General features: G+C 66.0%; 58 protein-coding genes and 1 tRNA gene (2 of these 59 cut by a window edge). 24 read left to right on the top strand and 35 right to left on the bottom strand.

Going from position 1 to position 54050, the window contains the following annotated elements:
• The 12 genes in view from MTBLM5_RS02125 to MTBLM5_RS02070 are tightly spaced (at most 57 nt apart) and all read left to right on the top strand, a layout consistent with a single transcriptional unit that may run on beyond the window.
• Positions 1–1248: the 3' portion of a nickel-dependent hydrogenase large subunit gene (locus MTBLM5_RS02125; RefSeq protein ID WP_173974156.1), read on the top strand. The gene continues 459 nt to the left of window position 1, outside the view; only the last 1248 of its 1707 coding nucleotides appear in the window; the start codon falls outside the window, past its left edge; it ends in the stop codon at positions 1246–1248.
• A 57-nt stretch (positions 1249–1305) separates the two neighbouring features.
• The gene (locus MTBLM5_RS02120) at positions 1306–1794 is read left to right on the top strand and encodes a HyaD/HybD family hydrogenase maturation endopeptidase (RefSeq protein ID WP_173974155.1); all 489 of its coding nucleotides are present in this window, start codon (positions 1306–1308) and stop codon (positions 1792–1794) included.
• A gap of 12 nt (positions 1795–1806) precedes the next feature.
• Positions 1807–2034, top strand: a complete 228-nt coding sequence (locus MTBLM5_RS02115; RefSeq protein ID WP_254430867.1) for a HypC/HybG/HupF family hydrogenase formation chaperone — start codon at positions 1807–1809, stop codon at positions 2032–2034.
• Positions 2034–3200 carry a nickel-dependent hydrogenase large subunit gene (locus tag MTBLM5_RS02110; protein ID WP_173974153.1) on the top strand — a complete coding sequence of 389 codons (1167 nt, stop codon included), beginning with the start codon at positions 2034–2036 and terminating at the stop codon, positions 3198–3200. Before MTBLM5_RS02115 ends, MTBLM5_RS02110 begins: the two co-directional genes overlap by 1 nt.
• On the top strand, positions 3200–3544 hold the full coding sequence (gene hypA / locus MTBLM5_RS02105; protein ID WP_173974152.1) for a hydrogenase maturation nickel metallochaperone HypA: 345 nt from the start codon (positions 3200–3202) through the stop codon (positions 3542–3544). Before MTBLM5_RS02110 ends, hypA begins: the two co-directional genes overlap by 1 nt.
• Positions 3544–4452 carry a hydrogenase nickel incorporation protein HypB gene (gene hypB / locus MTBLM5_RS02100; RefSeq protein WP_173974151.1) on the top strand — a complete coding sequence of 303 codons (909 nt, stop codon included), beginning with the start codon at positions 3544–3546 and terminating at the stop codon, positions 4450–4452. The genes hypA and hypB overlap by 1 nt, the downstream gene beginning before the upstream one ends.
• Positions 4449–5543: a hydrogenase maturation protein HypF gene (locus tag MTBLM5_RS02095; RefSeq protein WP_173974150.1), complete on the top strand. Its 1095-nt coding sequence runs from the start codon at positions 4449–4451 to the stop codon at positions 5541–5543. Before hypB ends, MTBLM5_RS02095 begins: the two co-directional genes overlap by 4 nt.
• A gap of 4 nt (positions 5544–5547) precedes the next feature.
• Positions 5548–5778, top strand: coding sequence for a HypC/HybG/HupF family hydrogenase formation chaperone (locus MTBLM5_RS02090; protein WP_173974149.1), 231 nt, complete (start codon positions 5548–5550; stop codon positions 5776–5778).
• Positions 5775–6917 (top strand): hydrogenase formation protein HypD, encoded by a 1143-nt coding sequence (hypD, locus tag MTBLM5_RS02085; protein ID WP_173974148.1) that lies wholly within the window; start codon positions 5775–5777, stop codon positions 6915–6917. The genes MTBLM5_RS02090 and hypD overlap by 4 nt, the downstream gene beginning before the upstream one ends.
• Positions 6914–7963 carry a hydrogenase expression/formation protein HypE gene (gene hypE / locus MTBLM5_RS02080; RefSeq protein ID WP_173974147.1) on the top strand — a complete coding sequence of 350 codons (1050 nt, stop codon included), beginning with the start codon at positions 6914–6916 and terminating at the stop codon, positions 7961–7963. Before hypD ends, hypE begins: the two co-directional genes overlap by 4 nt.
• A gap of 1 nt (position 7964) precedes the next feature.
• A complete protein-coding gene (locus MTBLM5_RS02075; RefSeq protein ID WP_173974146.1) occupies positions 7965–9581 on the top strand; it encodes an enoyl-CoA hydratase-related protein in 1617 nt (538 codons plus the stop codon).
• A gap of 53 nt (positions 9582–9634) precedes the next feature.
• Positions 9635–12601, top strand: a complete 2967-nt coding sequence (locus MTBLM5_RS02070) for an SIR2 family protein (protein ID WP_173974145.1) — start codon at positions 9635–9637, stop codon at positions 12599–12601.
• Between the two features lie 20 nt (positions 12602–12621).
• On the opposite strand, the gene MTBLM5_RS02065 is transcribed toward MTBLM5_RS02070, so the two are convergent.
• The 13 genes from MTBLM5_RS02065 to nosZ all read right to left on the bottom strand — a co-directional run bounded on the left by MTBLM5_RS02065 (position 12622) and on the right by nosZ (position 24859).
• Positions 12622–13488 (bottom strand): bile acid:sodium symporter family protein, encoded by an 867-nt coding sequence (locus tag MTBLM5_RS02065; protein ID WP_173974144.1) that lies wholly within the window; start codon positions 13486–13488, stop codon positions 12622–12624.
• On the bottom strand, positions 13485–14426 hold the full coding sequence (gene menA / locus MTBLM5_RS02060) for a 1,4-dihydroxy-2-naphthoate octaprenyltransferase (RefSeq protein WP_173974143.1): 942 nt from the start codon (positions 14424–14426) through the stop codon (positions 13485–13487). The genes MTBLM5_RS02065 and menA overlap by 4 nt, the downstream gene beginning before the upstream one ends.
• The gene (locus MTBLM5_RS02055) at positions 14423–15145 is read right to left on the bottom strand and encodes a class I SAM-dependent methyltransferase (protein WP_173974142.1); all 723 of its coding nucleotides are present in this window, start codon (positions 15143–15145) and stop codon (positions 14423–14425) included. The genes menA and MTBLM5_RS02055 overlap by 4 nt, the downstream gene beginning before the upstream one ends.
• Positions 15142–15969 carry an ABC transporter permease gene (locus MTBLM5_RS02050; protein ID WP_173974141.1) on the bottom strand — a complete coding sequence of 276 codons (828 nt, stop codon included), beginning with the start codon at positions 15967–15969 and terminating at the stop codon, positions 15142–15144. Before MTBLM5_RS02050 ends, MTBLM5_RS02055 begins: the two co-directional genes overlap by 4 nt.
• 1 nt (position 15970) lies before the next feature.
• Positions 15971–16456, bottom strand: a complete 486-nt coding sequence (locus MTBLM5_RS02045; RefSeq protein ID WP_173974140.1) for a hypothetical protein — start codon at positions 16454–16456, stop codon at positions 15971–15973.
• Complete coding sequence (locus tag MTBLM5_RS02040) at positions 16435–17313, bottom strand: ABC transporter ATP-binding protein (RefSeq protein WP_173974139.1); 879 nt, start codon at positions 17311–17313, stop codon at positions 16435–16437. The genes MTBLM5_RS02045 and MTBLM5_RS02040 overlap by 22 nt, the downstream gene beginning before the upstream one ends.
• Before the next feature lie 18 nt (positions 17314–17331).
• Entirely contained in the window at positions 17332–18306 is a 975-nt protein-coding gene (locus MTBLM5_RS02035) for a NapH/MauN family ferredoxin-type protein (RefSeq protein WP_173974138.1), read from the bottom strand.
• Entirely contained in the window at positions 18303–19052 is a 750-nt protein-coding gene (locus MTBLM5_RS02030; RefSeq protein ID WP_173974137.1) for a 4Fe-4S dicluster domain-containing protein, read from the bottom strand. Before MTBLM5_RS02030 ends, MTBLM5_RS02035 begins: the two co-directional genes overlap by 4 nt.
• Positions 19049–20320, bottom strand: a complete 1272-nt coding sequence (gene nosD, locus MTBLM5_RS02025; RefSeq protein WP_173974136.1) for a nitrous oxide reductase family maturation protein NosD — start codon at positions 20318–20320, stop codon at positions 19049–19051. The genes MTBLM5_RS02030 and nosD overlap by 4 nt, the downstream gene beginning before the upstream one ends.
• Before the next feature lie 19 nt (positions 20321–20339).
• Positions 20340–20996, bottom strand: a complete 657-nt coding sequence (locus tag MTBLM5_RS02020; protein ID WP_173974135.1) for a hypothetical protein — start codon at positions 20994–20996, stop codon at positions 20340–20342.
• Between the two features lie 63 nt (positions 20997–21059).
• Positions 21060–21815: a c-type cytochrome gene (locus MTBLM5_RS02015; protein WP_173974134.1), complete on the bottom strand. Its 756-nt coding sequence runs from the start codon at positions 21813–21815 to the stop codon at positions 21060–21062.
• Positions 21816–21872: 57 nt separating this feature from the next.
• On the bottom strand, positions 21873–22478 hold the full coding sequence (locus MTBLM5_RS02010) for a cytochrome c (protein WP_173974133.1): 606 nt from the start codon (positions 22476–22478) through the stop codon (positions 21873–21875).
• Between the two features lie 83 nt (positions 22479–22561).
• Complete coding sequence (nosZ, locus tag MTBLM5_RS02005; protein WP_173974132.1) at positions 22562–24859, bottom strand: Sec-dependent nitrous-oxide reductase; 2298 nt, start codon at positions 24857–24859, stop codon at positions 22562–22564.
• A gap of 161 nt (positions 24860–25020) precedes the next feature.
• On the opposite strand from nosZ, the gene MTBLM5_RS02000 reads away from it, so the two are divergent.
• Complete coding sequence (locus MTBLM5_RS02000; RefSeq protein WP_173974131.1) at positions 25021–25587, top strand: SCO family protein; 567 nt, start codon at positions 25021–25023, stop codon at positions 25585–25587.
• Positions 25584–26165: a TlpA disulfide reductase family protein gene (locus MTBLM5_RS01995; RefSeq protein WP_173974130.1), complete on the top strand. Its 582-nt coding sequence runs from the start codon at positions 25584–25586 to the stop codon at positions 26163–26165. The genes MTBLM5_RS02000 and MTBLM5_RS01995 overlap by 4 nt, the downstream gene beginning before the upstream one ends.
• A 102-nt stretch (positions 26166–26267) precedes the next feature.
• Here MTBLM5_RS01995 and MTBLM5_RS01990 read toward each other — a convergent pair whose 3' ends face one another.
• The gene (locus tag MTBLM5_RS01990; protein WP_173974129.1) at positions 26268–26714 is read right to left on the bottom strand and encodes a copper chaperone PCu(A)C; all 447 of its coding nucleotides are present in this window, start codon (positions 26712–26714) and stop codon (positions 26268–26270) included.
• Between the two features lie 88 nt (positions 26715–26802).
• Positions 26803–27213, bottom strand: coding sequence for a hypothetical protein (locus MTBLM5_RS01985; RefSeq protein WP_173974128.1), 411 nt, complete (start codon positions 27211–27213; stop codon positions 26803–26805).
• A 140-nt stretch (positions 27214–27353) separates the two neighbouring features.
• Between MTBLM5_RS01985 and MTBLM5_RS01980 the strand changes: the two genes are divergently transcribed.
• A complete protein-coding gene (locus MTBLM5_RS01980) occupies positions 27354–28205 on the top strand; it encodes a DMT family transporter (RefSeq protein ID WP_173974127.1) in 852 nt (283 codons plus the stop codon).
• Between the two features lie 8 nt (positions 28206–28213).
• Here the strand turns inward: MTBLM5_RS01980 and mltG are convergent, their stop codons facing one another.
• The 6 genes from mltG to MTBLM5_RS01950 all read right to left on the bottom strand — a co-directional run bounded on the left by mltG (position 28214) and on the right by MTBLM5_RS01950 (position 33440).
• A complete protein-coding gene (gene mltG, locus MTBLM5_RS01975; protein ID WP_173974126.1) occupies positions 28214–29197 on the bottom strand; it encodes an endolytic transglycosylase MltG in 984 nt (327 codons plus the stop codon).
• Between the two features lie 25 nt (positions 29198–29222).
• On the bottom strand, positions 29223–30479 hold the full coding sequence (gene fabF / locus MTBLM5_RS01970) for a beta-ketoacyl-ACP synthase II (protein ID WP_068503103.1): 1257 nt from the start codon (positions 30477–30479) through the stop codon (positions 29223–29225).
• An 86-nt stretch (positions 30480–30565) separates the two neighbouring features.
• The gene (locus MTBLM5_RS01965; protein WP_068503100.1) at positions 30566–30802 is read right to left on the bottom strand and encodes an acyl carrier protein; all 237 of its coding nucleotides are present in this window, start codon (positions 30800–30802) and stop codon (positions 30566–30568) included.
• 169 nt (positions 30803–30971) lie between these two features.
• Entirely contained in the window at positions 30972–31709 is a 738-nt protein-coding gene (gene fabG / locus MTBLM5_RS01960) for a 3-oxoacyl-[acyl-carrier-protein] reductase (protein WP_173974125.1), read from the bottom strand.
• An 11-nt stretch (positions 31710–31720) separates the two neighbouring features.
• Positions 31721–32659, bottom strand: coding sequence for an ACP S-malonyltransferase (gene fabD, locus MTBLM5_RS01955; RefSeq protein WP_173974124.1), 939 nt, complete (start codon positions 32657–32659; stop codon positions 31721–31723).
• Between the two features lie 58 nt (positions 32660–32717).
• Complete coding sequence (locus MTBLM5_RS01950) at positions 32718–33440, bottom strand: glucosamine-6-phosphate deaminase (protein WP_173974123.1); 723 nt, start codon at positions 33438–33440, stop codon at positions 32718–32720.
• A 201-nt stretch (positions 33441–33641) separates the two neighbouring features.
• Here MTBLM5_RS01950 and MTBLM5_RS01945 point away from each other — a divergent pair, with 201 nt between their 5' ends.
• The 5 genes from MTBLM5_RS01945 (at position 33642) to rplI (ending at position 36477) form a co-directional block, all read left to right on the top strand.
• The gene (locus MTBLM5_RS01945) at positions 33642–34088 is read left to right on the top strand and encodes a bacteriohemerythrin (RefSeq protein ID WP_173974122.1); all 447 of its coding nucleotides are present in this window, start codon (positions 33642–33644) and stop codon (positions 34086–34088) included.
• 166 nt (positions 34089–34254) lie between these two features.
• Entirely contained in the window at positions 34255–34698 is a 444-nt protein-coding gene (gene rpsF, locus MTBLM5_RS01940; protein ID WP_173974121.1) for a 30S ribosomal protein S6, read from the top strand.
• Positions 34698–34964 carry a 30S ribosomal protein S18 gene (rpsR, locus tag MTBLM5_RS01935; RefSeq protein WP_068503085.1) on the top strand — a complete coding sequence of 89 codons (267 nt, stop codon included), beginning with the start codon at positions 34698–34700 and terminating at the stop codon, positions 34962–34964. The genes rpsF and rpsR overlap by 1 nt, the downstream gene beginning before the upstream one ends.
• A gap of 15 nt (positions 34965–34979) precedes the next feature.
• Positions 34980–35924 carry a DUF2232 domain-containing protein gene (locus MTBLM5_RS01930; protein ID WP_254430866.1) on the top strand — a complete coding sequence of 315 codons (945 nt, stop codon included), beginning with the start codon at positions 34980–34982 and terminating at the stop codon, positions 35922–35924.
• Position 35925: 1 nt separating this feature from the next.
• Positions 35926–36477 (top strand): 50S ribosomal protein L9, encoded by a 552-nt coding sequence (gene rplI / locus MTBLM5_RS01925; RefSeq protein WP_173974120.1) that lies wholly within the window; start codon positions 35926–35928, stop codon positions 36475–36477.
• A 70-nt stretch (positions 36478–36547) separates the two neighbouring features.
• On the opposite strand, the gene MTBLM5_RS01920 is transcribed toward rplI, so the two are convergent.
• Entirely contained in the window at positions 36548–37171 is a 624-nt protein-coding gene (locus tag MTBLM5_RS01920) for a TetR/AcrR family transcriptional regulator (RefSeq protein ID WP_173974119.1), read from the bottom strand.
• 101 nt (positions 37172–37272) lie between these two features.
• Between MTBLM5_RS01920 and MTBLM5_RS01915 the strand changes: the two genes are divergently transcribed.
• Positions 37273–37551 (top strand): (2Fe-2S) ferredoxin domain-containing protein, encoded by a 279-nt coding sequence (locus MTBLM5_RS01915; RefSeq protein ID WP_173974118.1) that lies wholly within the window; start codon positions 37273–37275, stop codon positions 37549–37551.
• 46 nt (positions 37552–37597) lie between these two features.
• Positions 37598–37682: transfer RNA gene (locus tag MTBLM5_RS01910), tRNA-Leu, on the top strand.
• Between the two features lie 317 nt (positions 37683–37999).
• On the opposite strand, the gene MTBLM5_RS01905 is transcribed toward MTBLM5_RS01910, so the two are convergent.
• The 4 genes from MTBLM5_RS01905 to MTBLM5_RS01890 all read right to left on the bottom strand — a co-directional run bounded on the left by MTBLM5_RS01905 (position 38000) and on the right by MTBLM5_RS01890 (position 42612).
• Positions 38000–39052: a hypothetical protein gene (locus tag MTBLM5_RS01905; protein WP_173974117.1), complete on the bottom strand. Its 1053-nt coding sequence runs from the start codon at positions 39050–39052 to the stop codon at positions 38000–38002.
• 260 nt (positions 39053–39312) lie between these two features.
• Positions 39313–40089: an ABC transporter substrate-binding protein gene (locus MTBLM5_RS01900; RefSeq protein ID WP_173974116.1), complete on the bottom strand. Its 777-nt coding sequence runs from the start codon at positions 40087–40089 to the stop codon at positions 39313–39315.
• Positions 40086–42245, bottom strand: coding sequence for an ATP-binding protein (locus tag MTBLM5_RS01895; protein WP_173974115.1), 2160 nt, complete (start codon positions 42243–42245; stop codon positions 40086–40088). Before MTBLM5_RS01895 ends, MTBLM5_RS01900 begins: the two co-directional genes overlap by 4 nt.
• 136 nt (positions 42246–42381) lie before the next feature.
• Entirely contained in the window at positions 42382–42612 is a 231-nt protein-coding gene (locus MTBLM5_RS01890) for a TraR/DksA C4-type zinc finger protein (RefSeq protein WP_173974114.1), read from the bottom strand.
• A gap of 264 nt (positions 42613–42876) precedes the next feature.
• Between MTBLM5_RS01890 and MTBLM5_RS01885 the strand changes: the two genes are divergently transcribed.
• Positions 42877–43617 (top strand): creatininase family protein, encoded by a 741-nt coding sequence (locus tag MTBLM5_RS01885; RefSeq protein ID WP_173974113.1) that lies wholly within the window; start codon positions 42877–42879, stop codon positions 43615–43617.
• Here the strand turns inward: MTBLM5_RS01885 and MTBLM5_RS01880 are convergent.
• The 3 genes from MTBLM5_RS01880 to MTBLM5_RS01870 form a co-directional block, all read right to left on the bottom strand.
• A complete protein-coding gene (locus MTBLM5_RS01880) occupies positions 43608–44093 on the bottom strand; it encodes a gamma-glutamylcyclotransferase family protein (protein ID WP_173974112.1) in 486 nt (161 codons plus the stop codon). The two genes, MTBLM5_RS01885 and MTBLM5_RS01880, sit on opposite strands and share 10 nt — an antisense overlap.
• A gap of 43 nt (positions 44094–44136) precedes the next feature.
• Entirely contained in the window at positions 44137–45513 is a 1377-nt protein-coding gene (gene pgmG / locus MTBLM5_RS01875; RefSeq protein ID WP_173974111.1) for a phosphoglucomutase/phosphomannomutase PgmG, read from the bottom strand.
• Between the two features lie 253 nt (positions 45514–45766).
• On the bottom strand, positions 45767–47395 hold the full coding sequence (locus MTBLM5_RS01870) for an alpha-D-glucose phosphate-specific phosphoglucomutase (RefSeq protein WP_173974110.1): 1629 nt from the start codon (positions 47393–47395) through the stop codon (positions 45767–45769).
• Between the two features lie 250 nt (positions 47396–47645).
• On the opposite strand from MTBLM5_RS01870, the gene MTBLM5_RS01865 reads away from it, so the two are divergent.
• Entirely contained in the window at positions 47646–49328 is a 1683-nt protein-coding gene (locus tag MTBLM5_RS01865) for a PAS domain-containing methyl-accepting chemotaxis protein (RefSeq protein WP_173974109.1), read from the top strand.
• A gap of 41 nt (positions 49329–49369) precedes the next feature.
• Here MTBLM5_RS01865 and MTBLM5_RS01860 read toward each other — a convergent pair whose 3' ends face one another.
• The 6 genes from MTBLM5_RS01860 to MTBLM5_RS01835 form a co-directional block, all read right to left on the bottom strand.
• Positions 49370–50440, bottom strand: a complete 1071-nt coding sequence (locus MTBLM5_RS01860) for a sulfate/molybdate ABC transporter ATP-binding protein (RefSeq protein WP_254430865.1) — start codon at positions 50438–50440, stop codon at positions 49370–49372.
• A complete protein-coding gene (gene cysW / locus MTBLM5_RS01855) occupies positions 50394–51209 on the bottom strand; it encodes a sulfate ABC transporter permease subunit CysW (protein WP_173974108.1) in 816 nt (271 codons plus the stop codon). Before cysW ends, MTBLM5_RS01860 begins: the two co-directional genes overlap by 47 nt.
• Complete coding sequence (gene cysT / locus MTBLM5_RS01850; RefSeq protein WP_173974107.1) at positions 51206–52048, bottom strand: sulfate ABC transporter permease subunit CysT; 843 nt, start codon at positions 52046–52048, stop codon at positions 51206–51208. Before cysT ends, cysW begins: the two co-directional genes overlap by 4 nt.
• Positions 52048–53088 (bottom strand): sulfate ABC transporter substrate-binding protein, encoded by a 1041-nt coding sequence (locus MTBLM5_RS01845; protein WP_173974106.1) that lies wholly within the window; start codon positions 53086–53088, stop codon positions 52048–52050. Before MTBLM5_RS01845 ends, cysT begins: the two co-directional genes overlap by 1 nt.
• A gap of 80 nt (positions 53089–53168) precedes the next feature.
• The gene (locus tag MTBLM5_RS01840) at positions 53169–53615 is read right to left on the bottom strand and encodes an Rrf2 family transcriptional regulator (protein WP_173974105.1); all 447 of its coding nucleotides are present in this window, start codon (positions 53613–53615) and stop codon (positions 53169–53171) included.
• A gap of 3 nt (positions 53616–53618) precedes the next feature.
• Positions 53619–54050: the end of a glycosyltransferase family 2 protein gene (locus MTBLM5_RS01835; RefSeq protein ID WP_173974104.1), read on the bottom strand. Its footprint extends 546 nt past the window's final position; 432 of the gene's 978 nt are visible here — the last part of the coding sequence; its start codon lies off the right edge, out of view; the stop codon is at positions 53619–53621.

Here is a 54050-nt window from a genome sequence, read left to right as displayed (position 1 = left end):
AAGCTGAAGAGCTTCGTGGGGTCCGGTCAGTTGGGTCCGTTCGCCAACGGCTATTGGGGCCACCCGGCGATGAAGCTGTCGCCCGAGGTCAACCTGCTGGCGGTCGCCCACTATCTGCAGGCGCTGGAAGCCCAGCGTCACGCCAACAAGATCGTCACCATCCTGGGCTCGAAGTCGCCGCACATCCAGAACCTGGCGGTCGGCGGCGTCGCCAACCCGATCGACACCAACAGCCAGTCGAACCTGACCATCGAGCGCCTGCTGGCGGTCAAGGAACATATCGACGCGCTGGCCGAGTTCACCCGCAAGGTCTATCTGCCCGACGTCGCCGCCATCGGCGCCTTCTACGCCGACTGGACCAAGTACGGTGCCGGCGTCACCAACTATATCTCCAGCCCCGACTTCCCGACCGATTCCAAGGGCACCCAGTTCATGGTGCCGGGCGGCCACGTCCCGGGCGGCGACCTGAAGCAGTACAAGCCCTTCACCAAGTTCGGCGACGACTACCTGATGGGCGGCGTCGAGGAATCGGTGAAGCATGCCTGGTACGAGTATTCGAAGCCCGGCCCGCTGCACCCCTATGTCGGCGAGACCAAGCCCAAATACACCGACTTCCAGGACGAAGGGAAGTACAGCTGGCTGAAGGCTCCGACCTTCTACGGCAAGCGCGCCCAGGTCGGCCCGCTGGCCAACGTGCTGTGCGGCCTGGCCGCCGGCCACCAGCCGACCGTCACCTACGCCACCCAGATGCTGGACCGCGTCGGCGGCCTGCTGGGCGCCAAGGTCGGCCCGGAAATCCTGCACTCGACGGTGGGCCGCCATGCGGCGCGCGCCATCCGCTCGGGCGTCATGTGCGAGGTGCTGGCCCAGAACTGGTCGATGCTGCTGGAAAACATCGGCAAGGGCGACACCACCACCTTCAACAAGCCGACCTTCCCCAAGGGCGAGGTTCGCGGCTTCGGCATGCACGAAGCGCCGCGCGGCCTGTTGTCGCACTGGACCGTCATCAAGGACGGCAAGATCGCCAATTACCAGTGCGTGGTGCCCTCGACCTGGAACGCCGGCCCGCGCGACGAGAACGACGCCATCGGTCCGTATGAAGCCTCGCTGATGGACAATCCCATCGCCGATGCCGAACTGCCGCTGGAAGTGCTGCGCACCGTCCACTCGTTCGACCCCTGCCTGGCCTGCGCGGTTCACGTCCACGACGACGAGAAGCGCGAGATCGTCCAGGTCAAGGCTTTGTAATGTGATAGGCTGGCCCGGTCGCCATCCGGCGGCCGGGCTTTTTTTGGAGAATCGTCCATGCGTGTCGTGGTTCTGGGGGTCGGCAATATCTTGATGTCCGACGAAGGGGTCGGGGTCTATGCCGTCACCGAACTGGACAAGCTTTATGCCTTGCCCGACTGGGTCGAAGTGATCGACGGCGGCACCTCGGGCATGGATTGCCTGGACCGCATCGCCGATGCCGACCTTTTGCTGATCGCCGACAGCATGCGCAGCCCGGGCAAGCAGCCCGGCGACATCACCCGCATCGCCGATGAAGAAATCAATGCCTGGTTCAAGACCCGCATTTCGCCCCATCAGGTCGGCTTGTCCGACGTGCTGGCGGCCTGCGTGTTCCAAGGCATCGCCCCCAAGAAGGTGGTGCTGGTCGGCGTGCAGCCCGCCAGCTTCGACACCGCCATGGAACTGACCCCCAAAGTGGCCGCCGTGCTGCCCCAGGTGATCGAGCGTCTGGTCGCCGAACTGGTCGATTTCGGCGTCACCGTCCACGCCAAGGCGGCGGCGTAACCCGCCATGTGCATGGCCGTGCCCTCCCGCATCGTCGCCATCGACGGCCAGACCGCGACGGTCGAGGCGTTCGGACGCGAGCGCCAGACCAGCCTGATGCTGCTGGAGGAAGAAGCCTCGGTGGGCGACTACGTCATCCTGGGGGCCGGGGGCAATTTCGCCGCGGAAAAGGTGCCGCCGGAAACCGCGCTGGCGACCCTGGAATACCTGTCCGGCGTATTGGCCGACGGCCTGGCCTGATGGGCTTTCCCGAGGCCGGCATCACCGTGGCGCTGAAAGTCGGGCACGGAACGGTGCGCGCGGTCGAGATCGGCTCGACCCGGCTGGTCAAGGCCGCCGCCATGTTCGCCGGCAAAAGCCCGGCCGAGGTGCTGACCATCCTGCCGACCCTGTTCGCCCTGTGCGGCACCGCCCAGGCCCTGACCGGCCTGGAAGCGATGGAACGGGCCGGCGGCCACCTCGCCTCGCCGGCCACCCGCGCGGCCCGGCGCATCCTGGTCCTTGCCGAGGCCGTCGCCGAACACGGCATGGCGCTGGCCCGCGACTGGCCGATGCTGATGGGCGAGCGGCCCGACATGGAAACCGCCCGCAAGTTCAAGCGGACCTTGCCCTCGGTCAGGCAGCACCTTTATCCCGACGGCGACTGGCTTTCCCCCGGCGGCGGTCGGCTGGCCCCCGACGTCTCGCACCTGTTGGCCGACATCGCCGAGGCCCAGGCCGCCTTCGCCCATTGCCTGGGCGGCCAGGTCACCGGTCTGCTGAAGGACCGCAACACCTTCCGGGCCTGGATGACCCGGGCCCCCACCGCAACCGGCCGCTTGCTGGCCCAGGTGGTCAGCAGCGCCCAGGCGGCCTTCGGCGCCACCGATTTGCGTGCCATGCCCGAGAACGGCCCGCCCGATCTGGCCGAGCGGCTGGATGGCGACCCGGACGGCCTTTATCTGGCTCGCCCCGATTATCGGGGCCAGGTCCTGGAAACCGGCGCGCTGGCCCGTAACCATTCCCATCCGCTGGTGGCGGCGATCCTGCGGCACGACGGCGCCGGCCTGCTGGCCCGGCTGACCGCCCGGCTGGTCGACGTTGCGGCAGCCTTGCATGAAATGGCGTCGCTGGTGCAGGATTTGAAAGCCGAACCCGCCGGGACCGCCCGGTTGGGCTCGGGCCAGGGCCTGGCCGCCACCCAGGCGGCGCGGGGATTGCTGGCGCATCGCGTTCATCTGGCGGAGGGCCGCGTGAGCCTTTATCGCATCCTGGCTCCGACCGAATGGAACTTCCACCCCGCAGGCCCGCTGGCCCGTGGCCTGACCGGCATCAGGGCCGATGGCGACCTGGCGGCCCGGGCGGGGCTGCTGGTGGCGGCTCTTGACCCGTGCGTGACCTGCCAGGTCAGCGTGGAGGCCCCCTGATGCACGAGATGAGCCTGACCGAAGGCGTTGTCCGCATCCTGGAAGAGCAGGCAGCCGCCCACCACTTCACCAAGGTCAAGACGGTGTGGCTGGAAATCGGCGAACTTTCCCAGGTCGATCCGGACTCGATGCTGTTCTGCTTCGACGCCGTCACCCGGGGGTCTTCGGTCGCGGCCGGGGCCAAGCTGGAAATCGTCCGGGTGCCGGGCGAAGGCTTTTGTCTGGATTGCGCCAAGAGTGTCAAACTGGCGTCCCGGGTCGACGGCTGCCCCGAATGCGGCGGCTTCGCGCTCAGCGTCACCCAGGGCGCCGACATGCGGATCAAGGAATTGGAGGTCGAGTGATGTGCACGGTGTGCGGCTGCGGCGAGTCGAAGCTGGAACATTCCCACGACCATCATCATGGTCACGACCACCATCATTCCCATCCCCATGACCATCATCACGGCCATGATCACGACCACGACCACCACCATGGTCATGACCATGATCATGACCATGACCACCATCACCACCATCATGACGACCTGCATTTCGGCACCGGCATCGCCGGCGTGCATGTGCCGGGCTTAAGCCAAAGCCGCATCATCCAGATCGAGCAGGACATCCTGGGCCGCAACAACGACCTGGCCGGGGCCAACCGTGCCTGGCTGACCAATCGCGGCATCTTCGCCTTGAACCTGGTCTCCAGCCCCGGTTCGGGCAAGACCACGCTTTTGTGCAAGACCATCGAGGCCCTGGCCGGCCGCTTCCCGGTCGCGGTGATCGAAGGCGACCAGCAGACCAGCAACGACGCCGACCGCATCCGCGCCACCGGGGCGCCGGCGGTGCAGGTCAATACCGGCAAGGGCTGTCACCTGGACGCCGACATGGTGGCCAAGGCGCTGATCCGGCTGGACCCGGCCAACCGGTCGGTGCTGTTCATCGAAAATGTCGGCAATCTGGTCTGCCCGGCCGCCTTTGATTTGGGCGAGGCCCACAAGGTCGCCATCTTGTCGGTGACCGAGGGCGAGGATAAGCCCATCAAGTATCCCGACATGTTCGCCGCCGCCAACCTGATGATCCTGACCAAGACCGACCTGCTGCCGCATCTGGATTTCGATGTTGATGCCGCCATCGCCTATGCCAGGCGGGTCAATCCGAACATCGGCGTCTTGCAGGTATCGGCCAAGAATGGCCAGGGCATGGATCAGTGGCTGGACTGGATTACCCAGGGCCAGCAAGCCGCCGCCAAGGCCGGGACCAGGCCTTGACCGCCCCACCCTTTTCCGCCGTCGCCGCCACCATCGCCCTGCCCCGGTCCGGGCCGTCGGTGCTGGCGGTGGGCGCGTTCCTGAAAAACACCGTGTGCGTCACCAAGGGGGACCGCGCCTATCTGTCGCCCGTCCATGGCGACCTGGGGACGCCCGACTCGATCGCCGCCTTCGAGCATTCGGCCGAGGCGATGGTGCGCGAACTGGGCGTCAAGCCGGTCCGCGTCGCCCACGATCTGCATCCCGACTTCCATTCCACCCGCTTCGCCCAGGGGCTGGACCTGCCGGCCCTGGCGGTGCAGCACCACCACGCCCATGCCGCCGCCATCGCCGCCGAGCATGGCCACGCCGCCCCCATCCTGGGCCTGTCGCTGGACGGCTTCGGGCTGGGGCCGGAAAACCAGGCCTGGGGCGGCGAGCTGCTCTATTGCGAAGGCGCCGATTTCCGCCGGCTGGGCCATCTGGCCCACATCGCCCAACCCGGCGGCGACAAGGCCGCCCGCGAACCCTGGCGCATGGCCGCCGCCTGGCTGCACAAGCTGGGTCGCACCGACGAGATCGCCTCGCGCTGGAAGGGCATTCCCGCCGCCAGCCGGCTGGGAATGGTGCTGGACAAGGGGCTGAACGCGCCCATCACCTCGTCGGCCGGGCGGCTGTTCGATGCCGCCTGCGGCCTTCTGGGCGTCCACCCCATCGCCGAATTCGAGGGCCAGGCGCCGATGGCGCTGGAAGCCCTGGTCGATCACCCGGCCATCCTGGCCTCGGGCTGGATTCTGGAACGCGGCGTGCTGGACTTCGCGCCCTTGATGAACCTGCTGGCCTCTTGCCCCGAGCCCAGGGACGGTGCCAACCTGTTCCACGGAACCTTGATCGCCGGCCTGGCCGATTGGTGCGTGTGGGGGGCGGAATCAACCGGCTGTCGCACGGTGGCCCTGGGCGGCGGCTGTTTCTTCAACCGCGTGCTGACGGCAGGCCTGGTGCCCGAGCTGGAACGGCGCGGCCTTGTCCCGTTGGCCGCCACCCAGGCGTCTCCGGGCGATGCCGGTTTGTCATTGGGCCAGGCGTGGATCGCCGCCCTTCGGGAGATGTAAGCGCATGTGTCTGGCCCTTCCCTCGCTGGTGACCGAATTGCTGGACGGCGACCAGGCCAAGGTCGATCTGGGCGGCGTCACCAAGGCGGTGTCGCTGGCCCTGGTCGATGGCGTGGCGGTAGGCGACTATGTCATCGTCCATGTCGGCTATGCCCTGACCAAGGTCGATCCCGCCGAGGCCGAGAAGACCCTGGCGCTGTGGGCCGAGATGCAGGAAGCGGGCGCGACCGCATGAAATATATCGACGAGTTCAGGGACGGCGACGCAGCAGGACGCCTGGCGGCCGCCATCCGCGCCGAGGCCGATCCGGCGCGCACCTACCACATCATGGAATTCTGCGGCGGCCACACCCACGCCATCAGCCGCTATGGCCTGGAAGATCTGCTGCCGGCCAATGTCCGCATGATCCACGGTCCCGGCTGCCCGGTCTGCGTGCTGCCGGTGGGCCGCATCGACGCCGCCATCTGGCTGGCCCGCCAGCCGGGCGTGATCTTGTGCACCTATGGCGACATGCTGCGGGTCCCGGGCTCGAAGCGCCTGTCGCTGTTGAAGGTCAAGGCCGAAGGCTGTGACATCCGCATGGTCTATTCGACCCTGGACGCCGTCAAGCTGGCCGCCGACAATCCCGATCGAAGCGTGGTGTTCTTCGCCATCGGCTTCGAGACCACCACGCCGCCCACCGCCGTTGCGATCAAGCAGGCCGCCGCCCTTGGGCTTTCCAATTTCTTCGTGTTCTGCAACCACGTACTGACGCCCTCGGCCATCACCCAGATCCTGGACAGCCCCGAGGTGCGCGAGCTGGGCACCGTGCAACTGGACGCCTTCATCGGCCCGGCCCATGTTTCGACCATCATCGGCTCGGCCCCTTACGAATATTTCGCCGAGGAATATCAGCGCCCGGTGGTGATCGCCGGCTTCGAGCCGTTGGACGTGCTGCAGGCGGTGCGCATGCTGGTGGCCCAGATCAACCAGGGCCGCTTCGAGGTCGAAAACGAGTTCGCCCGCGCCGTCACCCGCGACGGCAACCCCAAGGCCAAGGCCCTGGTGGCCGAGATGTTCGAGTTGCGCAAAAGCTTCGAATGGCGCGGCCTGGGGCTGGTGCCCTATTCGGGCCTTCGCATCAAGGAAGCCTTCGCCGCCTTCGACGCCGAGCGTCACTGGGACGTGCCGGCCGACAGCGTCGCCGACAACAAGGCCTGCGAATGCGGCGCCATCTTGCGCGGCGTCAAGAAGCCGACCGACTGCAAGCTGTTCGGCACCGTGTGCACCCCGGAAAACCCCATGGGCAGCTGCATGGTCTCGGCCGAGGGCGCCTGCGCCGCCCATTGGACCTATGGACGTTTCCGCGACATGAAAGCCAGCGACGCATCATGACCCTGCCCCGCCGTACCCATCCCCGCCCGCTGGACATTGCCTCGGGCCGCGTCGATCTGACCCATGGCGGCGGTGGCCGCGCCATGGCCCAACTGGTCGATGAAATGTTCGTCGCCGCCTTCGACAACGAGGCCTTGAACCAGGGCAACGACCAGGCCGAATTCGACGTGCCCCAGGGCCGCATGGTGATGAGCACCGACGGCTATGTCATCAGCCCGCTCTTCTTCCCCGGCGGCGACATCGGCAGCCTGGCGGTGCACGGGACCGTCAACGACGTCGCCATGGCCGGCGCCGTGCCGCATTCGCTGTCGGCCGGCTTCATCATCGAGGAAGGCTTCCCGCTGGCCGACTTGAAGCGCATCGTCGACAGCATGGCCGCCGCGTCCAAGGCCGCCGGCGTGCCGGTGGTCACCGGCGATACCAAGGTGGTGGAAAAGGGCAAGGGCGACGGCCTGTTCATCACCACCGCCGGCATCGGCTTCGTGCCGCCGGGCGTTCGGATTTCCGGCGACCGCGCCCGCCCTGGCGACGCCATCCTGATCTCGGGCACCATGGGCGACCACGGCGTCGCGGTGATGAGCCAGCGCGAATCCCTAGGGTTCGAAAGCGCCATCTTGTCGGATTCGGCGGCGCTCCACACCCTGGTCGCCGCCATGGTCGCCGACTGCCCCGGCATCCGGGTGTTGCGCGACCCGACCCGCGGCGGCCTGGCCGCCACCTTGAACGAGATCGCCGCCCAGTCGGCCACCGGCATGGTCATCGATGAACGCGCCGTGCCGGTCAAGGACGCGGTGCGCGGCGCCTGCGAGCTTCTGGGCCTGGACCCGCTTTACGTCGCCAACGAGGGCAAGCTGATCTGCATCTGCGACGCCGCCGATGCCGACCGGCTGCTGGCGGTAATGCGCGCCCACCCGCTGGGAACGGATGCCGCCCGCATCGGCACCTGCGAGGCCGACCCCCACCATTTCGTCCGCATGAAGACCGCCATGGGCGGAACCCGGGTGGTCGATTGGCTGGCCGGCGAACAATTGCCCCGGATCTGCTGACATGCGCATCCTGCTTCTGGCCCATTCCTTCAATTCACTGACCCAGCGCCTGTGGGTCGAACTGACGAATCACGGCCACGCGGTCAGCCTGGAATTCGACGTCAACGATGCCGTCACCACCCAGGCGGTGGCACTGGCCCGGCCCGATCTGATCATCGCCCCCTTTCTGAAACGGGCCATCCCCGAGGGCGTCTGGCGAAACCATACCTGCCTGGTGGTCCATCCCGGCCCGATCGGCGATCGCGGCCCCTCGGCGCTGGACTGGGCCATCCTGGAAGGCGAGCAAAGCTGGGGCGTCACCGTGCTGCAGGCGGTGTCGGAAATGGATGCCGGCCCCGTCTGGGCGCAGCGCACCTTCACCATGCGCGAAGCCACCAAATCCTCGATCTACCGAAACGAGGTCACCGAGGCGGCGGTCTCGGCGGTGCTGGACGCGGTGGAACACAGCCCCGTCCCCGAACTGCCGCGCCGGTCGTGGTGGAAGCCCCAGATGCGCCAGAAGGACCGCGCCATCGCCTGGGATCGCGATGACAGCGCCACCATCTTGCGCAAGATCAGGGCGTCCGACGGCACGCCGGGGGTGCTGGATGACGGACTTTACCTGCACGACGCCCACCCGTCGGAAGGATTGGACGGCGCCCCGGGCAGCTGGATCGCCCGGCGCGGCCACCAATTGGCCCGGGCCACCACGGACGGCGCGGTGTGGATCGGCCATCTGGGCGCCAATGGCTTGAAACTGCCGGCGGCGAGCGTGCTGCCCGAGATCGCCGCCACCCTGCCCGCCATGCCCGGCCATCACGACATCTGGTATGACGAGAAGGGCGCGGTCGGCTTCCTGCACTTCCCATTCCACAACGGCGCCATGAGCACCGACCAATGCCGCCGGCTGGAAGCGGCGTTCCATGATGCGACCAGGCGGCCGACCAAGGTGATCGCCCTGATGGGCGGGCCGGATTTCTGGTCGAACGGCATCCACCTGTCGACCATCGAGGCGGCCGCCAGCCCGGCCGATGAATCCTGGGCCAACATCAACGCCATGAACGATCTGTGCCGGGCGGTGATCACCTGCACCAGCCACCTGACCGTGGCGGCGATGCAGGGCAATGGCGGCGCCGGCGGCGTGTTCATGGCCCTGGCCGCCGATCTGGTGTGGGCGCGATCCGGCGTGGTGCTGAACCCCCATTACAAGGGCATGGGCAATCTGTACGGTTCGGAATACTGGACCTATCTGCTGCCCCGACGCTGCGGCGAGGAATCCGCCCGCCAGGTGACCCAGGCGCGCCTGCCGGTGGGAACGGCCGAGGCCCTGCGCCTGGGCCTGATCGACGAATGTTTCGGCACCTGCCCATCCGCCTTCCGCGCCGAGGCCGAGGCCCGCGCCCACGCTTTGGCCGCCGACCCTGACATCGACGCCCGCATCGCCGCCAAGGGCCTGGCCCGCCTGGCCGACGAGGCGGAAAAGCCGCTGGAAACCTACCGCGCCGAGGAATTGGCGCGCATGAATCTGAACTTCTACGGCTTCGACCCCAGCTACCACGTGGCGCGGTATAATTTCATCCGGAAAGTGCCGAAGTCGCGGACACCGATCTATCTGGCGCGGCACCGGGGGAAATGTTGACACGCTGAAATGGTGCTGGGACAATTCCGATGATTGGTCATCGGGATGGATTCGTGCCGCAGAATAATATCGCCCAAGTCGTCCAGCGCCTGAAACGCAACAAGGAATCCCACGCCGGCTGCGTCCTGGTGCTGGGGGCGGGCTGTTCGGTGACGGCCGGCATCCCCGCCGCCGACGGCATCGTCGCCGACATCAAGAAGCGCGTCCCCGACGCTTACGAGAAGGCCAGCCGCGACGGCCCGGCCACCTACCCGAATTGCATGGAGGCGCTGGACCCGGTCGATCGCCGCGACCTGATCGAGGGCTATATCGCCAATGCCTCGATCAACTGGACCCACATCCATATCGCCCGCCTGATCGCCGCGGGTTACGTCGATCGCATCCTGACCACCAATTTCGACCCGTTGCTGGTCAAGGCCTGCGCCTTGTTCAACCTGTTCCCCGCCGTCTACGACATGGCGGCCATCCGCGATTTCCATCCCCAGCGCATCCCCACCACCGGCACCGCCATCTTCCACCTGCACGGCACCAGCGACGGCTTCTTCCAGGCCCATGACGGCGACGAGGTGGAAGACATGCGGGCTAAACTGAAGCCGCTGTTCACCCATTGCCAGGACCGGTCGCGCACCTGGATCGTGGTCGGCTATAGCGGCGCCTGCGACCCAGTGGTGGACCAATTGCAAGAGGTGAAGGCATTCGACCGCAGCCTTTACTGGGTCGGCTATCGCGATCAGCCGATCACCGAGCCGGTGGACAATCTGACCTCGGCACGGGGCCGCCATGCCCATTGGATGCCCGGCCACACCGCCGACAGCTTTTTCGAACATCTGGCCACGGGCGTCGGCTGCCCACCGCCGCCCTTCCTGGACCGGCCATTCAGCCATTTGAAGACTACCCTGGCCGGCATCAAGGGCTTCCTGCCCGACGAGCCCACCGACGGCCGCCCGGTCTACACCGACAAGGCATTGCTGCAGATCGAACAGGCCATCGGCTGCATCGAGGGACACCGGGTCTGCCGGGCCGAGGATGGACCCCCGACCCCGGATGACATCAGCCCACCCGAGCCGCAGGATTCGCCCTCCTCGGTGGTGGAAATGGCCCGGATGCGCCTGATGGCCCAGGACTGGGACGGTGTCGTTGCCCTGGCCGATTCATTGCGGAGCGAGGACACCCCCGAGGCCCGCAAGATGCTTGCCACCGCACTGTTCCAACAGGCCTATGACGCGACGACGGATGTCGAAGAGAATCCCGCACTGTCGCCGACCGAGCGGGCTGCATTCCTGAAACATGCCAGTGAACTATACGAAGCATCCTGGTCGCTGAACCCGACGGAACCATGGACCGCCAACAACTGGGGTGCCCTGCTGGCCGTTCAGGCCCGGGCCACCGAGAATTTGGATACCAAAAAGCAGTTATGGCGCCTGGCCGCCGAGAAATACCAGGACGCTCTGGCCATCAAGTCGGATTATCACCAGGCGCTGAACAACTGGGGCGCCCTACTGGCAGATCAGGCCCGGGCCACCGAAGATGCCGACGGCAAACGTGAATTATGGCGCCTGGCCGGCGAGAAATACCAGGCAGCCCTGGCTATCAAGCCGGATAAGCACGAAGCACTCACCAACTGGGGCCTCCTGCTGGCCGATCAGGCCCAGGCTACCGAAGATGCCGACAGCAAATGGCAATTGTGGCGCCTGGCCGGCGAGAAATACCAGGCCGCCCTGGCCATCAAGCCGGATATGCCCGAAGCGCTCTACAACTGGGGCAGTTTGCTGGACCTGCAGGCCAGCACCTCCGAAGATGCCGACAGCAAATGGCAATTGTGGCGCCTGGCCGGCGAGAAATACCAGGCCGCCCTGGCCATCAAGCCGGATATGCACGAAGCGCTTTTCAATTGGGGCGTCCTGCTGGCCGTTCAGGCCCAGGCCACCGAAGATGCTGGCAGCAAATGGCAATTGTGGCGCCTGGCCGGCGAGAAATACCAGGCCGCCCTGGACATCAAGCCGGATCATCACCAGGCGCTAAACAACTGGGGCGCCCTGCTGGCCGATCAGGGCCGGGCCACCGAAGATGCCGACGGCAAAAGGGATTTGTGGCGCCTGGCCGGCGAGAAATACCAGGCCGCCTTGGACATCAAGCCGGATTATCACCAGGCGCTTTTCAACTGGGGCCTCCTGTTGGCCGATCAGGCCCGGGCCACCGAAGATGCCGACGGCAAAAGGGAATTGTGGCGCCTGGCCGGCGAGAAATACCAGGCCGCCTTGGCCATCAAGCCGGATGATCACGAAGTACTGGCCAACTGGGGCAACCTGTTGGCCGACCAGGCCCGGGCCACCGAAGATGCCGACAGCAAAAGGCAATTGTGGCGCCTGGCCGGCGAGAAGTATCAGGCTGCCCTGGCCATCAAGCCGGATGCTCACCAGGCGCTGAACAACTGGGGCCTCCTGCTGGCCCAGCAGGGCCGGGCCACCGAAGACATTGATTGCAAAAGGAAATTGTGGCGCCTTGCCGGCGAGAAATTGCAGGCCGCCCTTTCCATCAAGCCAGATTATCACGGAGCGCTTTTCAACTGGGGCATCCTGCTGGACGATCAGGCCCAGGCTACCGAAGATGCCGACGGCAAAAGGGAGTTATGGCGCCTGGCCGGCGAGAAATACCAGGCCGCCCTGGCCATAAAGCCGGATTATCACCAAGCGCTGAAAAACTGGGGCGGCCTGCTGGTTGGGCGGGCTGGGAACACAGAAGGGCCCGAGCGCATGGATTTACTGGCGCAGGCGGAACAGCTTCTGCTCCGACTGAATCAACTTGCACATGGCGATGGCGACTACAACCTCGCTTGTGTCGCTGCCTTGCGAAGCGAACAGGCGGCGTGCCGCCGGTGGCTGGAATCAGCGCGGGCCAATGGAACGCTGCCGACCAGGCAGCATTTGGACCAAGACACCGACATGGACAGCGTCCGCGACTGCGATTGGTTCAAGGCTTTGCGCGACCAGGCCCGGGATGAGGATGCGCCACGAATATGACGGCGCGGGAATCGCCACCCTTAACCCGTGGACCTGACCGCCCGCTGGCCTTTCCGCACCGCGCCGATGAACACAATCGCCGAGACGTTCATCACCAGCGCATAGACGATGGAAGGCACCATCATCGCCTGATTGCCCAGCAACGTCGCGGCGACGAAGATGCCCAGCGCGCCGTTCTGCAGGCCGGTTTCCAGCACCAGGGCGATGTTTTCGCGGGGCTCCAGGCCCAAAAGGCGCGACGACGCCCAGGCCGAGACCATCACCACCACATTGACGGCGATGGCGGGGGGAAGGATCTCGCCGGCATGGGCCATCATCACATTCCATTGGCTGGCGAAAGCCCCCACCACGATCAGCGCGAACAAGGCGGTGGCGACGTGGCGGGCCGGGTTGCGCACGGCTCCCGCCAATCGGGGCGCCCAGCGATTGATGGCCATGCCCACCAGCAAGGGCAAGGTGGCGACGGCGAACAGGCCGCCGGTCATGCGGGCGATGGGCAAATCCACCGGGGCGGCCTGCCCCAGGAAGTGGGTCAGCGCCCAATCGACCACCAGCGGCACCGTCACATTGTCGGTGATCGAGGTGATGGCGGTCAGCGTCACGGCCAGGGCCGTCGCACCTCCGGCCAGATGGGTCAGCAGGTTGGCGGTGATGCCGCCCGGACAGGCCGCCAGGATCATCAGGCCGACGGCGAATTCCGGCCGCGGCCGGAAAATCGCGATGGCTCCCAGCGCCACCAGCGGCAGCAGCACCATCTTGCAGGCCAGACCCAGGGCCACGGCGCGGGGACGGCTGGCCACCAGCCGGAAATCATCCAACGTCAGGGCCAGGCCCATGCTGAACATGATGAAGGCCAGCCCCACCGGCAGGAACACTTCCGCGATCATAGCAGCGCCCCCAGGGCGGCCAGCACCGCCAGCATCACCTGAAAGCGCGCCGTGGCGGCCAGGATGGCGTTGAAGGCCGGCCCGCGCGGCCGGGTGGCGAAATCGATGATCAGCCGGATCGCCAGCGGGGCGGCGGCCAGGCACACCCAGCCGCCGTCGGGCGCGGTGGGGGCCATCATCAGCGGGAACGGCGTCAGCATCATCAGCGCATAGGCCAGCCGCGAGCCGTCAATCCCCAGCCGGATCGCCAGGGTGCGCCGGCCGACCAGACGGTCGGCTTCCAGGTCGCGGTAATTGTTGGCCATCAGCACGGCCGCCGCCGGCAGACCAAGGGCCAGCCCGACCACCAGAACCTCGGGCGTCAGCGTTCCCGCCTGCAGCCAGTGGGTGCCGGCCACCGCGCCAAGGCCGAAGAAGGCGACGACGAAGACCTCGCCCAGGGCGGTATAGGCGATGGGCCTGGGCCCGCCGGAATAGGCCCAGCCGGCCGCCAGCGAGGCCACGCCCAGGGCCAGGATCGGCCAGCCGCCGACATGGGCCAGATAAAGCCCGATCAGCCCGGCCAGGGCGAAGCAGGCCATGGCGGCACGGCGCACCCGGTCGGGCGCTGCCCAGCCCAGGGCGGTGACCCGCGGCGGGCCTTGGCGCAGCGGCTGGTCGCCGCCCCGAAGCGCGTCGCCCAGATCGTTCCACAGATTGGTGCCGGCCTGGATGGCCACGGCGCCGGCCAGCGTCGCTGCCAGCACCGATGGCGAAAGGCGGCCAAAGCCGCTCCAGGCCAAAGCGGTGCCGGCCAGGACCGGGGCGATGGCGATGGTCAGGGTGCGCGGGCGGATCGCCGCCAGCCACAAACGCCAGCCGGTCGGCGGCTGGTCGCCCAGACTGGCCGGAGGCGGCGCGGTCGGCGGCTGATGGGTAAGGCCGCCCTCGATCCTCATGGTTTGGTCCCTTGGTGCAGGCAGGCGATGCCGAAAGTGTAATCGCGCCAGCCCACCTCGACCAGCCCGGCCGTTCGCATGGCGTCGGCCAATTCATCGCGCTCGGGGAAACGGCGGATCGATTCGACCAGATATTCATAGGCCGCCGGCTCGCCCGCCACCCACGCCCCCAGGCGGGGAATGACGTGGAACGACCAGGCATCGTAGAACGGACGGATCAAGGCCCAGGCCTGCGAGAATTCCAGGCACAGGACGCGTCCGCCGGGTTTCAGGACGCGCACGATCTCGGCCAGGGCCTGGTCGGGCCGGGTGGTGTTGCGAAGCCCGAAGGCGATGGTCACCAGATCGACCGAGGAATCGGGAAAGGGCATCGCCTCGGCGGTGCCCTCGGCGAACCGCACCGAATCGGGGCAACGGGCACGGCCGACCTCCATCATCGCCTCGCTGGGGTCGCACACCACCACCAGCCGGTCGGGGGCGGCCATCAGGCGGGCGATGTCGCCGGTGCCGCCGGCCAGATCAACGATGAACTGGCCGGGCTTGGGTGCGGCTCGGCGCGCCATGTCCCGCTTCCACAGGCGGTGCACGCCCATGCTCATGACGTCGTTCATCAGGTCGTAACGGCCGGCGACCGCCTGGAACACCGCGCGGATCTTTCCTTCGCGCTGTTCGGGCGTGACCTGGCTTTTGCCGAACGTCCCCGACAGCGGATCGGTCACGGCAGGTCGCCCTTGCGAAACACCCGATAACCGGTCCAGGCCGCCAGCGTGCCCAAGGCCACCGGCCAGGCCAGGGCGAAGGCCAGATAGCCCTTGGCCCCCAGCGAATCGAGGATCACATAGGCCGCCGGCCCCAGCACCACCATCTGCGGATCGAACAGCAAGATGGCGGCGGTGCGGAAGGATTGCATCGGATTGACCAGCGCCAGCGACACCACCAGTTCCAGCGGCATGCGATCACGCACCATCACGCCCAGCAAGATCAGGTCCAGGAACAGCAGCAGCACCAGCCACAGCAGGAAGGCCCCGGTCTGCGCCACGTCGGACGAGCGCGCCAGGGCCGAAATCAGCATGCCGAAGCCCAGGAACGACCACGCCAGCGCCACCAACAGCGCGGTATAGACGGCGAACAGGTCCCAAGGCACGCCGATTTCTTGGACGCTGGACCAGGCGGCGGCGCCGACCATGGCCAGGAACACCGGCAGGAAGACCACGCTGAAGCGGCCGACCATCTTGCCCCAATACCAGGCCGACAGCGGCACCGGCAGCGACAGCATGTATTCGAAGATGCCGGCCTCGCGGTCGCCGGCCACCGAGCGGACGGTGGTGATCAGGATGAAGATCGGCAATATGGCGACGCACAGCTGGATATAGGTCACCAGCAGCCGCGACAGGCCGGTGAAGCCCAGGATGCGCGATTCGGTCAGGCCGAACACGAACAGCACCACCACGATGCCGCCGAAGACCAGCGCGTAGAACCCGAACCAGCGCGCCCGCAAGGATTCGGTGATGTCCAGCCAGGCGGCCCGCAACAAGGCGCTCATGTCAGGTGCTCCCCTGCTCGGGCGTTTCGCAGCGGCTGGTCGAGCCGCGTTCCAGGATGGTCTTCCTCAATTCGGCGAAGCTGATCGCCCCCGGCCGTGGCTCGGGCAGCGCGCCGAAATTGTGGGCCATCGGCGATTTCTTGCCCGACAGGTACCAGGCCAGGCGGCCATCCAGCCACACCCCCTTCTCGACGTCGCCGACCCAGAACTCGGTGGCGGGATCGTCGGCGAAGGGCTGCTTGGCCAGCCACAGTACCGCGTCGCCCAGATCGTCGAACTTCGACACCTTCTTGTCCGGGCCACCGCGCACCTGGGCGGCGAAGCGCGGGTCATCGATGATCATGCCGCAATAGGCGCAATATTCCTTGCCCCAGCGCACCTCGACCGGGCCGGTGCCCTTGTCGAAGCAGGCCGACAGCGGCGCCGTCAGGGCGGCGCCCAGCAGACCCAGCAAGGCGCGCCGCGTTAAACCGTTGCAGGAGCACATGGCGCACCCTCCTTGCCTTCGACCAGTTCCAGCCCGCCGATCAGGCCGGTATAACGCGACAGCATGCACATGAAGCGCAGGCGGTCCGGGCCGTTGACCAGCCCCGACCATTCCCGGTCGGTGCCGGTGAAATGCCACTCGCCCAATGTGCGGGCGAAGGCGTCGTCGGGCCGGACCAGGGTGATCTTGCAGCGCATGCGGCTGGCCATATCGACACTGTCGGCGACGCGGTCGTCCAGCACCACCCGGCCCATATCCATCTCGATGACACGGTTGACCAGGGCGGCGACCTCGTCCAGGCGGTGGCTGGTGATCAGCATCACGCCGCTTTCCTTGCGGGCCGCCAGCAGGCGGAAAAAGATGTGACGGGCCTCGGGGTCCAGGTTGGCCGCCGGCTCGTCCATGATCAAGATGTCGGAATCGCGGCCCAGGGCCACGCCGATCAGGGTCTTCTGCTTCATGCCGCCCGACAGCTTGACGAAGGGCAGCTTGCGGATGCGGTCGTATTCCAGCCCCAGTTCCTCGATCACCGCCACCATGCGGGCCGGGTCGCTTTTGCACACGCTGGCGGCGAAGCCCACCAGTTCGCCCACCGGCATCTTCAGGGGCGGCGGGATCTGCGGCACGAAGCCGACCCGGGCCAGCACCTGGCCGCGATGGTCGCGCGGCGCCAGGCCATCGACCGCGACCGTGCCGTCATGGGTGTACTCGCCCAGCAGGCAGCGGATCAAAGTGGTCTTGCCGGCGCCGTTGGAACCGACCAGGGCGATGCGGTCGCCCTGGGCGATGTCCAGCGTGACCCCATCGAGCACGCGGGCCCGCTTGAAGGTTTTCGTGACGTTGCCGAAGCGGATCATGGCGAGCTTCGTCCTTTCCTACAGCAACCTGTCGAGGCCCTTGACCTCGAACTTCAGCGACCCGGTCGGGCAGATATCGACGCACAGGCCGCACCGGGTGCAGTCGGCGCCGATGCCGTTATTGACCTGGGGGGCGTAGCCCTTCTTGGTCATGTCCAGCACATGGGGCACCAGGCACACCTTGCGGCACGCGCCTTCGTGGTGGCAGTCGAGCGGGCGGTAGACGACGCGGACCGGGCTGACGGCGCCGACCATGGCATAGGTGATGCCGATCGGGCACATGTAGCGGCACCACATCCGCCGCGAATAGGCCACTTCCAGCGCCAGCAGCAAGGCGACGATGGCCAGGGCCAGGCTGGGACCATAGATCAGGGCGCGGCTGAGGATGCCGGTGGGCGAGATGGTCTCGAACACGGTATAGCCGGTGGCGAGCGCCAGGCCCGCGAAGATCACGTACATCACCACCCGGGTCCGCCTGTGCAGCACATGGTCCTTGACCAGCTTCTTCGCCGCCAGCTTCAGGTGCAGCGCCTCGGCCCATTCGGCCAGCAGGTGATAGGGGCAGACCCACGAACAGAAGGTCCGGCCGCCCAGCAGCCACCACATGAACAATACCGTGGTGGTGCCGATGATCAGGTTGATCAGGATGGTCTTGAAGGCCAGCGTCACCTGCAGCGCCGAATTGAGGTCGGCGAAGTGGAAACCGATGACCCGCGACGCGGTCAGCGCGCCTTCGATCAGCTGAACGTCGAAACGGTAGGACGCCACGAACAGCAGGTTGACCAGCAGCAACGTGATCCAACGGCGGTTGCGCCAGGTGTGGACCTTGTGGGATTCGTGCTGTTCGCGGGCGATGGCCTCGCGCTCGGCGGCATCCAGCTTGTGGGCCCGCTTGGCCGCGTGAATGGCGGCGGCCTCGGCGGAATATTCTTCGGGCGCCGGCTTGGTCGGATCGCGGCCCAGCATGATGGCCAGGGATTGGATCAGGCTCATGATTGCCCCCACTGCTTGCGGGCATCGATGACGATCGCCGCCGGCTCGGTCGGGCAGATCATCTCGCACATGCCACAGCCGACGCATTTCTCGGTGATCTCGGGGGTACGGCGCTTGTCGGCGGAATCGTCACTCATCGGCACCAGGCGGATGGCGCCCTCGATCGGGCATTCGCGGACGCACAGATCGCACAATTCCAGATCATAGGGATGGTCGGCGATCTTGATCGGGTTCCAGCGATCGACCTTTTCATAACGATGGATGCCGGGAAAGCCGGCGCCGCGCGCTTGGCCCTTGAAGCCGGCGCCCTGGCGGGCCAGGCAGATGTCGGGCTTGTCCAGCCGGGCCAGGCCCATGCGGACCTCTTCCTTCTTGGACAGGGTATGGGTCAGCGCGCCGGTCGGGCAGGCCAGGATGCATTGCACCGCGTCGCACGAGAAGTCGCAGGCCTGAACGCGGGCGTCGATATGGGGCACGCCCAGGCCGAAGCCTTCGGTGATGTCGCCCAGGACGATGGCCTCGACCGGGCAGACCTGGACGCACTGGCCGCACTTGATGCAAGAGGCCAGGAACTGGTTCTCGTCCAGCGCGCCGGGCGGGCGCAGGCGCGCCTCGTGCGCGCGGGCCAGCGGCAGCCAGCCGGCCAGCGAGCCGCCGACGGCCAGGCCGCCCAGCAGGACCGAGCGCAGGAAGCGGCGGCGATATTCCAGTTGCACATGGGGCGGCGGCTTGGGCTTCGCGCTCATGATTTCCTCTCCTGGGCTCGGGCCACCACCGGGTGGCCGTCCTCCAGCAACAATTCGGGTTCCGAGAAGGGGGCCAGGCGGTCCAGGAAGTCGATCACCTCAAGGACCGCTGTCCCCTTGAAGAAGCGGGTATTGGGCAGTTCCATCCAGATGCGGCTGGCATAGTTCATCACCTTGTGCGGCCGGTCGCCGATGCCGTCGCCGTCTCGGTCGAAGCCTTCATAGGAATCCCACGAATTGCCGTCCCATTCGTTGCGCTTGGCCGATCCGCCGCCGAACACCGCCACCTCGGTCATGTTGCTTTCGATGCGGTTGCCGGTGAACACATTGCCCTTCCAATCGTTCAGGAAGGAAATGGCGATGTCGTTGAAGGCGATGCGGTTGTTGGTGATGCGGTTGGTACTGTCGGGCTGGAACGGCGACACGTCGAGAAAGATGCCGTTGGCGCAATAGACCAGCTCGTTGCCCTCGATGACGATGTCGCTGGCTTCCTTCAGCGAGATGCAGGTGCCGGTGGCGCCGACCGAATGGGCGATGACGTTGCCGCGTACCACGTCGCCCTGGTCGTACATCATCGAGATGCCGGCCGAATTGTGCAGGAAGTGGTTGTTCTCGATGATGTTGTCGGCCGAGAACATGAAATGCAGGCCGTAGCGGTTGCCCTCGGACAGGGTGCCGGTGACCTTGTTGCGCTTCGAATACCACAGCACGAAGTCGCGGCTGTCCTTCAAGGTATTGTCTTCCAGACTATTGTCGTCGGAATACCACAGGCGGATGCCGTCGCCCCGAAGCCCCAGGTCGCGCTGCTTCGAGGTGATGTGATTGCGGCGCAGGACGTTGAAATGGGATTGCTGCAGGTCGATGCCGAACAGCGCATCCTCGATGACGTTGTCCTTGACCACGTTGTTGTTGCCGCGCACCTGGATGCCGGCATCCTCGGTGTCGTGATTCTCGCCGGTGCCGACCAGCTTCAGGCCGCGCACGGTGGCGCCCGAGGTCTTGACCACCAGCACCGTGCCGAACCCGCCGGCATCGATGGTGGCCTGGCCCTTGCCGTCCAGAACGATCGGCTTGTCCACCACCAGGCGGCCGTTCCAGCGACCGGGGGGCACCACCAGTTCGGCGCCCGCATCGGCCTGGTCGATCATGTCCTGGATCAGGCGGGCGTCCTTGGCGGGCGGCGCCTGGATGGTCGCCCCCGACACAGCGGCCCACAGGGCGCCAAGGCCGGCAGCGACGGACAACAGGACCCGGGGCGAGGGTCGCATGGTCATCACCTCGACAAGTTCAACCGTCCGATTTAAGGCTCTTGCGCCGCAGCAACGCGGCCAGGACAAGCAACAAGGCGCCGGCAACCAACAGGCCGAAGCCGTAATGGGGATACGAGAAGGTCCCGAACTGGGCGACCTTGCCCTCGCCGAACACCGTCGGCATGAAGGGCTTGACGGTGAAGGCGCCCCACGGGTGCAGATTGTGGCCGAACCACCACAGCCAGGCGGCGTAATCGGCGACGAAGGCGATGGGGATCACCATGCCCGACATCGGCAGCACCCACCAGAACGGCCCGGAATAGAACAGAAAAGCCACCAGCATCACGCCGACCAGGGCAAACAGATAGGGCGCGGCGGCGATTTCCAGACGGGCGCCCTTCTCGATCGGTTCCATGCCGATGAAATGGTTGATGACGTTCATTTCGTGGACGCAGTCCAGGGCCTCTTCCTCGTAGACGTCGTCGGTCTTCGGCCGCTCCTTGCAGCCGTTGAACACGCCGTTGACGTGGAAGTGGATCCGCACGCCGTCCGGGAAGGTCTGAGCCGGATAGTTCGGCGCCTTCAAGGCCACCCACCAGATGGGAGAGAAGAACGCGCCCCCGATCAGCAACGCGGCGGCGACGGTGAGGGCACGGAAGGCGAGCGTCAGCTTGCCCTTGTCCTGGGTCTGCATGGCAACCTCTTGGCATTGGATGGAGGAGGAGGGCAGCCCCCTCCCCCACCGGTCAGGGCGTGATTACTCGAAGTCGGGGTTCTTCCAGCCCTTGGGGCCGATCAGATTGGCCGGCGGCTTGATGCGCGAGACGTAATCCAGCACCGCCTTGGTGTCGCGGTCAGTCATCCACTGGATCTGCTTGACCATTTCCGGGTTGGCGTTGCGGCGCTTGCCTTCCTTGATCCACTGGTACTGGCGCAGCAGGTAATTGTAGTGCTGGCTTTCCAGGCGCGGATAATACTTGTCGTTGTCACCCTGGCCGTGGTCGCCGTGGCAGCGGGCGCACTGTTCCTTATAGAGCTTCTTGCCGTGCTCCAGGTCCTTGCCGTCGCCGTAGCCGGGCTCGGGGTTCATCTTCAAGGTGCCGATATAGGCGGCGACATCGGCGATGGCCTGCGGGCCACCGATCTGGTCGGGCAGCGCGAACGGGTACATGGTCGGGTTGTCGCGGTTCAGCGCGCGGATGTCGGCCAGCTGCTTGATGATGACCTTGTTGTGCTGACCGGCCAGCTGCGGGAAGGTGCCGTCGGTCTGGCCCCAGCCTTCCGGCAGGTGGCAGGCGGCACAGACTTCATAAACGTCGCGGCCGTTCTTGAGGTCGGGCTTCAGGTGCAGGGCCTCGTCCTTTTCGCCGCCATTGGCGTTCCACTGATAATCCTTGTCACCCAGGCTTTTGCCCTGGGCCGGCTTGTCCTTGGCACCAGCGGCGTAGGCAGCGGTCCCGAATGCAGCGGTGGCGACCAGGGCCACGGCAACGGCGCGAATCAGCGTCTTCATTCCTCTCTCTCCACACAAGGGTTCTTTAGACAAAACTTATACCCCCCACCCCCCGGGTCACTTGACGTTGGCTAAGAACTCGGCGATGGCCTCGATCTCGCTGTCTTGGACCAGATGCATGACCGGCTGCATGGCGTTGGTCAGTCCGTTGACGCGCTTGCTGGTCTTGATGTCCATCATCTGGGTCAGGATGTATTTCTGGTCCTGGCCGCCGACGAAGGGATAGGTCTTCAAGACCGGCTTCAGGCCGTCCTTGCCGTGGCAGGCGACGCAGGTCTTGGTCATGTAAAGCTTCTTGCCCTCGCCGGACGTCGGCGTGGTGGCGGCGGTCAGGCGCGGCAGGCTGGCCAGATAGTCGGCCAGGGCCTTCATCTCTTCCTCGGTCACCTCTTCCAGGATCGGCTTCATGGTATCGGGCGACAGGCCGTTATTGCGCTTACCCGACTTCATGTCCTTCAACTGGGTGAAGGCGTATTCGGCGTTCTGGCCGGACAGGCGCGGATAGCCCGGTTCCAGCGGCGTGTTGGCGTCTTCGCCGTGGCAGGCGGTGCAGCCCTTGTCGGCGAACAATTGCTTGCCGTCGGCGGCCAGAGCCGGGCCGGCGGCCACCAGCCCCAGGACCAGGGTCAGGGCCGTAAGGGTCGGGGTGGATTTGACAATCATCAATCTCTCCTTGGCCTTTCAGGCAACGGGGGGCGGATTTCTCCGCCCCCCGAGCACTTCGGTTACTGTTTCGGCCTCAAGCCTTACTGGACCTTCTTGGCCCCGTTCTGCTCGAGGTAGGTCTTGGCGCGGATGCCGATGTCGGCGGCCTTGACCTGATACTGGAACCACTGCTCGGCCCACAGCATGGCGTTCTGCCAATCGGCCTTCTTCGCGAAGTCCTCGGACTTGTCCTTGGCGCCCTTGGCGAAGTTCAGCTGATCGGTGGCGTCTTCCACCAGGGCGACCACGGACGGGAAGTCCTTGTAGTTGACGCTGGTGATGTAGCCGACGACGCTGTCGATGACCTTCTGGGTGGCGACGTTGGACGCGACGCGAGCGTCATAGTCCTTCTGGGTATAGGCCACGCCTTCCTTGCCCTTGGCGGTGTCGGCCGCCTTGTAGTTGGCGGGCTGAACCAGCAGGTAGCCTTCCATCTCCAGATGCAGCGCCGAGCAGAACTCGGTGCAGTAATAGGGATAGGTGCCGGCCTTGTTGGCCTTGAAGGTGACCGAGGCGGTCTTGCCCGGCTCGAGCGACAGGTTGACGTTGTGCTTCGAGATGGCGAAGCCGTGCGTCTCGTCCTGGGCGCGTTCCAGGTTGGTCAGGTGGATGATCACCTCGTCGCCTTCGCTCGCCTCGATGATTTCGGGCGTGATGTGCGAACGGATGACGGTGCCGAACACCTCGACCTTGCCCGGGCTACGCTCGGTCCGCTCCTGACCGGCGCGCACCGAAGCGGGATGCTTCTTCTCGGTGCGGGAATCGGTGCCGTGCGGGTAGCGGATATGCGGCTTCAGCTTGTCGGCCGAGATCGCCACCGCGTAGTGGGGCTCGCCCAGCGGCAGCGGCATGTCGTACAGCAGCTGCAGCTTGTCGTTCGAGGCGTCGATCAGCTGGTGGTTCTGCGGATGCAGCGGGCCGACCGGGTTGAAGCGGTCGATGGCCAGCTTGTTCAGCGCCACCACGTACTTGCCGGCCGGCTTGGCCGAATCGCCTTCCATGGCCATCAAGTGGCCGATGTTGTAGTGGATCGAGATCTTGTCCAGCACCTTGCCTTCGCAATAATCCCACTTGGCCAGCTGCGAATCGACATACACCGAGGTATAGGCGACGCAGGGCTTGGAATCGTACTGGGTGTGCAGCGGGCCAAGGCCGATTTCCACCTGCTTATGCAGCGACTTCTGCATATCCAGGATCGGAATGCCGTACTCGTCCTTGCCGGCGAAGGCACCGGCCTTGATCTGCGCCTGGATCTTTTCGAACGAGAAGATCGAGGTGTGGGTGTCGAGTTTGCCCGAAACGGTGATGAACTTGCCGTCCGGGGTGACGTCCACGCCGTGCGGGCTCTTCGGCTCTGGGATCAGGAACAGCACGCCTTCCTTGGCGGCGGTTGCCAGGTCGATGACGGAATGGCCCTTGATCTTCTTGACCTTGCCGGCCTTGAACAGCTCTTCGGCCTTCTTCCAGTTCACCACGTGCAGGAAGTCGGTGTCCTTGGCCGAGCAGCCCGCTTCGAACGGCGGACGGCCGCGCTCGATGCCGCCGACATAACGCTCGGCGCAGAACGAGTTGGTGAACGACCAGCCATCCGACGGGCCCTTGCCGAAGTCGGACAGGTCCTGGCTGTAGGGCGGCAGTTCGAGCGAGAACGAGTTCTCGGGCTCGATGCGGCCTTCGGCGCGGTTGAACTTCCAGTAGGTGACGGCGCCACGATACTTTTCGTTGAACTGCTCCAGGGGCACGAAGTCGCCACCCAGCGGGGCCGGATACTGCGCCGCCTCGATGATGTAGTCGGTGTTCGGCGACACGAAGGTACCGCCGTGTTCCGACTGCAGGATCGGGTTCAGGACGATCTGCTTGGTCTCGAAGTCCTTGAGGTCGATGACCGCGATACGGGGCGTGTTCTTGTCGTTGATGAACAGGAACTGGCCGTCATATTCGCCATTGGTTTCGGAAATCGCCGGATGGTGGGTGTCGCCGAAGGTGATCTCGCGACCATCGACCACCGATCCTTCGCGCAGGACGCGCTTGGATTCGTCATCGAAACCATAGCCCTGCCAGGGCTCGGGGGTGAAGACGCCGATATACTTCAAGATACGCATCGACGGGATGCCGTAAACGATCACCTGACCGCTTTGGCCACCCGAGGAGAACACGACGAATTCGTCGCGCTTGCCGGTGGGCGTGTAGGTCTTGGCGGCGGCCAGGACGTCCTTTTCATTCAGGCCCCGGCGCTTCATCACGTCGGCCAGGCTTTCCGCCGACAGAGCTTCGCTGGCTGCCAGAACGCCAAAGCTCACCGTGGCGAGCAGGCTCGCCAGCTTCATGGTACGTTTCATTTTCCCCACCTATGATCTGTTAAATGGGATATCAGATGACCCAACACTTCGCCGGTGAGGATGAGGGCGCGAGGTTCGGCCAGCCGTGACCTTGGTCAATTCCCGATCATCAATTCTCTGGTGAGATGGCCCCATCACAGGTTCATCGGACGAACGCCATCATGCAGCGCTTCTTCGCCATCCTTGTTTGGGCTTGCCTGTCCACCGCCACCGCCGGCGCCCAGGAACTGACCGGCCGTTTCCTGCTGGACTCCCACGACGCAGGGCGGGTCACCGACCAAAGCTTCGCCGGCAAGGTGCGGATGATGACCTTCGGCTACACCTTCTGCCCCGACATCTGCCCGACCACGCTTTCGACCATGGCCGCCGCCATCGACGCCCTGGGCGCCAAGGCCGGCCAGGTGGTGCCGATCTTCGTCACCGTCGATCCCAAGCGCGACACCGCCTCGCATCTCAAGGAATACGTCCAGGCCTTCGGCCCCAGCTTCGTCGGCCTGACCGGCACGACCGAGATGGTCGAGGCGGCGGCCAAGGCCTTCAAGGTCCGCTACAAGCTGCATCCGCCGATGACCAATGACCCCGACAATTATCTGGTCGATCATTCGGCCGGCATCTACATCATGGATCGGGACGGCCGCTTCGTGGCCAAACTGGGCCATCTGTCGGCGCCCGAGGATGTGGCCGACCGCCTGGCCCAGGTGATCGACGGCAAGGAAAAGGCCCGATGAGGCGGCGCGACCTTCTGCTCGGCCTGGCGGCGGCCGGCCTGATCCGGCCGTCGGCGGCGGCCAAGGTGGAACAGGGATTGTTCGTCCACGACCGCCCGCGCCCGGTCGCCGCCCTGGACATCCGCGACAATCAGGGCCAGACAGCCGGTTTCGACAGCCTGGCCGGGCAGCCGGCGCTGGTCAATCTGTGGGCCAGCTGGTGCCTGCCATGCGTCGCCGAATTGCCGGCGCTGGACCGCCTGAAGCCGCTGATCGAGCCGGAGGGCGCCAGGATCATGGCCCTGTGCCTGGACCGCTCGGGCGCCATCGGCGCGGTCAACACCTATGCCCGGCTGGGCATCCGCAACCTTGCCGTCCATGTCGATCACCACCGCCGCGCAGGCGAGGTCCTGGGCGCGCCGGTCCTGCCGACCACCTTGCTGCTGGACCGGTCGGGCCACGAGGTGGCGCGCTTCGTCGGCCCCGCCCAGTGGGACGGCCCCGAGGCGATGGCCCTGATGCGGGCCTTGATCAAGGGGCAGCCCCTTTCACCAGCCATGGCGCCGCCGCCGCCCGCGAAGACGACGACGGCGCCTTAAGACTTACTCCACACCAGCCCGGCGGCGTATGAGCCGGCCCGGCACGGGCGGCCCCCGGCCCTTAGTTCGTTTGAGCCGGCCCGGCACGGGCGGCCCTCGGCCCTAATGCCCTGCCGGGGCGGCCATGGTGCCGATGGCCATCACCGGCATGTCCACCTGCTTCTTGCCGGCCTTCTCGAACACCAGGGTCACCGGCACCTTCTGGCCCTCGGCCAGCGGCTTGACCAGATTGATGAACATGACGTGGTCGGCGCCGGGCTTCAGCTCGGCGACACCGCCGGCCGGCACGGCGATGAATTCGACCGGACGCATGCGCAGGACTTCGCCGTCCTTGATGTGGGTGTGCAGCTCGACTGTCTTGGAGATGTCGGCCTGGGCGCCGATCAGGCGGTCGTCCTGACCGGTGGCATTCTTGATGGTCAGGAAGCCGGCGCCGGCATTGGCGACCTTGGGCGAAGCGCGCAGGAACGCGCCCGAGATTTCCATGTCGCCGGCAAAGGCGGGGGACACCGCCAGCAGCAGGGCGGCGGTCAGAGCGGTCAATTTCATGATGATGATCCTTGTGAACATGCTCGCGGTTTCCGCACGGCGGGTGGACCGGCGGGGCGCTGGAAAATGGCGAATTGTACGAAAAGGATCAGGCGGCCGGAGGTGCCCGAGGCTGAAGCGGGCCTGAGGCCTGCCCGTGGGCGATGGTCTGGGCGACAACAGCCAACCGGATCTTAGCCGCGCTCTCGGTGGGGAGAGTGAAGTGTTGGGGCGGCACCGTTCCGCCGGCCAGTTGCGCCGCCTGACAGATCAGACAGCAGCCGTCGCTTGCCAGGGGAAGCGTCTCATCCGCGTCGGGGGCAGCCACGGCCCCGCTTTGCGCATGACAGACATAAACACCGAACGCCCCGGAAAACGAGACGTTGGCGCCGGCCATGGCCACCAGGGACAGGCCGGGCGTGGTCGAGGCGAACAGGAAACCCAACAGGGCGGCAAGCGCGGCGACCCGGCGGCTTGCGCCCCGGTTCAACCAACACCTGAACTGCCCGAACTGGATCATCTTCCGCCTCCGACCAAAGCCCACCCTGGCAACCGTGCCAAGGGCGGTCTTTGACCCGGGTCAAGTGTGAGCCAAGCCGATGGCCAGGTCAATTCCCCGCCCGCCTTGATTCCGTCGCCGTCAGCGGGCACCCTGGCTGGATGTTCGCGATCCTGATGGGACTTGCCGCCGCCCTGGCCTGGGGCACCGCCGACTTCGCCGCCCGCTTCTCGGGCCGGGTGCTGGGGCCGCCCCTGGCCCTGCTGGTGGTGACCGCCACCGGCGCGGTAATGGTGTCGGCCTGGCTGGCCGTCACCGGCACCGCCCCGCCCAGCCATCCCACCCCGGCCGGCCTGCTGTACGGCGCCCTGTCGGTGATCGGCACCCTGGCCCTGTACGAGGCCCTGAACCGCGCCCCCATCGCCACGGTGGCGCCGCTGGCCGGAGCGTTTCCGGCCTGGTCGATCCTGTACATGGTGATCTTCGACGGCCTTAGGCCCGAACCCATGGTGTGGGCGGCGATGGCCCTGGTGATGGCCGGAATGTGGCTGGTAGCCCGCTTTGCCTCGGACGCGCCCGACGATACACGGCGGGCCAAGGGCGGCACAATTCTGGCGCTGCTGGCCGGTGGCCTGTTCGGTTTGACGCTGGTGGCCGGCCTGCACGCCACCCTGGATCACGGCCAGGGGCCGGCCTTGTGGCTGGCCCGCGTGGTCGGCGTGGTGCTGGTGGTTCCCTTCGTGTGGCTGCGCCACCGCCCGACCCGGCTGCCGCCGCCGGGATGGCTGGGCCTGGCCGCCATCCAGGGCGTTCTCGACACCCTGGCCTTCGTCGCCATCTTGGCGGTCAAGACCGAGGAAAACGCCGCCATCGCCGGCACGGTATCGTCGAGTTTCGGCATCGTCACCGTCGCCCTGGCCCGGCTGTTCCTGAAGAAAGCCATCCACCGCCTGCAATGGCTGGGGATCATCGCCACCTTCGCCGGCATCGCCACCCTGTCGGCGTTGGGCTAGATCGGCCTTTACCGGCCCTTGCGGGCCTGCTCGATCTTGCGCCATTGGGCGACGTTGCGATTATGCTCGTCCAGGGTGCGGGCGAAGGCGTGCCCGCCGGTGCCGTCGGCGACGAAGTAAAGCGCGTCGGTCTCGGCCGGATGCAGCACGGAATCCAGGCTGGCCTTGCCCGGATTGGCGATCGGGGTCGCCGGCAGGCCGTCCATCGCATAGGTGTTCCACCGATGCGGCTTTTCCAGATCGGCCCGGCTCAAGGGCCGTTCGAGGACGCCCAGACCGTCCGACAGGCCATAGATCACCGTCGGGTCGGATTGCAGGCGCATGCCCAGGCGCAGGCGGTTCAGGAACACCGCCGCCACCTTGGGTCGCTCGGCCTTCAACGCGGTTTCCCGCTCGACCACCGAGGCCAGGATCAGCGCTTCGTTGGGGGTCTTGATCGGCAGGTTCTGCGCCCGCGACGCCCAGGCCTGTTCAAGGGTTTGCCGCATCGACTTTTCCATCCGCCCCACCAGCTCGGCGCGGTCGTCGTCGCGCGACAGGTGCCAGGTCTCGGGCAGCAGCCAGCCCTCGGCCGGCATCTTGCCCACCTCGCCGGCCAGGAAGTCTGCGCTGTTTACCAGGGCCGCCACCTGCTTGACCGTCAGACCCTCGGGGATGGTCAGCTTGTGCACCACGGTCTTGCCTTCGGCGATCTGGCGCATCGCCGCTTCCGGGCTGATCCGGGCGGGAAAGGCATATTCTCCGGCCCGCAGGGTCGCGGCGCGGATACGGGTGCCAATCTGGAAGCTATAGATGTCGGGAATCACCCCGGCCCCGTGCAGGCGCCGGGCGATGGTTTCCAGGCCGGCCCCCTTGGGGATCACCACCGTCGCCGGTTCGGCCAGCGGACCGGGAGCAGTGAAGCGGCGGTGCCCTTCCAGCGCGCCCCAGGTGATCGCGGCGACCACCAGGACCGACACCAGCAGGAACAGACGAAGCAGGGCTGTCCTCATGACAAAGACGCCCCGCCCCGCCGGATCAAACCGCCTTGAAGATCAGCGAGGCGTTGGTCCCGCCGAAGCCGAACGAATTCGACATGGCGATCTTGACCGAACGCTGCTTGGCCACCTTCGGAACCAGATCGATGTCGCAGCCGTCGGACGGGTTGGACAGGTTCAGGGTCGGCGGCAGGGTCTGGTCGCGCATGGCCAGCAGCGAATAGATCGCTTCGACCGCGCCGGCCGCGCCCAGCAGGTGACCGATAGCCGACTTGGTCGAGCTCATCGACAGCTTGTAGGCATGGTCGCCGAACAGACGCTTGACGGCGCCCAGCTCGATCTCGTCGCCCAGCGGGGTCGAGGTGCCGTGGGCGTTGATGTAATCGACCTGATCCAGGTTGATCTGCGCCCGCTTCAAGGCGGCCTTCATGGCGCGGAAGCCGCCATTGCCGTCCTCGGCCGGGGCGGTGATGTGATAGGCGTCGCCGGACATGCCGTAGCCGATCACCTCGCCGTAGATCTTGGCGCCACGCTTCTTGGCGTGCTCGTATTCCTCGAGCACGACGATGCCGGCGCCCTCGCCCATGACGAAGCCGTCACGACCCTTGTCCCACGGCCGCGAGGCCTCGGTCGGGCTGTCATTGTAGCTGGTCGACAGCGCCTTGGCGGCGGCGAAGCCGGCCAGGCCCAGGCGGCAGACCGCCGATTCGGTGCCGCCGGCGACCATGACGTCGGCGTCGTCGAACTGAATGATGCGGGCGGCGTCACCGATGGCGTGCGCGCCGGTGGCGCAGGCGGTCACCACCGCGTGGTTCGGGCCCTTGAAGCCGTACTTGATCGACACATGGCCCGAGACCAGGTTGATCAGCGCGGCAGGGATGAAGAACGGGCTGATGCGGCGCGGCCCCGAATCCTTCAGAATCTGGGCGCCCTCGGCGATGCCGGGCAGGCCGCCGATGCCGGAACCGATCATCACACCGGTCCGTTCACGCGATTCCTCGTCCTCGGGCATCCAGCCGGAATCTTCGACCGCTTCCATCGCGGCGCCCAGGCCATAGATGATGAAATCATCCATGCGGCGGCGATCCTTCGACGACGCCACCTTGTCGAGGTCCAGTTCGCCCTCGCCGGTGCCGCGCGGAATGACGCCGGCGACCTTAGCCGCCAGATCCGAAACGTCGAAATGGTCGATGGTGCGGATACCGGATTCCGAGTTCAGCAGACGCTTCCAGTTATGGGGGGCGCCATTGCCAAGGGGGGTAACCATACCGATGCCGGTGACGACGACTCGTCTCATGGGGATATCCCGTTCAAACGCAAATTGGAATAATCAGAGAAAGGGCGCCGGCCCCATGTCGGGGAGCGGCGCCCTTCGGTCCCGAATTACGCGTTGGCCTTCGAGATGAAGTCAATCGCGTCCTTGACGGTCAGAATCTTCTCGGCGGCGTCATCGGGGATTTCGCAGCCGAATTCTTCTTCGAAGGCCATGACCAGCTCGACGGTGTCAAGGCTGTCCGCGCCCAGGTCATCGATGAAGCTGGCGTTTTCGGTCACCTTGGCCTCTTCCACGCCCAGATGCTCGACGACAATCTTCTTAACCCGCTCGGCGACGTCGCTCATGTGAATTCCCTCAAAATTTCGTTTGCCAGAAAGACGGTTTCCCCGCCCCAGGAGACGGGATCGCCCCCCTTTCCGGCGGAAAGTGACCGCTACCTACCACACTTTTTCGCCCTTGACCAGCACTCCCGCCACATCTTGTGGCGTAAAGCCACCCGCCCGGGCGGCACCCTCAGATCATCGCCATGCCGCCATTGACGTGCAGCGTCTGGCCGGTGACATAGGCGGCCTGATCGGACGCCAGGTACAGCACGGCGGCGGCGATGTCCTCGCTCGACCCCATGCGGCCCAGCGGGATGTTGGCCAGCAGCTTGGTCTTCTGGTCGTCGTTCAGCTCGTCGGTCATGGCGGTGGCGATGAAGCCGGGCGCCACGGCGTTGACGGTGATACCGCGGCTGGCCACTTCCTGGGCCAGCGACTTGGTCATGCCGATCATGCCGGCCTTCGAGGCGCAGTAATTGACCTGGCCGGGATTGCCGGTCACACCGACGATCGAGGTGATGTTGACGATGCGCCCCGTCCGGCGCTTCATCATGCCCTTGATCGCCCCCCGGCACAGCCGGAAGGCGGCGGTCAGGTTGACGGCGATGACGCTGTCCCAGTCCTCGTCCTTCATGCGCATCACCAATCCGTCCTTGGTGATGCCGGCATTGTTGACCAGGATATCCAGGCTGCCCATGGCGGCTTCGGCATCCTTGACCAACTGCTCGACCTCGTCGGACTTCGACAGGTTGGCGGTCAGGACATGGACGCGGTCGCCCAGTTCGGCGGCCAGGGCATCCAGCGCCTCGCGCCGGGTGCCGTGGATGGCGACCGTGGCGCCGGCCTGGTGCAGCGTGGTGGCGATGGCGCGGCCGATACCGCCCGAGGCGCCGGTCACCAGCGCGTTCTTGCCGGTCAGATTGAACATGGTGGTCCCCCTTATCCCTTCAGAAAGGCTTCGATGTCGGCGGGCGTGCCGACATTGGTGCCCGACAATTCCTTGTCGATGCGCTTGGCCAGGCCCGACAGCACCTTGCCGGCGCCCAGCTCGACCAGTTGGGTGACGCCGTTGTCCTTCATATAAAGGACGCCTTCGCGCCAGCGCACCGTGCCGGTGACCTGACGGACCAAAAGGTCGCGGATCTCGGCCGGGTCGGTGACCTTCGAGGCGATGACGTTGGCCACCAGGGGCGCCTTGGGGGCGTTCATGGCGACCTTGGCCAGGGCTTCGGCCATGGCATCGGCGGCCGGCTGCATCAGGGCGCAATGGAAGGGAGCGGAAACCGGCAGCATGACGGCCCGCTTGATGCCCTTCTCGGCGGCCAGCTTGACGGCGCGCTCGACCGCGCCCTTGTGGCCCGACACCACCACCTGGCCGGCGCCGTTGTCGTTGGCGGCCTCGCACACCTCGCCCTCGGCGGCTTCGGCGGCGATTTCCTTCGCCTGCTCGAACTCGGCGCCCAGCAGGGCGGCCATGGCGCCGACACCCACCGGCACCGCCTTTTGCATGCTTTGGCCGCGCAGCTTCAACAGGCGGGCGGTATCGGCCAGCGAGAAGGTGCCGGCGGCAGCCAGCGCCGAATATTCGCCCAGGGAATGGCCGGCGACAAAGGCGGCATCCTTGGCCAGGTCCAGGCCGCCCTGGGCTTCCAGCACGCGGACCACCGCCAGGCTGACCGCCATCAGGGCCGGCTGGGCGTTCTCGGTCAGGGTCAGCTGATCCTCGGGGCCTTCGAACATCAGGACCGACAGCTTCTGCGAAAGGGCGTCGTCGACTTCCTGAAAGACGTGGCGGGCCTCGGCGAAGGCCTCGGCCAGTTCGCGGCCCATGCCGACCGCCTGCGAGCCCTGACCGGGAAACACGAACGCGCGAGACATCGCTGACCTCCTTGGGGGATGAATTTGGGCGAGAGGAAACGGGCAAGCCCGCCCGCTGTCAAGTCCGCTGAAGAAGCGCAGCGGCGGCGCGGTCGATCAGCACCACCGCGTCGGCATGACGCTGCAGCACCGAAGCCGGCACTTGGGGCGTCACCGGGCCTTCGACGAAGCGGGCCACCATCGCCGCCTTCGCTGAACCGGTGGCCAGCAGCAACACGCGCCGGGCCGCCATGATGGTGGCAACGCCCATGGTCACCGCGCCCGTCGGCACCTGCTGGTCGGACGGGAAATTCGGGCGATTGACCGTGCGGGTGGCCTCGGTCAGGGCAACCGGGCCGGTTCGGCCGGCGAAGTCGCAGCCGGGCTCGTTGAAGCCGATATGGCCGTTGACGCCCAGGCCCAGCAATTGCAGGTCCAGCCCGCCGGCGGCGGCGATGGCCGCCTCGTGGGCAGCCGAGGCGGCGGCGACATCCGCAGTCCGCCCATCCAGCAGGTGGACCTGCGTGGGGGCAACGGCGATCCGGTCGATCAGATAACGGTGCAAAGCCTGCGCGCAACTGGACGGATGGTCGCGTCCGATCCCCAGATACTCGTCCAGCCCGAACAAGGTGACGGTGGAAAAGTCGGTCTTGCGCCTGACCAGTTCGTCATACATCAGGGCCGGCGTCGCCCCGGCGGCCAGCCCCAGGGTCGGACGCGGGCGCGACGCCAGCGCCTGCTCCACCAGATCGGCGGCACGAAGGGCGACGGCCTGGGCATCGGACAGGATTTCCACTTTCATCGCTTCACCCGCGCGAGACTGAAACCAATGCCATGATAAGGACGCGCGCCGCCTTCGGCCAGCGGCGATCGGCATTCTTGATTCGCTCTAGAACCGACAGCCACCGTCTTGCGCACACGTACCATTGGTATTAGCGTTAAGGGTGTGATCCGTTCCGTTAGGATAGGAACGCAGAGGTTGGAACCAAGGGGGGAGCCACCAATGCCGCTGATCGATTGGACCGACGGAATGGCGATTGGCATCGACCCGCTGGATGCCGACCATCGCGCCCTGCTGGGTCATTTCAACGAGTTGCACCAGGCGGTCGCCGACGCCTGGCCGACATCGGCGGCGCTGGCCGCCGGAGACACCTTGATCGACGCGCTGCACGTGCACTTCCGCCAGGAAGAACAGTTGCTGCACAGCCTGACCCTGCCGGACGGAATCTGCCACCGCGAGGAACATCTGCTCCGCCACGAAGAGTTCCTTGATCGGGCCACCGCCTTGCGGGCCGAGTTGGCCGCCGGGCGCCCCAATCGCAAGGCCATCGAATCCCTGGCTGTTTCCTTGACCGATTTCGAACTGGTCCGCTTCGATTTCCAGATGGTCGGGCATCTGCTGCGCGAGGGATTGCTGCTGGTCAAGACCGCGTCCTTTCTTCCGGCCTGATCGGCCAGGTTCCGCGCCGCCGGCAACGCTTGCATCCCCCATCGATTCGTGTATAGTCCCGCGCTTCCAAACCCTTGCCGGTCCGCGCTCAAGGCACGGACGGCTATGCCTTTGGGGTCTCGTGGTGAGTCCCGGGGGAAGAGAAAAGCCGAAAGGGGTCTTTTCAATGTCGTTGTACGAATGCGTGATTCTCGCGCGTCAGGAAGTCTCCGCCCCGCAGGTGGAAACCCTGATCGACGAGATGGCCAACGTGATCTCCGCCGGTGGCGGCACCGTGGCCAAGAAGGAATTCTGGGGTCTGCGCAACATCGCCTATCGGGTGAAGAAGAACCGCAAGGCCCATTACGTTCTGCTCAACCTCGATGCGCCGTCGGCCGCGGTGAAGGAAATGGAACGCCAGATGTCCCTGAACGAGGACGTCCTGCGCTTCCTGACCGTCCGCGTCGAAGAGCTGGAGGAAGGCCCGTCGGCCATGATGCAGGCCCGCAACAACCGCGAGGACCGTCCGCGCCGCGAAGATCGCGGTTTCGAGCGTGGCCCGCGCGAAGATCGCGGCCCGCGTGAAGATCGTGGTTTCCGTCCCGACCGTCGTCCCGAGGGAGCTGAATAATGACCGAGACCGCTGAACGTCCGCGTCCCGCTTCCGGTGGCGCCCGCCGTCCGTTCTTCCGTCGCCGCAAGACCTGCCCGTTCTCGGGCAACGGTGCGCCGAAGATCGATTACAAGGACACCAAGTTGCTGAGCCGCTTCATCTCGGAGCGGGGCAAGATCGTGCCGAGCCGCATTACCGCGGTGTCGGCCAAGAAGCAGCGTGAGCTGGCCCAGGCCATCAAGCGCGCCCGCTTCCTGGGTCTGCTCCCCTACGTGGTGAAGTAAGCGATCCGGTCGGAGATGCCGGCCAGCCGGCGCTTCGGATTTGCCATCGCGGCGGGATTGACGGCTTCGTTGCTGTTTTTGTCGCTGGCGAAGGGTTTTGGATCAGGGATCGTCCTGTCCTACCTGGCCCCCCTGCCGATGATGATGATCGGCCTTTGGGCGGGGGCCGCCGCCACCTTGGTAGCGGCTGTGGTAGGCGCGGCGGCGGTGGCCGGAACGGTTGGCGGGGTGTCCGCCTTGCTGTTCCTGGTCGCAACCGCCCTTCCCGCCCTGGTGGTGGCCAACCGGTCGCTGCTGTGGCGGGAGAACCAGGACGGTTCCATCGAATGGTACCCGCCGGGATTCGTCCTGGCCTGGCTGACCGCCGTCGGACTTGCCCTGCTGCTTTGCGGCGCGGCCCTGATGGCGGACCACCCGGATGGGGTCAGGGGCTTCGTCGCCGAGATGATCGGCAAGGCCCTGGACCTGATCGCCGCCGAACTTCCGCCCGACCGGCGGGCCGACGCGGTCACCTGGTGGACGCCGCTGTTTCCGGCCATGACCGTGGTGTCGTGGCTGTTGATGGCGGTGGCCAATGCCTGCGGCGCGCAAGCGTTGCTGGTCCGGATGGGCAAGAACCACCGGCCCAAGCCGGCCTACCGGGAGCTGATGCTTCCCGACTGGCCGGCCGCCGCCTTGGCGGTGACGGGGCTGTTGGGGGTTGCGGCCGGCGGGGATGTGGGTTTCGTGGCCGCCAATCTGGCGGTGGTGTTGCTGGTCCCCTTCGTGTTCATGGGGCTGGCCGGCATCCACCGCTTCGCGGCGACCAAGCCCCAGTCGAGGTTGATCCTGGGCCTGGTGTACGGATTGCTGATCCTGGCCTTCGGATGGGCGGCCATCATAGTCGCCCTGATAGGTCTGGTGAGGTTCTGGAGATTGAGATTCCGCCGCCCATCAAGCGGCGGCGGTATGGAGGGATAAAATGGAAGTCATCCTGCTCGAACGGATCGAGAAGCTCGGTCAGATGGGCGACGTGGTCAAGGTCAAGCCCGGTTTCGCCCGCAACTTCCTGCTGCCGCAGAAGAAGGCCTTGCGCGCCAACAAGGGCAACCTTGAATTTTTCAACAAGCAGCGCGCCCAGCTCGAGGCCATCAACCTCAAGCGCCGCGAGGAAGCCTCGGCCGTCGCCGTCAAGATGGACGGCCTGAAGGTCCTGATGGTTCGCCAGGCCGGTGAAGGTGGGCAGCTCTATGGTTCGGTGTCGGGCCGCGATCTGGCCGACGCGGTCAAGGCCGCCGGCTACACCGTCGAGCGCAGCCAGGTCGCCCTGGATCAGCCGATCAAGACCCTGGGCTCGTACCCGATCCGCATCGCCCTGCACCCGGAAGTGTCGGTGACCGTCACCGTCACCGTCGCCCGCTCGCAGGAAGAAGCCGAGCGCGCCTCGGCCGCTGCCGCCGCCGAAGCCGCCGCCGAGGTGGAAGTCGAAGCGGAAGAGGAAGCTCCGGCCGCCGACGAGGCCAGCGAGGCGTAAGCCTTCCGGCGTTCGCCGAACGTTGAAAAGCCCCTGGCCCTTTCGGGTCAGGGGCTTTCGTCGTGCGCCATCACCGCAATGGGCTGGACGCCGGCAATTGATCGGGCGGCACCAGGCCGCGCAGCACCATGTCGGAATAGATTTCGGCAACCTGTTCGCGGGTCAGCCGGCCGTTGGGCCGGAACCAGGTACACACCCCGGTCAGCATCGCCAGGATGCCATAGGCGGCCACCGCATTGTCGCCGACCTGGAACAGGCCTTGCTGCCGGCCTTCTTCCAGGATCGCCGTCAGGCGGCGTTCGTACTGGCGGCGCAGGCCGACGATTTCTTCGTAATGGTTGGGGTCCAGGCTGCGCAGCTCGGAATAGCCGATGAACACCTCGCGCTTCCTGAGGATGTGATAGGTGACGTGGAAGGCGCAGAAGGCCTTCAGCCGCTCGACCGGGCCATCGATGCCGGCCAGGCGAACCTCGAGCTCGGCCAACAGATCGTCCATGTGGGCCTTGATCAGGTCGAACAAAAGGTCCTGCTTGGTGCTGATGTGGTTATAAAGCGAGCCCACCTGCACGCCGACCTCGGCGGCCAATTGGCGCAGGGTCATCGCCTCGTAGCCGTGCTCGTGGATCAGCTTCAGGCCGGCCTTGCGGATCGCTTCCATCGTCTTCGGGCCATGCGAGCCCACTGTGCGCACCATCTTGGCAACCCAATCTGACCACCGGACTTCTTTATCGGAAACCATCGGGCGGTGCGCAAGTGGTTCTGGCCCTGCCCGCGCCGATGGCCTAGATTTCAGTCATGAAGCCGACCCTTTACCTGTGCATGAATCGCCGCCTGGGAACGCAAGGATCCTGCGCCGCCGGCGGCAATGACCGCCTGTTCGCCGCCCTGGAGCGCGAGATCGCCTCACGCGGGCTGGATTGGCGGGTGATGGCCAATCCGTGCATGGGCCATTGCGCCAAGGGGCCCAATCTGAAGGCGGCGCCGGCCGGTCCGTTCCTGGAACATTGCGTTGCCGGCGACGCCGTCCAGGTGATCGAGCGACTGGAAAAGGCCGGATGGCCGAATTCCGGTTGACCTCGGGAAAAGCTTGGCTATGATCGCCGCTTCCAATACCCCCGGTGCCCCAGTGGCGGAATTGGTAGACGCAGTCGACTCAAAATCGACCGCCGCAAGGCTTGCTGGTTCGAGTCCGGCCTGGGGCACCAACTCTTCCTCAGAATCCCCATGGTAACTCCTTGGTTTCCAGCGGCTTCGCCATGATGCCGTATGGAGTGGAAGACCAAAGCGGCACCATTCCGCTTCACCAAACGGGGCATCGTCTATTTCTCGCGGCGCTTCCCGGCCGATCTTGCGGGGCACATCGGTGCTCCCGGCCCACCATTTCCCTGCGATCCGGATCACTCGGGGCGGCCCAGGCACAAGCGGCAGCACCGGGTGGTAGCCTAGATGTGAAGTCTCACGAGGTTGCCCACTCGATCTGAACCGAGAGGAGGCTGATGGATCACCGCGAGTAAACGCCCAATCAATTCACCGTTCCAGGTGCCGGTTCGGCTCCAGCCGAGACGCTGAGAAACAGGGGTGGTTCGGCCGGATGGCTGGCCTCTTCGACCAGGCCAGCCGCCATCCTGACGATTTGCGAAACCCGGAAAGGCAGGAGCGATCGCCGGTAAAGCCGGCCCGGTGTCAAACCCGGATGGGGAAAGATCATGATTTCCAGGGGCGTTTGCGGGCCGACGTCGTTCCAGGCATGATCAGTGACGACGTTGATGTTGGCATCAACCGTGTGCCAGCGCCCCCGGATCTGGACCTCGTTGAAGATGTGGCCGGGAATGGAAGACAGCCGGTTGGTGAACCCGGCGGCATCGAGCAAGGCATGGAGCAGATATGCGTAATCGGTGCAGCAGCCGATGTCGCTTTCGAGGTAATCCTGAAAAGTGAGGGCCCGTCCGGTGATGGTCTTGCGCTCGTTGGTGCCGACACAGCCGGGTTTGTCCGGCGCGGCGACGTTGCCGTAGCCCCACAATCCGGACGTGAACATCATCAGACTGGCGACCCTGGCCTGCTCGTCGGAAAGCCGCTGCCGGCGAAATTCCGGGGCGACACGATCATGAAATTTATTGGCGGCGGCGACCACATCCGCGAAGTCATGAAGAGTGCTCTTGTCGATGCCCGACAGCAGCATGTCCAAAGCCGAAGGCGCCCTGAACGTCAAGATCGTGTTTCGGTCCGCCAGTTCGCTCTGCACGGCTCCCGGCAGGCTTTCTTCGAAAACCTGCTTCCACAGTGCCAACTTCCGGTGATGGCGGTAATCTCCGACATAGGATACCGCCAGGGCCAGCCCGATGCCGATGGCTAGGCTGGCCGCCGTGACGCGACGCGGCAACCCCCGCATCACCATCATGGTGGCGACGACGAACGCCACCCCGGCCGCAGCGATGACCACCCGCGTCTTGGCGTTGCCGTCCGTAACGAAAAGTATTCCCCACAACAGGGCGCCACAAGAAACGACAAGAACGGCCCGCTCCGCCCAATACCTTGGACAGCGTGCAAGAACAGAGCGTCCGGACATCGCCACCTTTATGCACCTCCCTGTCTTGATGTCAGCGCGCCGTTCGCCTTCCGAACAGGGCTAATATAGCCAATGCGCGGACAGATCGAAGGATTAAAACTAGAGGCATACTTCTGAGAGAACCCCGAGCAGTCCCACGGAAGAACTTCCGTGCCCCTCTCGCTGATGTCGGCCGTCGCAAACCCCCATGCCCCCCCGGGGGCTCCTTGGGAGCCCCCTAGAGGCAAGCCAGGCAAAGAAAGCCCCGGGCACCAACTCTTCCCCTATCAACGCTTCGTCTTACGGCCCCAATCGCTGAGGTCGTAGCGTTCCAGGATGGTCGCCAGGCGGCCGCTGGCGCGGAGCGCGCGGATATTCCGGTTCAGGATCTGGGCCAGGCGTTCGCCGCGCTTGGGGTTCAGCGCGATATGCAGCGAGCCGCCGGGCAGACGGCCGGCGATCCGAACCGGCCGGGGGCTGTTCAGGCGAGCGACGGCGTCGCCGACCACCGCTTCGTCATCCAGCATCACATCGATACGCCCGGCCATCAATTTTTTCAGATTGCGAAGAGCGGCATCGCTGCCGCTGATCATCTGGACCTCGGACGGATGATCCTTCAGCCAGGCGTCGATCTCGGCGGAATAGGAATAGGAACTGACCGCGCCGACCCGGCGTCCGGCCAAGCCTTCCCAGCCCTCGAAATGCCAGGAATCGTCACCCAGGGTGACCAGAACGTTGACCTGCATGCCCAAGGGCTCGGCGTGGGTCACCAGATCGGGGGCCTCGTCGAACAACGCCCCCACCGCCCCGTCGGCGCGGCCCAGGCGCACATCCCTCATGGCCCGCGACCAGCCCTCGGTCTTGTAGATGACCTCGATGCCGGACAGGCCGAACGCCTCGCGGGCGATCTCGATCATGTAGCCCTCGGAGCCCTCGGCCGGGTCGCAGGTGTGGGGACACCACGGGTCGGCCACCAGAACCACCGGCGCTTCGGCCCCTGTCGCCGCCGGCGGCATCCACACCACGGCAAGCGTCAGGGCCAGCGCCGCCCAACGGCCGATCATTTCGCCGCCCAGCGAGCCAACGTCGCCTGCAATTGAAAAAAATCGACCGGCTTGGCCAGGAAGCCGTTCATGCCGGCGGCGGCGCAGGATTCGGCATCCGAGCGGAAGGCATTGGCGGTCAAGGCGACGATCGGCACCTGGCCGGCCGGGGCCGGCAGCGACCGGATGGCCCGCGTCGCCTCCAGCCCGTCCATCACCGGCATCTGCATGTCCATCAGCACCACATCGTAGGGGCGGGTCCGCAACGCCTCCAGCGCCTGGGCGCCATCCGGCACGGCATGAACGCGGTGGCCACGGCGTTCCAGGAACACCTGCACCACCTTCTGGTTCACCGGATTGTCCTCGGCCATCAAGATATCCAGCGGCGGCACCGGAACGTCGCCGTCGGCGGTGACGGCATTGTCGTCGGCGGCCTTCATCGGCACCTCGAACCAGAAGCGGCTGCCTTCGCCCGGGCGGCTTTCGGCGCCGATGGTGCCACCCTGGGCCTCGACCAGACGGCGCGCGATCGCCAGCCCCAGGCCGGTACCCCCGAAGCGGCGCGCGATCTGGCTGTCGCCCTGGCTGAACGGCGAGAAGAGTTGCGGCATGGTGTCGGGGCCAATGCCCATGCCGGTATCGACCACATCGACCCGCAGAACCAAGGGATCACGCGACATCAACGAGGCGGTCAGGGCGATGGTCCCCTGTTCGGTGAACTTGACCGCGTTACCGACCAGATTCAGCACCACTTGGCGCAGACGGAGATCGTCGCCTTCCAGCCGGCTGGGCACTTCCGGCGCCACCGCCATTCCGAGATGCAGCCCCTTCTCGCGCGCCTTGAAGCCCAGAAGGTCGGACACCTCGGCGAACAGGCGGCGCGGGTCGAAAACCTGTGTGTTCAGCTCCAACCGGCCGGCTTCCAGCTTCGACAAGTCCAAAATGTCGCCCAGCAAGGCCTGCAAGGCCCGGCCCGAGGCGCACAGCGTCTCGACCTGACTGCGCTGGGCCTCGTCCAGCGGGCCGTCACGCAGCAACTCGGCCATCCCCAGGATGCCGTTCATCGGCGTCCTGATTTCGTGGCTCATGGTGGCCAGGAACTCGGATTTTGCCCGGGTCGCCGCCTCGGCCTGGTCCTTGGCCTCGGTCAGGTCTTGTTCCATGCGGTGGCGATCGCTGATGTCGGTGATCCCGCCCAGCAACACCTGTTGGCCCAGATACTCGGTCTTGACCAGCGAAAGCAGCGCCCAGAATTCAGCTCCCCCGGGACGGCGCAGCCTGGTCTCGAAATTGCGCACGGCGCCCGAGACGGCGATGTGTTCCAGCATCCGCTCGCGCTCGGCCAGGTCGACCCACACCTCCGAGACCGGCAATCCGACCGGATCGCCGCCCCCGATGAAATCGTCGCGCAACGAGCGGTTGGCGAACAAGATGCGCGAATCGTCGCCCAGGCTGGTCATCACCAGGGGAATCGGCAAGGCCTCGACCATCAGACGCAGCCGCTGCTCGCTGTCGCGAATCACCGCGGCCTGAGCCTTCTCGGCCTCGAGCCGCTCGATTTCGCCGACATGGCGGCGGAACACCTCGGCGGCGCGGGCCATGTCGCCGATCTCGTCGTCGCGGTCGGTCCCCGGCACCACCAGATCCTTGCGGCCGCCGGCCAGCGCCCGCAGGGTGCGGCTCATTTCCGCCAAGGGCATGCTGATGCGGCGGAACGACCCGGTGATGGCCAGCGACAAGGCCAGGAACATCGCCAGCAGGCCGCCGACGCTGACCATCGCATGACGGCGCAGTTCGGCATCGGCGGCGGCGCTGGAAAAGCCGATGGCCAATTGTCCGACGGCGATATCGTCACCGCGATTGCGATAGGTGATGGCGCGCTCGGACACCAGCGAGGATTCGCCCCGCTCACGCAAGGAAGCGACGATCTCGCCCTCGGAATTCTGGACCTCGGCCCACAGCACCTCGGGATCGCCGGCCAGGGCGTGGACCAACACGCCCACCACCTCGTCGTCGAAATCGAACAAGGGGCGCGCCATCGACAGCGCCTGAACCTCGGCGGTGGACAAGGCCTTCTGCTGCAGGCGATCAAGCCGCTCGCCCCGCACGGAGTGCAGCCGATAGGCCTCGGCGGCGGCGACCACCAGGAAGGTCGAGATCAGCGCCGCGGCAAGCACCTTGCCAGACAGGGACCGCCCCGGGCGAACCGGAACCGGCGCGGGCTGGCAGCAGGGCGACGAAGGCGATGTTTGATCTGACACACCGAAACTCTACCGCGCGACCACCACCCCCCGCAATGGGGTAGGGACCCGATCAGCGCGGGCCGCAGCGGTTCTTTCGACGGGTTTCGGCCTCGATTTCGTCGGCACATTCGCGACAATGGCGCGCGTGCGGATTGGCCTGCAGCCGTTCATCCTCGATGGCGCAACCACAGGCGCGACAAATTCCCGAAGACGCCGGACCGGCCATGCGGTCGAGGACCGCCTTCAGCGCCACCGCGTTGAACGCTTCAACACGCTCCGCAGCGCAATCGATATCGTCCATCTCCCCCTCCGACCACTAGATATGGTGGGAAAGCATTATCCACGGGCGAATGGCGAATGCAAAATGAAAACTTCGTCACATACCTTGTGTGGTGACCCCGAAGTTCGCATGGGAATGCGGACGTCGGGGTCACCACACGATTCAACGGATTGGTGGCCTGCTTTTCCCCGGAATTCGCTATGCGAATTTCGGGGGCAGGACACTGGGGGTGGGCAAGATCGCGCCAAGATGGATAATGGCGCCGACACCAGCGGAGTTTCCTGCATGCGCCTGCATTTGATGACCTGGCCCCAGGTCGAGGCCTATCTGGCCCATTCCACCGCCATCATCCTGCCCATCGGCTCGACCGAGCAGCATGGCCCCACCGGCCTGATCGGCACCGACGCCTTGTGCGCCGAAGCGGTCGCCGACAAGGTGGGCGAAGCGTTGGGGGTTGTGGTTGCGCCCACCCTGGCCATCGGTATGGCCCAGCACCACATGGCCTTTCCGGGCACCATGACGCTGAAGCCCTCGACCTTGCTGGCGGTGGTCGAGGATTGCCTGCTGTCGCTGGTTCGCCACGGCTTCGACCGGGTGTTGATGATCAACGGCCATGGCGGCAATGTCGCCACGATCAACGCCGCCTTTTCCCAGACCCAGATGGAACTGGACCGCCTGTCCCCTCGCCCGGCCTTGCGGACCCGGCTGGTCAATTGGTGGGAAACGCCCGAGGTGATGGCGGCCTCGCACCGATTGTTCGCAGACATGGTCGGTTCGCACGCGACACCGCCCGAAGTGGCGCTGACCTGGGCGCTTCATCCCGACCTGGCCGACCCGCACCCGCTGGTGCCGGCGGTGGCGCCGACCGGCGCGTTCTTCGGGCCTGCGGATTTCCGCGAACGCTTCCCCGACGGCCGCATCGGCTCGAACCCGTCGCTGGCCAGCCCGGAGGCAGGCCGGGAATTGCTGAAGATCGCCACCGACGAAATGACCCGTCTGGCCTCGGACTTCTTCACTCAGCCCTGACGGCGCAGCTTGGGCGCCAGGCCGGGCCGGGGGAGCCGGCCGGCGACGCCGCCGCCGCGCCGCTTCAAGGCGCGTTCCATCAAGGCCTGGGCCTTGCGCAGGAACGGGCGCTTGTGGCGCAGCAGCCAGGTTTCCAGCCGCCACTGGCGGGGATCGGGGCGGATGGTCGGCGGACACATGAACACATGGGCCATCACCACCTGACCCGAATGGGTACGCACCCGGATCGGGTGCAGGGCGTATTCCCAGCCCTCATAAACCTGCAGGCGGTGCACCGCCTCGGGTTCGACCCGGGTGACCAGCAATCCGTCGACCCAGCCCGAGGCATGGGACAGCAGCATCGGATAATGGCGGCCGGCGACGTGGACGCGGCGAAATCCCTGGGCCACCGCCGGCTCGACGGTGTCGAGCGGCCGGCCGCAGACGATCTCGCGGACCTCGGGGTCCATCAGGGTGCCGTAGAAGAACAGGTTCACCGGCCATGCTCCAAGCCCACCCGCCGATTATGGCCCGGCGCCGTCAGCCCGGCAAGGTAACCGCACTTTTGGCCAACTGCGCTTCCAGGGCGGCCCGCAGACGCTTCAAGCCCTCGACCGACTTGGCCTCGCAGCGGGCCACCAGCACCGCCTGGGTATTGGACGCGCGCAACAGCCACCAGCCGTCGGGGGTATCGACGCGGACGCCGTCGATGGCATTGACCTTGGCGCCCTCGGCGGCCAGGCGATCCTTGACCTCATGGATCACCGCGAACTTGCGTTCGTCGGCGCAGTCGAAGCGCATTTCCGGCGTGTTGACCATGTGCGGCAGCTTGTCGCGCCGGGCGCCCAGGGTCTGGCGCTCCATGCGCGACACGATGCCCAGCAGGCGGATGGCGGCATAAAGCGCGTCGTCGAAGCCGTAATAGCGGTCGGCGAAGAAGATGTGACCGCTCATCTCGCCGGCCAGCGGGGCGCCGATCTCGGCCATCTGGGTCTTGATCAGCGAATGCCCGGTGCGCCCCATCACCGGCTTGCCGCCCATGCGGGCCACTTCCTCGAAGAACACCTGGCTGGCCTTGACGTCGGCGATGATGGTCGCGCCCGGCCGGGTCTTCAGCAAATCCTCGGCCAGGATCACCAGGATCTGGTCGCCCCACAGGATGCGGCCCTCGTTGTCGATCACCCCGATGCGGTCGCCGTCGCCATCGAAGGCGATGCCGATATCGGCCCGCTCGAACAGCACGGCATCTTGCAGCGCCCGCAAATTATGCGGCTCGGTCGGGTCGGGGTGGTGGTTGGGGAAACGGCCGTCGATCTCGCCGAACAGCACGGTATGACGGCCGGGCAGCTTCTTGGCCAGCATCTCGGTGATCTCGCCGGCGGCGCCGTTGCCGCAATCCCACACCACCCGCAGCTCGCGCTTGCCGTCCCAATCCTGGACCAGGCGGTCGCAATATTCGAGGCGGATATCGTCCTCGACCACGCTGCCCTGGCCTTGGACGAAATCACCGGCCGCCGCGATTTCGCCCAGGCCGCGAATGTCGGAGCCGAAAAACGGCTTGCCCTGAAACACCATCTTGAAGCCGTTATGGGTCGGCGGGTTGTGGCTGCCGGTGACCATGATGCCGCCGTCGGCATCGCGCACCTTGGCGGCGTAATACAGCATCGGCGTCGGCCCACGACCGACCCGGCGCACCGTGCAGCCGGTGGACATCAGCCCTTCGGTCAGGGCGCCGGCCAGTTCCAGGCTGGACAGCCGTCCGTCCCAGCCGACGCACACCACCGAACCGCCGGCCTGGCGGACCCGGCTGCCGAAGGCCTGGCCGATGGCGCGGGCGTCGGCGGCCGACAGGGTCTCGCCGACGATGCCGCGGATGTCGTATTCGCGCAGGATGGTGGGGTGGAAGGTATGGGTCATCGCTGTTCCTTGCTGGATGAACCACCGAGGCACAGAGGCACAGAGATGCCTTTCAAATTGGTTCCGCCCGACCTCCCCTTCCTCGTCTTGCCCGGACTTGTTCCGGGCATCCACGTCGTTCCGCACTGTCAACGCTTCAAATGCGGCACCACGTGGATTGCCGGGTCAAGCCCGGCAATGACGAGGAAGTATGCTGATGCCGTGTGGCACGGTCTCTCTGTGTCTCTGTGCCTCTGTGGTAAAATTCTCTTTCCTAGGTAATCACCGTGGGCTCGGCCCGCCCGGTGCGGGCCTCGATTTGCGCCACGTCGCGGGCGATCTTGATCAAATCCGCCAGGGCCACTTGCGGGTCCAGATGGTGCTTGGTCACATTGGGCTCGAACTGTTCGATATAGACGCGCAGCGTCGCCCCCTCGGTGCCGGTGCCGGACAGGCGGAACACCACGCGGCTGCCGTCCTCGAAGACGATGCGGATGCCCTGCTGGGTGCTGATGCTGCCGTCCACCGGGTCGGTATAGGCGAAATCGTCGTTGAAGGCGACCTTATAGGCCCCCAGCGCCTTGCCCTTCAAATCCAGGCCGCGCAGATGGTCCATCAGACCGTTGGCGGCGGCCGAATCGATGCCTTCGTAATCGTGGCGGGAATAGACGTTGCGGCCATACTTGGCCCAATGGGCGCGCACGATGTCGGCCACCGGCTCGTTGCGGACGGCCAACACGTTCAGCCACATCAGCACCGCCCACAGCCCGTCTTTTTCTCGCACATGGTCCGAGCCGGTGCCGAAGCTTTCCTCGCCGCACAGGGTGGCCAGACCGGCATCGAGCAAGGTGCCGAAGAACTTCCACCCCGTCGGCGTCTCGAAGGCCGGGATGCCCAGGGCAGCGGCGACGCGGTCGGGCGCCGCCGAGGTCGGCATCGACCGCGCGATGCCCTTCAAGCCCTTGGCATAACCCGGGCACAGCGTGGCGTTGGCCGCCAGAACGGCCAGACTGTCCGACGGCGTCACATAGAAATTCTTGCCCAGGATCATGTTGCGGTCGCCGTCACCGTCCGACGCCGCGCCGAAATCGGGAGCATCGGCACCGAACAAGGCTTCCACCAATTCGTGGGCGTGAACCAGATTGGGGTCGGGATGGCCGTGGCCGAAATCTTCCAGCGGCGTGCCGTTCATCACCGTGCCGGCCGGCGCCCCCAACATGCCTTCCAGGATGGCCTTGGCATAGGGGCCGGTCACCGCGTGCATGGCGTCGAACTTCATGCGAAAGCCGGCCTTGAAGGCGGCGCGGATGGCGTCGAAATCGAACAGGGTCTGCATCAGGTCGGCGTAATCGGCCACGGGGTCGAACACCTCGACCGCCATCGGCCCCAATTGCTGGGTCCCCAGACGGTCCAGGTCGATGTCGGCGCCGTCCCAGATGCGGTACTCGGTGATGGTCTTCGAACGGGCGAAGATCGCCTCGGTCACCGCCTCGGGGGCCGGGCCGCCGGCCGGGATGTTGTACTTGATGCCGAAATCCTCATCCGGGCCGCCGGGATTGTGGCTGGCCGACAAGATGATGCCGCCGAAGGTCCGGTACTTGCGGATCACGCAAGACGCCGCCGGCGTCGACAAGATGCCGCCACGCCCGACCATCACCCGGGCGAAACCGTTGGCGGCGGCCATCTTCAGGATGGTCTGGCAGGCAGTGCGGTTGTGAAAGCGGCCATCGCCGCCCAGCACCAGAACCTTGCCGCCGACCTCGCCGATCGATCCGAAGATCGCTTGAACGAAATTTTCCAGATAATGCGGCTGGGCGAAGGTCTTGACCTTCTTGCGCAAGCCGGACGTTCCCGGCTTCTGCCCGTCGAACGGGGTGGTCTGAATGATCCGGACGGCACTCATGCGCTCATTCTCCCTCGGGCTTCCTGCGTCCTTGTGTGATGGCCCAAGGGCGGGTGGCTGTCAATCTCCGAGGGCACGCATATGTCCCACTACCACGCTTGGGTATGTGCGTATTTTTCTTTTTTATACAATGCCTTCAAACCTTAGCTGGAATTACGAAAAACAAAAATTTTGTGGTTGATTTCCCCGACGACTCGACCACGTACTAGACCTAAGTATGCTTCTCATTCTTAAGACGGCGAGGTTTCCCATGCGCGACAACGGACCGATCACCAACCGCGAAGTCATGATGAACGACGGCGAAATGCTGGTATCGCGCACCGATGCCGGCGGCCGCATCATCTTCGTCAACAAGGCCTTCATCGACATCAGCGGCTTCACCGAGGAGGAACTGCTGGGCAGCCCGCACAATCTGGTGCGCCATCCCCACATGCCGAAGGAAGCCTTTGCCGATCTGTGGCAGACCATCAAGGCCGGCAAGCCGTGGGAAGGCTTCGTCAAGAACCGCACCAGGAATGGCGACCATTACTGGGTGCGGGCCAACGTCACGCCGGTCACCGAGAACGGCCAGATCACCGGCTTCGTGTCGATCCGCTCGAAGCCCAGTCGCGAGCAGGTGGCGGCGGCCGAAAGGCTGTACACCGACCTTCGCGAGGGCCGGGCAAACGGCATGGTGATCAAGGAGGGCCGCGTGATCCGCACCGGCCTGGCCGGCGCCATCGCCCACGCCAGGAACAGTGTCACCGGACTCATGGTGCTGGCGATGAGCGTACCGGTCATTCTGACCATCGCCGCCGCCGAGCTGATCAATCTGAACATGGACACCGCCGGCATCGGCGTCATCATCGCCGCCCTGGTGGCGGCCGTTGGCCTGGGCCGAGCCCTGATCGGCCGCATCAATGCGCCCCTGAACCGCATGGAAGGCCATTTCGACGCCCTGGCACGCGGCGATTTCGCCCACGACATCACCGACGAGCCGGTCAGCGAGTACCAGCGCCTGACCGCGCTGTTGCGAGCGACCAAGGCCAAACTGGGCTATTCGCAACTCGAGAAGGTCGAGATGGACCGCCAGTCGGAAATCCACCGCCGCCAGGCGCTGGAGCGGGTCGCCACGTCGCTGGAAGGCCGCGTCAACGGCATCGTCCAGCAGATCCAGGATTCGTCGGAAAGCCTGCTGGGCAATTCGCAGACCCTGTCGGGCAACGCCGACCAGACCATGGTCCAGGCCGGCAGCGTCACCTCGATGACCGGCCAGGTCACCGCCAACGTCCAGGCGGTGTCGGCCGCCACCCAGGAATTGTCGTCCTCGGTCGATGAGATTTCGCGCCAGGTGGCCCATGCCGCCACCATCTCGCGGGAGGCGGTCGAGCAGGCCGAACACACCAACCGCATGGTCTTAAGCCTGTCCGACGCCGCCAGCCGGATCGGCGAGGTGATCGGGCTGATCAACACCATCGCCAGCCAGACCAACCTGCTGGCCCTGAACGCCACGATTGAAGCGGCGCGAGCGGGCGAGGCGGGCAAGGGCTTCGCGGTTGTCGCCGGCGAAGTGAAAAGCCTGGCCAACCAGACCGCCAAGGCGACCCAGGAAATCGGCCAGCAGATCGCCGCCATCCAGGGCGAAACCCGCCAGGCGGTCGATGCCATCCAGGGCATCACCAGCACCATCGAGACCATCAACGAACTGTCGAGCGCCATCGCCGCGGCGGTCGAGGAACAAGGGGCCGCCACCAGCGAAATCGCCCGCTCGGTCGCCCAGGCGGCGGCCGGCACCTCGGCGGCGGCCGACAATGTCGCGGTGGTGGCCAACGCCGCCCAGGAAACCAAGGTGATGGCCGATCAGGTCTATGGCTCGGCCGACGGCTTGAAGACCGTGTCGCGCCAGTTGGCCGGCGAGGTCACCGCCTTCCTGTCGGAAATCCGCGCCGCCTGACCCAGGGAATCGGCCCGCGCCCATGGTGGCGCGGGCCGTCTTCATTGCCCGAAGAAGGCGAGCTTTCGCAAGGTGACCCCGACCGTCTGGCCCACCTCGATCCCTCGATCGGCCGTTTCGCGGGTCAGTTCAGCCTCGATCTTGTGCCCGGCCAGATCGAGTTCGACCCTGACCACAGCGCCGGTCACCGTCACATGACTGATCCGGGCCAAAACCCCACCTTCCCGGCCAAGGATCACGTCGTGCGGCCGGAAGAACAAGGTCCCGGGTCCGTCGCCCGGGCTGGCCGCCAGGGCCAGATCGCCGATCCGGGCCAGGCCGTTCTCGACCACGCAAGGCAGCGCGTTGCATTGGCCCAGGAACCGCCACACGAACGGCGAGGCCGGATGGTCGTAAAGCTGGCGTGGTGTGCCCACCTGTTCGATCCGGCCATCCTTCATCACCACCACCCGATCGGCGATCTCGAGCGCCTCTTCCTGGTCGTGGGTGACCAGCACGCCGGTCAGGCCAAGCTGGTGGTGCAGGTCGCGCACCCACCGGCGCAGGCCCTTGCGGACCTGGGCGTCCAGGGCGCCGAACGGCTCGTCCAGCAGCAGCAGCCTGGGCTCGATGGCCAGGGCGCGGGCCAGGGCCACCCGCTGGCGCTGGCCGCCCGACAATTGCGCCGGATAGCGCCCGCCCAGGCCGTCCAGCTTGACCAGATGCAGCAGGCGCTCGACCCGGGCAGCGATCTCGGCGGCCGGCGGTCGCAGGCCGCGCGGCCGCACCTTCAGGCCGAAGGCGATGTTGTCGGCCACGCTCATGTGGCGAAACAGGGCGTAGTTCTGGAAGACGAAGCCGATGCCGCGCTTGCCGGTGGGCAGATGGGTTGCGTCGGCACCGTGCAGGGCGATGGCGCCGGCATCGGGGAAATCCAGCCCGGCCAGCAGCCGCAGCAACGTGGTCTTGCCCGATCCCGATGGCCCCAGCAGGGCCACCAACTCGCCGGGCGCCACCGACAGCGACACCTGATCCAGGGCCTGGAAGGCGCCGAATCGGCGGCTGACGCTGTCGATGCGGATCGCCTCAGTGGCGGTGGAGCCGGGCCAGTCCGTCCTGGTGCGCCCATTCAAGGGCGGATTTCGCCGCCAACGTGACCAAAGCCAGTGCGGCCAGAAGCGAGGCGACGGCGAAGGCGCCGACGAAATCATATTCATTGTAGAGAATCTCCACGTGCAAAGGCAGGGTGTTGGTCAGACCGCGAATGTGCCCCGACACCACCGAGACGGCGCCGAATTCGCCCATCGCCCGGGCGTTGCACAGCAGCACGCCGTACAGCAGGCCCCAACGGACATCGGGCAAGGTAACCTTCAGGAAGGTGTGCAGGCCGCCCGCCCCCAGGGTTGCCGCCGCTTCCTCGGCATCTCGGCCTTGTTCCTGCATCAAGGGGATCAACTCGCGGGCAACGAAGGGAAAGGTGACGAACAAGGTGGCCAACACCAGGCCCGGCACCGCGAAGATCAGCCGGATGCCGTGGTCGGCCAGCCATGGCCCCAGCCAGCCCTGGGCGCCGAACAACAGCACCCACACCAGCCCGGAAATCACCGGCGACACCGAGAACGGCAGATCGACCACGCTCAGCAGCAGGCTCTTGCCGCGAAAGTCGAACTTGGCGATGGCCCAACTGGCGGCCAGGCCGAACCCCAGATTCAGCGGCACCGCGATGGCGGCCACCAGCAAGGTCAGCCGCAGGGCGGCCAGGCTGTCGGGATCGGCCAGGCGAGCCAGGAACGGCGCCACGCCCCGTCCCAGCGCCTCGACGATCACCACCGCCAGCGGCAGGCCCAGCAGCAGCGCCAGCACGACCACCGCCAGCCCGATCAACAGCTTGCGGGCGATCATGACCGTCCCTCGCCCCGGCGGGCCCGCCCCCAGCCCTGCAGACCGTTCATGGCCAGCAGCATGACGAAGGACAGCAGCAGCATCAGGGCGGCAATGGCGGTGGCGCCGGGATAATCGTACTGTTCCAGCTTGGTGATGATCAGCAGCGGGGCGATTTCCGACAGGCCCGGCAGATTGCCGGCCAGGAACACCACCGAGCCGTATTCGCCGACGGCGCGGGCGAAGGCCAGGGCGAAGCCGGTGGCCCAGGCCGGCACCACCGCCGGCAGGATCACCCGAACAAAGATGGTCAGGGGGGTGGCCCCCAGGGTGGCGGCGGCTTCCTCGACGTCGCGGTCCAGGTCGGCCAGCACCGGTTCGACGGTGCGGACCACGAAGGGCAGGCCGATGAACACCATCGCCAGCACCACCCCGGCCGGAGCATAGGCGATCTTGATGCCCACCGGCTCCAGCCAGCGGCCGATCCAGCCGGTCGGGGCGTACAAGGTGGCGAGCGCGATGCCGGCGACGGCGGTGGGCAGGGCGAAGGGCAGGTCGATGGCGGCATCGGCCAGGCGATGGCCGGGAAAGCGATAACGGACCAGCACCCAGGCGACCAGCAGGCCGGCCGCCCCGGCCACCAGGGCCGCCGCCAGGGCGCCGCCGAACGACAGCCGAAGCGCCGCCAGAACCCGCGCATCGCCCAGGATCGCCAGCCATTGGCCCAGGCTCAAGGCCCAGGCCTTGGCGAACAGCGCCGCCAGGGGGATCAGCACCACCAGCGACACCCAGGCCAGCGTCAGGCCCAGGGTCAGGTCGAAGCCCGGCAGCACGCGGCGGCGCAACGCCTGCGCGCCCATCACTTCCTCGCCACGATGCGGTCGAACACGCCGCCATCGGCGAAGTGCGCGGCCTGGGCGGCACGCCAGCCGCCGAACACGTCATCGATGGTGAACAGCTTGACCGGCGGGAAATCCTTGGCGGTCTGGCGCACCACGTCGGGGTCGCGCGGCCGGTAATGGTGGCGGGCGATGATCTTCTGGGCCTCGGGCGTGTACAGGAAGGCGACATAGGCCTCGGCCACGGCGCGGGTGCCCTTGCGATCGACCACCTTGTCGACCACCGCCACCGGCGGCTCGGCCAGGATCGACAGGGTGGGCACGACGATCTCGAAACCGCCGCCCAACTCGGTCAGGGCCAGAATCGCCTCGTTCTCCCAGGCCAGCAAGACGTCGCCGATACCGCGCTGGGCGAAGGTGGTGGTCGCACCCCTGGCCCCGGTATCCATCACCGGAACATTGCGAAACAAGGCTTTGACGAAGTCCTCGGCCTTGGCGGGGTCGTTGCCCCACTTGTCCAGCGCCCAGCCCCAGGCGGCCAGATAGTTCCACCGCGCCCCGCCCGAGGTCTTGGGATTGGGGGTGATCACCTGCACGCCGGGCCTGATCAGGTCGCCCCAGTCGCGGATCGCCTTGGGATTGCCCTTCCTGACCAGGAAGACGATGGTCGAGGTGTAGGGCGCGCTGTTATGGGCCAGCCGCTTCTGCCAGGCGGTGTCGATCAGGCCGCGGTCGGCGACGGCATCGATGTCGTAGGCGAGCGCCAGGGTGGCGACATCGGATTCCAGCCCGTCGATGATCGAGCGGGCCTGCTTGCCCGAGCCGCCATGCGACTGGTTGATCTTCAAGCTCTCGCCGGTCGAGACCCGCCATTGGGCGGCGAACGCCTGATTGATGTCCTGGTAAAGCTCGCGGGTGGGATCGTAGGACACGTTCAGAAGCGCCCGGGGCTCGGCGGCGCGGGCGCCCGGGATCAGCAGCGCACCCCCCACGGCGATGATCAACGCCGCCAGCAGACCCAGGCCCAGCCGACCCCAATCCTCGTCGATGAAACGCAACATCGCGACCTCCTTCTCTAAAAATCTATTGATTTATAGATTTATAGATTGCGAGGTGTCAACGCCCTTTCACCCGGGCGAATTCAGATGTCGTACATCAGGATCGGTTCGGGCTTCATGGCAAAGGCCATGTCTGCCAGGCTGGTCTTGTCCAGGATGGCGGCGATGGCGTCCCTGACCTCGCCCATCACCGCGCGGATGGCGCAATTGGTCTCGTCGACGCAATCGTCGCAGCGACGATAGGCGGTGCGGGACACGCAGGGAACCGGCGCCAGCGGCCCATCCAGCAGGCGGACGATGTCGCCGACCAGGATTTTTTCCGCCGGCCGCGCCAGCACATAGCCGCCGCCCTTGCCCTTCTTCGAGGACAACAGGCCGACCTTCTTCATCTCCAGCAAGATGGCGTCCAGGAACTTCTTGGGGATGCGCTCGGCCTCGGCGATGTCGGCGATCAGCACCGAGCCGTCCCCGGCCTTGCGGGCCAGATGAACCATCGCCTTCAACCCGTATTTGGCCTTGCTGGACAGCATAGTCTATTCATCCACTGGAATATTGCGCTTGCAGCCATAGGCGTTGCGCACGACATAAAGGGGGCGGTGCTTGACCTCGGAGAACACCCGACCCAGATATTCGCCGATCACCCCCAGGCTGATCAGCTGCACGCCGGACAGGAACATCACCGCGACGATCAAGGACGGATAGCCCGGCACGTCGATGCCCAGGATCAGGGTCTTGACGATGAACAACAGGCCGTAGAGCATCGCGAAGGCGGCCACCAGCATGCCGATGAAGGTCCACACCTTCAACGGCACCGAGGTAAAGGCGGTGATGCCGTCGATGGCCAGCCGGTAAAGCCGGAACAGGTTGAACTTGGTCTGGCCCGCCACCCGTTCGGCGACGTCATAGGGGATCGAGATCTGGCGGAAACCGACCCAGGCATACAGCCCCTTCATGAAGCGGGTGTG

Origin of the sequence: Magnetospirillum sp. LM-5, from assembly GCF_902729445.1 — a bacterium.
Lineage (GTDB): Bacteria > Pseudomonadota > Alphaproteobacteria > Rhodospirillales > Magnetospirillaceae > Magnetospirillum.
This window is presented reverse-complemented; position numbering and strand designations above follow the sequence as displayed.

What these genes read in the sequence shown, in the direction of transcription:
- MTBLM5_RS02120 (WP_173974155.1), top strand. Translation starts at nt 1,306, where the DNA reads ATGCGTGTCGTGGTTCTGGGGGTCGGCAATATCTTGATGTCCGACGAA.
- MTBLM5_RS02115 (WP_254430867.1), top strand. Translation starts at nt 1,807, where the DNA reads ATGGCCGTGCCCTCCCGCATCGTCGCCATCGACGGCCAGACCGCGACG.
- MTBLM5_RS02110 (WP_173974153.1), top strand. Translation starts at nt 2,034, where the DNA reads ATGGGCTTTCCCGAGGCCGGCATCACCGTGGCGCTGAAAGTCGGGCAC.
- hypA (WP_173974152.1), top strand. Translation starts at nt 3,200, where the DNA reads ATGCACGAGATGAGCCTGACCGAAGGCGTTGTCCGCATCCTGGAAGAG.
- hypB (WP_173974151.1), top strand. Translation starts at nt 3,544, where the DNA reads ATGTGCACGGTGTGCGGCTGCGGCGAGTCGAAGCTGGAACATTCCCAC.
- MTBLM5_RS02090 (WP_173974149.1), top strand. Translation starts at nt 5,548, where the DNA reads ATGTGTCTGGCCCTTCCCTCGCTGGTGACCGAATTGCTGGACGGCGAC.
- hypD (WP_173974148.1), top strand. Translation starts at nt 5,775, where the DNA reads ATGAAATATATCGACGAGTTCAGGGACGGCGACGCAGCAGGACGCCTG.
- hypE (WP_173974147.1), top strand. Translation starts at nt 6,914, where the DNA reads ATGACCCTGCCCCGCCGTACCCATCCCCGCCCGCTGGACATTGCCTCG.
- MTBLM5_RS02075 (WP_173974146.1), top strand. Translation starts at nt 7,965, where the DNA reads ATGCGCATCCTGCTTCTGGCCCATTCCTTCAATTCACTGACCCAGCGC.
- MTBLM5_RS02065 (WP_173974144.1), bottom strand. Translation starts at nt 13,488, where the DNA reads ATGATCGCGGAAGTGTTCCTGCCGGTGGGGCTGGCCTTCATCATGTTC.
- menA (WP_173974143.1), bottom strand. Translation starts at nt 14,426, where the DNA reads ATGAGGATCGAGGGCGGCCTTACCCATCAGCCGCCGACCGCGCCGCCT.
- MTBLM5_RS02050 (WP_173974141.1), bottom strand. Translation starts at nt 15,969, where the DNA reads ATGAGCGCCTTGTTGCGGGCCGCCTGGCTGGACATCACCGAATCCTTG.
- MTBLM5_RS02045 (WP_173974140.1), bottom strand. Translation starts at nt 16,456, where the DNA reads ATGTGCTCCTGCAACGGTTTAACGCGGCGCGCCTTGCTGGGTCTGCTG.
- MTBLM5_RS02040 (WP_173974139.1), bottom strand. Translation starts at nt 17,313, where the DNA reads ATGATCCGCTTCGGCAACGTCACGAAAACCTTCAAGCGGGCCCGCGTG.
- MTBLM5_RS02035 (WP_173974138.1), bottom strand. Translation starts at nt 18,306, where the DNA reads ATGAGCCTGATCCAATCCCTGGCCATCATGCTGGGCCGCGATCCGACC.
- MTBLM5_RS02030 (WP_173974137.1), bottom strand. Translation starts at nt 19,052, where the DNA reads ATGAGCGCGAAGCCCAAGCCGCCGCCCCATGTGCAACTGGAATATCGC.
- nosD (WP_173974136.1), bottom strand. Translation starts at nt 20,320, where the DNA reads ATGCGACCCTCGCCCCGGGTCCTGTTGTCCGTCGCTGCCGGCCTTGGC.
- MTBLM5_RS02020 (WP_173974135.1), bottom strand. Translation starts at nt 20,996, where the DNA reads ATGCAGACCCAGGACAAGGGCAAGCTGACGCTCGCCTTCCGTGCCCTC.
- MTBLM5_RS02015 (WP_173974134.1), bottom strand. Translation starts at nt 21,815, where the DNA reads ATGAAGACGCTGATTCGCGCCGTTGCCGTGGCCCTGGTCGCCACCGCT.
- MTBLM5_RS02010 (WP_173974133.1), bottom strand. Translation starts at nt 22,478, where the DNA reads ATGATTGTCAAATCCACCCCGACCCTTACGGCCCTGACCCTGGTCCTG.
- nosZ (WP_173974132.1), bottom strand. Translation starts at nt 24,859, where the DNA reads ATGAAACGTACCATGAAGCTGGCGAGCCTGCTCGCCACGGTGAGCTTT.
- MTBLM5_RS02000 (WP_173974131.1), top strand. Translation starts at nt 25,021, where the DNA reads ATGCAGCGCTTCTTCGCCATCCTTGTTTGGGCTTGCCTGTCCACCGCC.
- MTBLM5_RS01995 (WP_173974130.1), top strand. Translation starts at nt 25,584, where the DNA reads ATGAGGCGGCGCGACCTTCTGCTCGGCCTGGCGGCGGCCGGCCTGATC.
- MTBLM5_RS01990 (WP_173974129.1), bottom strand. Translation starts at nt 26,714, where the DNA reads ATGAAATTGACCGCTCTGACCGCCGCCCTGCTGCTGGCGGTGTCCCCC.
- MTBLM5_RS01985 (WP_173974128.1), bottom strand. Translation starts at nt 27,213, where the DNA reads ATGATCCAGTTCGGGCAGTTCAGGTGTTGGTTGAACCGGGGCGCAAGC.
- MTBLM5_RS01980 (WP_173974127.1), top strand. Translation starts at nt 27,354, where the DNA reads ATGTTCGCGATCCTGATGGGACTTGCCGCCGCCCTGGCCTGGGGCACC.
- mltG (WP_173974126.1), bottom strand. Translation starts at nt 29,197, where the DNA reads ATGAGGACAGCCCTGCTTCGTCTGTTCCTGCTGGTGTCGGTCCTGGTG.
- fabF (WP_068503103.1), bottom strand. Translation starts at nt 30,479, where the DNA reads ATGAGACGAGTCGTCGTCACCGGCATCGGTATGGTTACCCCCCTTGGC.
- MTBLM5_RS01965 (WP_068503100.1), bottom strand. Translation starts at nt 30,802, where the DNA reads ATGAGCGACGTCGCCGAGCGGGTTAAGAAGATTGTCGTCGAGCATCTG.
- fabG (WP_173974125.1), bottom strand. Translation starts at nt 31,709, where the DNA reads ATGTTCAATCTGACCGGCAAGAACGCGCTGGTGACCGGCGCCTCGGGC.
- fabD (WP_173974124.1), bottom strand. Translation starts at nt 32,659, where the DNA reads ATGTCTCGCGCGTTCGTGTTTCCCGGTCAGGGCTCGCAGGCGGTCGGC.
- MTBLM5_RS01950 (WP_173974123.1), bottom strand. Translation starts at nt 33,440, where the DNA reads ATGAAAGTGGAAATCCTGTCCGATGCCCAGGCCGTCGCCCTTCGTGCC.
- MTBLM5_RS01945 (WP_173974122.1), top strand. Translation starts at nt 33,642, where the DNA reads ATGCCGCTGATCGATTGGACCGACGGAATGGCGATTGGCATCGACCCG.
- rpsF (WP_173974121.1), top strand. Translation starts at nt 34,255, where the DNA reads ATGTCGTTGTACGAATGCGTGATTCTCGCGCGTCAGGAAGTCTCCGCC.
- rpsR (WP_068503085.1), top strand. Translation starts at nt 34,698, where the DNA reads ATGACCGAGACCGCTGAACGTCCGCGTCCCGCTTCCGGTGGCGCCCGC.
- MTBLM5_RS01930 (WP_254430866.1), top strand. Translation starts at nt 34,980, where the DNA reads ATGCCGGCCAGCCGGCGCTTCGGATTTGCCATCGCGGCGGGATTGACG.
- rplI (WP_173974120.1), top strand. Translation starts at nt 35,926, where the DNA reads ATGGAAGTCATCCTGCTCGAACGGATCGAGAAGCTCGGTCAGATGGGC.
- MTBLM5_RS01920 (WP_173974119.1), bottom strand. Translation starts at nt 37,171, where the DNA reads ATGGTGCGCACAGTGGGCTCGCATGGCCCGAAGACGATGGAAGCGATC.
- MTBLM5_RS01915 (WP_173974118.1), top strand. Translation starts at nt 37,273, where the DNA reads ATGAAGCCGACCCTTTACCTGTGCATGAATCGCCGCCTGGGAACGCAA.
- MTBLM5_RS01900 (WP_173974116.1), bottom strand. Translation starts at nt 40,089, where the DNA reads ATGATCGGCCGTTGGGCGGCGCTGGCCCTGACGCTTGCCGTGGTGTGG.
- MTBLM5_RS01890 (WP_173974114.1), bottom strand. Translation starts at nt 42,612, where the DNA reads ATGGACGATATCGATTGCGCTGCGGAGCGTGTTGAAGCGTTCAACGCG.
- MTBLM5_RS01885 (WP_173974113.1), top strand. Translation starts at nt 42,877, where the DNA reads ATGCGCCTGCATTTGATGACCTGGCCCCAGGTCGAGGCCTATCTGGCC.
- pgmG (WP_173974111.1), bottom strand. Translation starts at nt 45,513, where the DNA reads ATGACCCATACCTTCCACCCCACCATCCTGCGCGAATACGACATCCGC.
- MTBLM5_RS01870 (WP_173974110.1), bottom strand. Translation starts at nt 47,395, where the DNA reads ATGAGTGCCGTCCGGATCATTCAGACCACCCCGTTCGACGGGCAGAAG.
- MTBLM5_RS01865 (WP_173974109.1), top strand. Translation starts at nt 47,646, where the DNA reads ATGCGCGACAACGGACCGATCACCAACCGCGAAGTCATGATGAACGAC.
- cysW (WP_173974108.1), bottom strand. Translation starts at nt 51,209, where the DNA reads ATGATCGCCCGCAAGCTGTTGATCGGGCTGGCGGTGGTCGTGCTGGCG.
- cysT (WP_173974107.1), bottom strand. Translation starts at nt 52,048, where the DNA reads ATGGGCGCGCAGGCGTTGCGCCGCCGCGTGCTGCCGGGCTTCGACCTG.
- MTBLM5_RS01845 (WP_173974106.1), bottom strand. Translation starts at nt 53,088, where the DNA reads ATGTTGCGTTTCATCGACGAGGATTGGGGTCGGCTGGGCCTGGGTCTG.
- MTBLM5_RS01840 (WP_173974105.1), bottom strand. Translation starts at nt 53,615, where the DNA reads ATGCTGTCCAGCAAGGCCAAATACGGGTTGAAGGCGATGGTTCATCTG.